A 57,671-nucleotide genomic window follows, 5' to 3' on the forward strand; every position below is an offset into this window, starting at 1 on the left:
CAAACAATGTGTTTATTATTGATGGTATTGTGAGTACAATTCGGTCAAATGAAAGACATTATCACCTGCTTCAGGAAATCATGAGCATGCCAAGTACTAAAGTGATTGAGCATCCTGATGTATTTGTACGTGAATCAGGATACAGCTTTGACGATTTCAATATCATTATTGAACTTCGCAATAATCCGGCTGAAGAAATTATTTATGATACCTTTACAGCCAGTTATACAGAAGATCTTTAAATAAGCGTAATTACACAAGGAGATGATGACATGTCAGAACTGGGTCAGCAATTAAAGGAGGCCCGGCTGCAAAAAGGATTGAGCCTTGACGATGTTCAGGAAATGACGAAGATACGCAAACGTTATCTGGAAGCCATTGAGACGGGCGATTACAAAGTGCTGCCGGGAAGCTTTTATGTCAGAGCTTTTATTAAAACATACGCTGAAACGGTCGGGTTGAACCCCGATGAGATTCTGGAAGGGCATCAAAGTAATGTGCCTGAACCTGAACCGGAAGCAGTCATGGAGCCTGTTACACAGAAACGCTCCAGCCGTCCCGCCACAATTGGTAATCTTAAATGGTTGCCTACAGCGTTAATGTGGCTTTTTCTAGTTCTCATTGTTGGGGTTATTTATGCTTATTGGGTGAGCAACAACCATTCAACTCCAAAAACAGCAGAAAACACAACGCCGATTACAACACCAAGTACAACACCAAGTACAACGCCAAGCACGTCTACTCCTGATACCACTACGACACAGCCGAACAATGGTCAAACGACGGCTCCAAATGGTGCTGGTGGGCAGACTCCTGATGCGGGGCAAACCGGCCAAACTCAGCCAAATGGTACGGGGAGTACGGGTGCTACTACTCCAGATACTGGACAGCAGCCGGATACGACTACACCACAACAAGGTGTAACTGTGGCACAGGACGGCAAGCAAGGCAAGACGACGATTTTCAAAGTTTCCAGTGCAACGGGAGCCACAGCCAAGGTTGATATTAAAGCGACGGGTGAAAGCTGGCTTGAAGTGTACAAGGGACAAAATTCCCGTGGAGAAAAGCTGAGCTACGGTATGACTAAAAGTGGAGATGCCATGTCTTTCGATATTGGTCCGGAAGGTTTATATATCAAATCAGGGCGGTCTTCTGCCACAGATATTTCCGTAGCAGGTCAACCGATAACAGATAATAAATCGACTACTCGTGTACTGATCCAGCAAGGAGAAGCTTCCACGACCGGAACGAGTGCAGGGGTAACGGGCTCACCTGCAGATTCTTCGACAGGTAGAAGTACGGATTCAACACAAAGTGGTACAGATTCTACAACTACTGATGGTGAATAAACGCCTTGGTGCGAGGAAATACTAATGACTGTAATTCTTGGAAAGGTAGTCATTTCATTTTCCGCAAAGTGAGGTGTATACGTTATGACCGTCAGCTGGATTGTGACTGGGCTCGGTATCATTGTCAGTTTACTGGGCTATTATCTGACACCGAATGCATGGGGCTATGGCATACTGGGCTTTGGTCTTGCTCACATTGTGCTTGGATTTTTGGATATGTTCCGAACTCCAACACGAAGCCATAATTAGATATTTTGACCGTAATTGAAATAAAGGCGTTTTTGTCAGGAAAACTGGCAAAAACGCCTTTTTAGTCAACGGATTATTGGATTTTTGTAAATGACTAGCCTATAATTAGATATTGAACTTTGTTGTGGAAAGGAAAGTGAAACGATGGCTTCAGAAAATTCATTTGATATCGTCTCCAAAATGGATATGCAGGAGTTAACAAATGCGGTTCATCAGACGGAGCGTGAAATTGAAACACGATTTGATTTCAAGGATAGCAAAAGTAGCCTCAAGCTTGAGAAAGAAGCTCTTACGATTGCATCGGAAGACGAGTACAAGCTGAATGCGGTGATTGATATTTTGCAATCTAAAATGGCCAAACGAGGTCTGTCCCTTAAAAATGTGGAGTATGGCAAATTGGAACCCGCTTCTCTAGGTTCAGTGCGTCAGCGTCTTTCGCTTAAGCAGGGAATTGATCAGGATAATGCCAAGAAAATTAATATTCTTATTCGGGACTCCAAGCTAAAAGTCAAAAGTCAGATTCAAGGTGATCAAATCCGAGTGACCGGAAAAAACAGGGATGATTTACAGGCGATTATTCAATTGCTACGTAAAGCTGATTTGCCATTGGAGCTTCAATTTACAAACATGAAATAAAGCCGTTTTCCCTCATATATTTTGTAGGAAAAAACGTTGCTTGATGTGCGGCAGGTTATTTTGACATGCGTTTTGCGCCATATTATACTTGTAACGAAAATGCAGACAATTCAGGTGTATAGCGCTCGTCGAAAGCGATTTACATAGGATTGAATTTAATCCGAAAACTGCCATTTGTAATCAAGTACGATAATCAGGGGAGAGTGTGTTGTGAATTTACCCAACAGAATTACAATAACGCGGATTTGCCTTATCCCGGTGATGATGCTGGCTTTGCTGGTGAACTTTGATTTTTATCCGCCGCCGATTGAGATCGGAGCTTTCAAGCTGCCGTATAATCAGCTGATTGCGGCTATCATTTTCCTTGTAGCAGCCAGCACGGATGGTCTTGACGGATATTTGGCACGTAAAAATAATATGGTCACCAATTTGGGCAAGCTGTTGGATCCCCTTGCTGATAAGCTTTTGGTAACCGCTATTTTGGTTTCCTTGGTAGAAATGGGGAAAATTGATTCATGGATTGTCGTTGTGATTGTTAGCCGTGAGTTTGCGGTTACGGGGCTGCGTCAGATTGCCTTACTGGATGGGTCTGTGGTTGCTGCAAGCAATTGGGGCAAATTAAAGACGATTATCCAGATCGTTGCTATTGTAGCGCTGCTCATTAATAATTTCCCGTTTGTTTTTCTTGGTATACCGTTTGATTTAATAGCGATATGGGCAGCAGTGTTGATCACCATTTATTCGGGTATTGATTATTTCGTGAAAAATATCCATTTGCTGAGCTCCTCCAAAGTTTAACAGGATAAATTTTATGGAAACAGCAATAGGGACTAAACTTATTGCTGTTTCTTTATATAATTCCCATAATATTCGCAGTACAGGAGGAAGAATTGATGAAAGCTGAAATAATTGCAGTAGGAACAGAGTTATTACTCGGACAAATAGTGAATACAAATGCTCAATATTTGTCACAAGAGCTGGCTACAATTGGAATCGATGTGTATTTTCAGACTGTGGTTGGCGATAACATAAATCGGCTTCAGGAAGCGATAAGGATTGCTCAGAAGCGTGCGGATATTATTTTGTTTTCCGGCGGTCTGGGGCCGACTCAGGATGATTTGACGAAAGAGGCGATAGCGGCTGTATTGGGGCGGAAATTGCACATAGATCGTCTTGCAATGGACAAGCTAGATCAATTTTTCCGTAACCGTGGGGTAGAAATGACCGAGAATAACCGCCGGCAGGCGCTTTCTATTGAAGGTGCTACTCCGCTTGAAAATGAGACAGGGCTAGCTGTGGGCGACGCGATTGCACAGGACGGTAAATTTTATGTAGTTTTGCCTGGACCGCCTAAGGAACTCAAACCCATGTTTGCAAACCATGCGAAACCTTGGTTGCTTCAGCAGGCATTGAGCGGTGAGGAAATGCCAATTTATTCGAAAATGCTAAAATTTGCAGGGATCGGTGAGTCAGCTCTTGAAACCCATTTGTTAGATCTGATCCAATCCCAGACAGATCCTACGATTGCTCCTTATGCCAAGGAAGGGGAAGTCACGATCCGTATATCCACCAAGGCGGCCAGCGAAAGTGAAGCATTAATTAAGCTGACAGCTACGGAAGTAGAAATTCAGCAGCGTCTTTCGGAGTATATGTATGCAAGCGAGGATGTTGCGCTGGAGAAGGTTATCGTAGATCTAATGGCCAAACGCGAACTCACGGTGAGTGCGGCAGAAAGCTGTACAGGTGGAATGCTGATGGAACAGATTACTTCTATACCTGGCAGTGCTGCTATGTTTCAAGGTGGCATCGTGTGCTATTCCAATGAAATGAAGATGAAGTTACTCAACGTGCCTTATGATTATTTGGAAGGGGACCATGCGCCAGGCGCAGTGAGTAAGGAAGTAGCCCTTGTGCTTGCAGAGCAGGCGAGAATGATCATGGATAGCGATTTTGGACTTTCAGTTACCGGTGTAGCCGGGCCTGGGTATTCCGAACGGAAGCCAGTCGGTCTAGTGTATATTGGCATTGCTGAACGCGACAAGGAAACGGAAGTACATGAACTGAGACTGAGTGGCAACCGTGAAACAATCCGACTGCGATCAGTCAAAGCAATCCTGTACAGATTGTGGCGCAGGCTGGTAGAGAACGAGAAACTCTCTTAAACATCTATGTACAGTGTGACTCGTAGAGTTGTTTTAGATAGATATTCATGGTATAATCATCTTATCGGAAGAACCGTTGCAAAGCCTTTTGCCAGCGGTTCTTTTTTTGTTTTAAGAGACAGGTGTAATTATAGAAGAGAGTTGTGCGAATAAAAAAAACGAATGTATGTTCGAAAAAATGCTTGGCAAGCGTGTCAAAACAAGGTATTATTAAAGTACAAACAATGAAGGATGTGAGTTTATTGTCAGATCGTCGTGCTGCGCTGGATATGGCGCTCCGTCAAATAGAAAAGCAATTTGGTAAAGGTTCCATTATGAAGTTGGGTGAGTCTACCCACATGCAAGTGGAAACGATCCCCAGTGGTTCGATTGCTTTGGATATTGCGTTAGGAACGGGCGGCTTTCCAAGAGGCCGGGTTATTGAAATATACGGACCGGAATCATCCGGTAAAACGACAGTAGCTCTTCACGCTATCGCAGAGGTGCAAAAAACAGGCGGACAAGCCGCCTTTATCGACGCCGAGCATGCGCTTGATCCGTCGTATGCAAGCAAGCTGGGTGTCAATATTGATGAGTTGTTACTATCGCAACCAGATACAGGAGAGCAGGCGCTTGAGATTGCCGAAGCCCTTGTACGTAGTGGAGCAGTAGACATTGTAGTTGTTGACTCCGTAGCGGCACTTGTGCCCAAGGCAGAGATTGAAGGCGAAATGGGAGATTCCCACGTTGGTCTTCAAGCACGTTTGATGTCTCAGGCATTGCGTAAGCTTTCTGGAGCCATTAATAAGTCGAAAACCATTGCTATTTTTATTAACCAGCTACGTGAAAAAGTAGGTGTTATGTTCGGTAACCCTGAAACAACACCAGGTGGACGTGCCTTGAAGTTTTACTCTACGGTACGTTTGGATGTTCGTCGTATTGAAAGTTTGAAAATGGGTAACGACATTGTGGGTAACCGCACACGTATTAAAGTCGTGAAGAACAAAGTTGCCCCTCCTTTCCGTCAGGCTGAGGTGGATATTATGTACGGTGAGGGTATTTCCAAAGAAGGTAGCTTGATCGATATCGGTACGGAGCATGACATTGTCGACAAGAGCGGAGCCTGGTATTCCTACGAAGGTGAGCGCCTTGGTCAGGGACGGGAGAATGCTAAACAATTTTTGAAGGAAAATCCGAATATTGCTAGTACGATCGAACAAAAAATTCGGGTGGCCAGCAATTTGATTACGACGGTTGCTCCGCCTACAGAAGAAGAGTTGGCGCAGCAAGCGAAGGAAGAACAGGAATTGTTGGAGCTTGAATAAAGCTTGGTGAATCTTGGTTTGTGAACTGGGGCCAGGGTTATGGCACCGTCCGTTTGAATAGCATGATTCTGATGCCCTGCACAGTTGTGCAGGGCATTTTTGCATCAACTAAAGTCTGCTTTGTCAGCGGAATCTAACTTTGCGTAGCAGGTGTTCAAAGGCTGCTTTCGTGAATTTCAAAGTGAGGGAAATATATTGCAGTTGGACGATGAAGATGAATACACTTCGGAAGCAAATAAGCAACAAGGGATTTCTCTTTTTCCGGATCATGTGGAATTGATGATTACTAGGGTAGAGCAGGGACAGGGACGCAAACGCGGAAGGTATATCATTCATTTTGGTCCGTATTCGCTGTCTGTATTAGAAGATGTAATGATCAAGTACAATATGTTCAAAGGAACGTCATTTGATAAAAAAGAACTGGAAGATATCGTTCTGGCAGATGAAAAGCAACAGGCTTATGTACTTGCGCTTCGCTATTTGGGGCGAAAGCCTCGCACACGTCAGGAAATTGCCCAACGTTTGTTACAAAAAGAACTGGATCAGTCTGTTATTGACGAAGTAATGGTTCGACTGCAAAGGGAACAACTCGTAGATGATGATTTATACGCCCGCCAATGGGCAAGGCAGCGCATAACTAGCCAACGTAAGGGTAAGATGTGGGTTAGGCAAGAACTTCGTCAGAAGGGCATCTCTAAAGCCTCTATTGGCGAAGCGTTAGGTGAGATCACCGATAATGAGGAGTGGGAGAGCGCTTTGACGGTCGGACGTAAGAAATGGAATCAGATACGTGGTGATATAATGGAGAAAAAAAGGAAAACCTACCCTTTTCTCATGAGACGCGGATATTCGGGGGATATGACACGCCGAGTGGTCAATCATCTCACTGCGGCCGAGCATGACGTTGCTTTAGATGACGAGGAATTGTTGCAGTGGGAGGAATAGTTGCCAAACGGCTGCTGAACCTTTGGCTAGTATGAACGGATAGGATGAGCTAGTTATTACAGGGAAAGCTGCATGGTAGTCTACTAATGTTTGCATTCCCTTGACAATGCCATTTGTCAAATAATAAAATATATATGAAACGATACTTGTGGAACGCCCTTTTTCCTTCCAAAAAAGCGGAATCCACGGGTGAGTTCTCATCGCCAAATAACAAGTGATGCCGCTATGCCAGGCGGAATTGTACATGTGAAAGCATGTGCATATGAAATGAAACGACCTTGTGTCGTTGTCTTAGTTTGACGATCAAAGTAAATGTGACAATTGCAAAAAGTCCCAAGGAATGCCTTGGAGGAACCAACGGGGAGGTGAACAGTATGATGACTGCGATCTGGTTCGTTCTCGTTGCTGTAGCCGCGTTATTCTTTGGGTTCGGGATTGGTTATTTTATTCGCAAATCTATTGCAGAAGCTAAGATCTCCAGTGCGGAAGAAGCTGCCGCGCAAATCGTGGAGAACGCGAAAAAAGAGGCAGAAGCGCTGAAGAAGGAAACGGTATTGGAAGCGAAAGATGAAATCCACCGCATTCGTGCCGAAGCTGAAAAAGAAACTCGTGAACGTCGCAATGAAATTCAACGACAGGAACGAAGATTGCTGCAAAAAAGAAGAATCGCTGGATAAAAAATTGGAATCGCTGGAACGCAAAGAAGAACAAGTGGCCAACAAAGAGAAACGAATCGATGAAACCCAGCAGCAAATTGATTTGATTTACAAGAGTCAGGTAACTGAGTTGGAACGTATTTCCAATCTGACGATGGAGGATGCAAGAAGTATTATTCTGACCAACGTAGAGCAGGAAGTTCGTCATGAAACAGCTCAGATGATTAAAGAAATTGAACAGCAGGCCAAAGAAGAAGCGGACAAAAAGTCTCGTGAAATCATCACACTGGCCATCCAACGCTGTGCGGCAGATCATGTAGCAGAAACGACGGTTTCTGTTGTCACATTGCCGAACGAAGAAATGAAAGGCCGGATTATCGGGCGCGAAGGCCGTAATATCCGTGCACTTGAAACCCTTACAGGAATTGACCTCATTATTGATGATACGCCGGAAGCTGTTATTTTGTCCGGATTTGATCCGATTCGTAGAGAGATTGCGCGTACTGCGCTTGAAAAGCTCGTAGCGGACGGACGGATACATCCGGCTCGTATTGAAGAGATGGTGGAAAAATCCCGTAAAGAGGTGGACGAACGAATCCGTGAGTATGGTGAGCAGGCCACCTTTGAGGTGGGCGTGCATAGCTTGCATCCGGATTTGATCAAGATCTTGGGACGTCTCAAGTTCCGTACGAGTTACGGACAGAACGTTTTGAAGCACTCGATGGAAGTTGCATACTTGACAGGTCTGATGGCCGGGGAACTGGGCGAAGACGTTGTACTGGCAAGACGGGCAGGATTGCTGCATGACATCGGGAAGGCGCTGGATCACGAAGTGGAAGGATCGCACGTTGAAATTGGCGTGGAACTGGCGAAGAAGTACAAGGAACACCCGGTCGTCATCAACAGCATTGCTTCACATCACGGCGACTGCGAAGCGACTTCAGTGATCGCCATGCTGGTTGGGGCGGCAGATGCCCTGTCAGCAGCAAGACCGGGAGCGCGGCGTGAAACGCTAGAGACGTACATCCGTCGTCTTGAGAAGCTGGAACGCATCTCCGAATCTTTTGAAGGCGTTGAAAAATCATACGCGATTCAAGCCGGACGCGAAGTTCGTGTCATGGTACAGCCAGAGAAAATTGATGATGCGGAAGCATTCCGACTGGCCCGCGATATTACGAAAACGATTGAGAATGAACTGGACTATCCAGGACATATCAAGGTTACCGTCATACGCGAGACCCGTGCGGTAGAATACGCAAAATAAAAGCATTTCAATGAAAAGTGGCCGCTGCTTGTAGGGCCACTTTTCATTATGTAAGGCAGACTAGGGAGGGCTTTCTATCAACGTATTATTTATTGGAGACATCGTCGGCAGTGTAGGCAGAAAGGCATTGAGGGAGAATCTCCCTTCGCTAAAATCAAAATACAACCCGCATGTTATTATCGTGAACGGAGAAAATGCGGCTTCGGGAAGAGGAATTACCCCAGCCATCGCCAGAGAATTTTTTGATTGGGGCGTTCATGGGATTACGATGGGAAATCATACTTGGGACAATAAGGAAATATTTGATTTTATAGATGATGAGCCACGGATCATCCGCCCGGCTAACTTTCCACCAGGAACACCAGGCCGGGGGTATACCGTTGTAAAAGGTGGAGGTAAAGAGCTGGCTATTGTTAATCTGCAAGGTAGAACCTTTTTGCCAGCTATTGACTGTCCATTCCGTGCAGCAGATGAAATTGTCGATGAACTACGGAAAAAACATAAGCATATCCTAGTTGATTTTCACGCCGAAGCAACCTCGGAAAAAATCGCTATGGGTTGGCATTTGGATGGACGTGCTTCAATAGTGGTAGGTACGCACACACATGTACAGAGTAATGACGATACGATTTTGCCACAAGGAACTGCGTATCAGACAGATGCGGGAATGGTAGGTCCTTATGAGGGAGTGCTTGGGATGCAGAAAGAGGCTGTGTTACAGAAATTCCAGACCCAGCTTCCGGTACGTTTTCAAGTGGACATGGGCAAATGGCACTTTCATGCCATCAGCGTAGAACTGAATGATAATGATGGAAAAGCCCGCAAAATTCAGAAAATCAGACTTAAAGAAGATGAATGGCGGATGGATTAACTTTTTTGTGAGCTACTTAAGGAAAGAATAAGGAAAACTGTCACCAAAAAGCAGGAATTATTTGCTGACCCTCGAATAACATCTAATAGTGGAATCAAACCATCATCATTCCCAGGGGAGGTACTTACTATGGATGTATTAAAAGTATCAGCAAAATCCAATCCCAATTCAGTTGCAGGCGCACTCGCAGGAGTACTGCGTGAACGCGGAAATGCAGAATTACAGGCGATTGGAGCGGGTGCACTAAACCAAGCCATTAAAGCGGTAGCCATTGCCCGGGGATTTGTCGCACCAAGCGGAGTGGATTTGATTTGTATTCCTGCTTTTACAGACATTGTTATTGATGGAGAAGATCGGACTGCGATCAAATTGATTGTAGAACCAAGATAATAAATGTAAGTTGTCTGAGCCTGTTTACGAATTGTAAACGGGCTTTTTTGCATTGTGAGTTTGTTACTATGATTTTTTAAAATAAATTTGTAGTGCTTCAATCTATAAATGGAGGTAAGATGCATGAATGATAAGCTAAAAGTGAATTGGCCTGTTGTTGACTTTCATTGTGATGTGTTATGTAAAATGCAGCTTGATGCGCAGATCGATTTCAGTCATCCATCGCTTGATGTCACAAAAGAACGTTTGCTAGAAGGTAACGTGCAGTTGCAAACGTTTGCTATATATATTTCACAGGTATTGGGCATGCCAAGATTTGAGCATGTGGTTCGTCAAATTGAGCTGTTCAGGCAGCATGTTACCTCTATCTCAGGTGGGTTGAGACCATTGCTGTGGAAGGAAGACTTGGCAAAGTGTAAAAATACGTCCGCAGTGCATCAGATGGAGCAAGTAAAACAGGTAGGAGAAGAGAAGCGCACGGAAAAGTTAACGTATGTGGATGGTAATGGGACCGATCATACATGGGCACCTTGGGCTTTGCTCTCACTGGAGGGGGTAGATGCGCTGGAAGGGAACCCGTTTTATGCAGAATTGTGCTATGCCATGGGAATACGATTGATTGGGCTGACATGGAATTATGCGAACTGGGCGGCTGACGGCATTATGGAACATAGAGGAGGCGGGCTGACTAGCAAGGGGCGTGATTTGGTCAATCGCTGTAATGACCTGGGACTGCTGCTAGATGTGTCGCATTTGTCCGTACAGAGCTTCTGGGAGGTGTTGGAGGAGGCTGCTCTACCACCCATCGCCTCGCATTCGAATGCCTTTGCGAGATGTGCTCATCCTCGTAATCTACGGGATGAACAGATTCGTGCACTGATCGCTCGTAACGGACGGATTGGTTTGACCTTCGTCACGATGTTTCTCAAAGAGCAGGGTACGGTAACCGCTGAGGATCTGCTACCGCACATTGAGCATATTTGTTCATTAGGCGGGGAAAGGCATTTGATGTTTGGCTCTGATTTTGACGGTATCGAGCACCATGTGCAAGGGCTGGAACACTCGGGTAAATATCCGGTTTTTGCAGAACTGCTGCTGAAGCATTACCCTGAGGAGCTAGTCAAGGGATGGCTGGGAGGACATGCGTTGGAATACCTGCAAACGAATTTGCCTTCCAAAATGTCTTCTTAAATAGCTATTTACTAGGAGTTATTATTAGCTGCGAATACCTTGACAAAGTGAGAACGATTACGAAATAATTGGAGCATCTTAGAATTTCATGGTGCTAAAATAAGCATAAATACGGCAGACGTTGGAGCAAGACTGACGGGACACCATGTTGCACCGCCATATCAGAGGGGGCTCCATTACACAATGTTAATAAAGAAGGTTACTTGGCTTGAGCTCTTTTATGACTTATTGTTCGTAGCTGCTGTCTCTAAGGCCACTCATGTTTTACTACATGTTGAGCATGGTAGTATTTCGTGGGAACATATGGAAAAGTTTATTATGATTTTTATCCCAATATGGTGGGCTTGGGTGGGGCAAACGGTCTACAACAATCGTTTTGGGCAAGACAGTATAACGCATCGAATTTTTATGATCCTGCAATTGTTTTTCGTGTTGATCATGACCGCCAGCCTTAATATAGATTTTGATGCGTATTATGTATCTTTTTTTGTTGGCTATATTGGGTTAAGAGGTTTAACTGTCGTTCAATATTTACTTTCGGCATCCAAAGAAACGGCTCATAAACAGGAAACAGCTCGTTTTTTTGGTACCTATTTTTGGATTGGAATAGTCATCTCTAGTTTCTCCCTCTTCTTTGATTCTTGGGTTCGATATTTGATTTTATATACCGGTATAGCTATTGATATTCTCGTTCCTTTGATTGGCCGTAAAAAGTTGGTGATCACACCAATCCATACGGAGCATCTTTTAGAACGCTTTGCACAGTTCACGTTAATTCTGCTTGGCGAATCTGTGATAAGTATGCTTTCTGTTTTACAATCCGATCATTTTACGGTTTCTTCTGTTGTATTTGCTGCTTTGGCTTTTGTATTAGTCATCGCAATCTGGTGGCAATATTTTGAGAATATGGAGAAGCGCGTAGATAAATCAATACAATCAGCAGGCCAGACTATTATTTATGGTCATTTGTTTATTTATCTTTCCCTTAGCATGCTAGCTGCTTCGATTCAGCTCTTGTTTTTGGGACAAGTAGACTATATCTTTGTGCTTTGCTTTACCTTTGCTTCTGTTCTTATTTACTTTTTATCGGTTTTGCTGGTATTTCATCAGTACAGATTAAGTCATCTTAAACCTCGTCTCAGAGTCATTTTTTTCTTGACTGGAATACTCTGTGTCCTGTTTATCCTTAATATATTTATTGTCGTTCCCCCTCATCTCATCGTAGCTGAAATCATGCTTTTTTTTCTCCTGTTCGCTAAAACAACGGTTTGATCCGACTTTATAGGGAGGATATTTAACGCTGATTGGGGCGAAAAAGGGAACTTTATGCCCTCTCCTTTTCTTTCTTGGCAAAATAGGAGTATAATAGCATGGATGTGTAAAGTATTGTATAGAGAAAAAGGAGTGACCACACGATGAGTAAAATCGTACCTGTCGGCGTTTCCGCCCGTCATATTCACCTGACTCAAGAGCATATTGAAATTTTGTTCGGAGCAGGCTATCAATTAACTGAATTTAAACCTTTGTCCCAACCAGGACAATTTGCCGCAAATGAAACGGTAGCTGTAATTGGTTCTAAGGGCCAATTTGATAAGGTTCGCATTTTGGGACCTGCCCGTCCCGCTTCCCAATTGGAAATCTCTCGCACTGATTCCTTTGCTATTGGTGTAAAAGCACCTGTACGCGAATCTGGTAGCATTGATGGTACACCAGGAATCACGGTGAAAGGACCAGCTGGTGAAGTGGAACTGCAAGAAGGCGTGATTGTAGCAGCCCGCCATATTCATTTCCATACATCTGATGCAGCTAAATGGGACATTAAGGACAAGCAGTTGCTGAAAGTACGTGTCGGCGGCGAACGTGGCCTTGTATTTGAAAATGTTCTTGCACGTGTGTCCGATTCTTTTGCTTTGGATATGCACATTGATACAGATGAAGCGAACGGAGCCGGTGTGAAAAACGGTGACAACGCTGAAATCGTAGACTAATATACACGTATTTAAATGCCGGAAGGCTTAAAGAGTCCGATTCTTGCAAAAGAATCGGGCTTTTTACATACTATATAATTCATAAATACTTCACTTATGTACAAAAAGAACATGAGTTCATATCGACTTGATGGTATCTGCGGCTGATCTATGGCGATGGCCTATAAATCATGCTATAATTTAGTGTAATGCCTTTTTTAAAGGTTTTTTAGAACTTAAAATAAATTTACCCATGCCTAAAGATACAGTAAATCACAAATTAGCTCGTGAAATAGATGGTGTAAGGAGTGACTAAGGAATGGAAAAGAAAACAAAAGATTACTCCAAATATTTTGATTTCTCGGATGCGAAGATTATTTCTGAGGATGAGCATAGCAAAAAGATCCGTATTCGCGGACGTGAAATCAACATTATGGCGGAGCCGAACCATAGAAAAGAAAAGCAACGCGGTAAAGAGGACGTACAAGTACTGTATGATAACGCAGTCCCGGATGAGCTCAAGCATATCGGTGAGGGAAAGCATTATATCGTATACACATTTGGTTGCCAAATGAACGAGCATGATTCCGAAACCATAAAGGGCTTGCTAGAGCAAATGGGTTACCAGGCAACTGAGGATCGGAAGGAAGCAGACATCATTTTACTGAACACTTGTGCTATCCGTGAAAATGCGGAGGATAAAGTGTTTGGCGAGCTGGGTCACCTCAAGCATCTTAAAACAGAAAAGCCAGGACTGCTGCTCGGGGTGTGTGGCTGCATGTCACAAGAAGAGAATGTCGTTAACCGGATTATGCAAAAACACGGTTTTGTTGATATGATTTTTGGTACCCATAATATTCATCGTCTGCCTCAGCTCGTCAAGGAAGCACTCTTTAGCAAAGAAATGGTGGTCGAAGTGTGGTCTAAGGAAGGCGACATTATCGAAAACTTGCCGAAGAAGCGTGAGGGTATGCGGGCCTGGGTGAACATTATGTACGGTTGTGATAAATTTTGCACCTATTGCATAGTTCCCTTTACACGTGGTAAGGAAAGAAGCCGTCGCCCAGAGGATGTTATCGCTGAGGTACGGGATTTGGCACGTCAAGGCTTTAAAGAAATTACCTTACTGGGGCAGAATGTTAACGCTTATGGCAAGGATTTGAAAGATTTGAATTACAGATTTGGGGATCTGATGGATGATATGCGCAAAATCAATATCCCGCGTGTACGTTTTACGACATCACATCCACGTGATTTTGATGACCATTTGGTTGAAGTGCTTGGTAAGGGTGGCAATTTGGTGGAGCATATCCATCTGCCTGTTCAATCCGGTAATACGGATATATTGAAGAAAATGAACCGAAAATATACCCGTGAGCGTGTTCTGGAACTGGCCGCGAAGATTAAAGCAGCTGTTCCGCATGTTTCTCTGACAACAGATATCATTGTAGGTTTCCCTGGTGAAACAGACGAGCAGTTTGAAGATACTCTATCTCTGGTACGCGAGGTCGGCTATGACTTTGCCTACACATTTATTTATTCACCACGTGAAGGTACGCCAGCTGCTTCGATGGAAGATAATGTGCCTATGTCGGTCAAAAAAGAGCGTCTCCGGCGTCTGAACATTGCTGTGAACCAAAACAGCCTTCGCTTTAATAGTCGATTGCGTGGCGAAGTGGTTGAAGTGCTGGTGGAAGGCGAGAGCAAAAATGACAGCAAAGTGCTTGCCGGTCGGACCCGTTCCAATAAGCTTGTACATTTTGAGGGTTCTAAGGACCTGATTGGTTCCTTTGTTCAAGTGAAAATTACGGAACCTATGACCTTTTACATCAAAGGTGATCTGGTTGAAACGGCTGTAGCAGTTAACGGATAAAAGAATATTCTATCGGGTTGCATGCGGTCTGAGTAAAGGGCCGTGTGCAAGGCCGTCTAAGTGAGAAAAGGAGCGATGGGCAATGACAGAGGAGCGGTTGCAACAAACAGAACTTCAATCGGCGGCGCGCCAGCATGATCATATGGTCAATCGCGAAATGATATTGGCAAAAGCCAAAGAATTGGCAGGTATTTTGGGTAGCAGTGAGGAAGTGCAGGTATTCCGGAAAGCAGAAGAAAAGATTCAGGATCATGGGCGCATCCAGCAACTGATTGCAACGATGAAAAAGAAGCAAAAGGAAATTGTAGCATTTGAATCCTTGAAGAATCAAAAAATGATTGCCAAAATAGAGGCCGAGCTACAGGAGCTACAGGAAGAGCTTGACGGTATTCCAATTGTCACGGAGTTTCAGCAGAGTCAGGTGGAAATTAATGAGCTACTGCAAATGGTAATCATGGCGATCCGTGATACCGTTTCTGAGAAGGTGAACGTAGAAGAGGGGAAAAGCACTTCCTCGTCGAATTGCAGTGATTAGAATGAAATCTATGGTGTGGAGGCGTAGCTTCCACGCCTTTTTTTCGAAAGCAATTTACTATCGTATGTGTCTATAAGACATCAAGAGAAATGGGACAACATCGAAGGGATGGAAGCAAGGGAATGGATAAGTTGGGTAAGATGCTAGAGGGAGAAAATAATACTTTTTGGGATTATTTAGGGTGTGAGCTTATTGCAGCTGATGCAAACGAGGTACAGATCGCTTTGGAGGCCAAACAAGAGCATACCAATGTGATGGGTATTGTCCATGGGGGTGTACTTACTTCATTGATGGATCAGGCGATGGGGATGGTCAGTATGGCTTCACGAAATATGGATCCATGTGTAACAACGAACCTGAATGTTCATTTCTTGTCAGCCATGAGGCAAGGACGACTGGAGGTTAGGGCGCGAATTCTTCATCAAGGAGGTCGCACTATAACCACTGAGGCGGAAGTAAGAGATAGTGAAGGTACACTCGGTTCTACATCTACAGCAACCTTCCGAGTATTACGTACACAAGCAAGTGATTCAGGCAAGGCCTGACACTTGACAAAAATTTTTATTATGTCATAATGAATTTATCAAAACGATATAATATGGTGATGCCAATGGATAGCAATCGTATAAACGAAGAGGCGCAGAAGGCGTCGTACAACATTAAGAAATACCGTACCCCGGATGGAGCTCCAGCGGATATCGTTATGTTTACCTTAACGAAGCGGGAGCGTAAGACGGTAACAAAGACATTGCCGATTCGGGAGTTGAAAGTGATGCTCATCAAGCGCCGCAGTTGGCCGTTTGCGGGACGCTGGGCGTTGCCTGGAGGGTTTTGTCAGGAAGATGAATCTATGTATGGAGCTGCCAAGCGGGAGCTGTTAGAGGAAACAGGTGTGGACGGCGGGCATCTGGAGTATTTGGGTGTATATAGTGGACCGGGACGTGATCCGCGCGGGTGGATCATATCACATGCATTTTTTGCGCTGGTAGAAGAATGGATGTTGGAACAGCGTCAGGCGGCCGATGATGCTTCCGAGGTCGGGCTATTCACGATCCGCGAAGCGTTGGAGGAATTGGAGCTGGCATTCGATCACCGGGATATCATAGTAGACGCTTATCGCAAAATTCAGTTGCAGATGCTTCAGACGACGATCGCCAAGCAGTTTTTACCGCTACATTTTACACTTGGTGAATTATATCAGGTGATTCAGAGTGTCGTACCGGATTTCGAAGAGCCAAACTTTATTCGCAAAATAACATCGACTCGTAGCAGGCAGGGGATACTGGAAGAAGTGCGTGATGAGAACGGCAAACCGCTCAGTTCCAACCAGTATTCACAAAGACCGGCACAGTTGTACCGTTTTAGTGACAGAGTACCGCGTTTATCTATCTACACGTAACGTCTAATGTAATAGGTTACGCATAGAACGTACAATTTCACTTTGAGGATAAGGAGCTGACCGTACGATGCAGGCACTAATTGTTATTGATTACACGAAAGATTTTGTGGACGGTAGTTTGCCTGTAGGACAACCTGCGATTGAGTTGGATGAACGGATCGCAGCAATTACGCAGGCATACGTGGATCAAGGGGACTTTGTTGTCATGGCTGTGGATTTGCATGAGGAGAACGACCTTTATCACCCGGAGAGCAAGCTGTTTCCTCCACATAATATACGTGGAACCAACGGACGACATTTGTATGGCAAGCTTCGTAGCCTCTATGAGCAACAAAGTGATCTTATCTACTGGTTGAATAAAACACGGTACAGTGCTTTTGCGGGCACAGATCTGGAGCTCAGGCTACGTGAACGTGGTATTCTGGAAGTTCACCTGATTGGTGTGTGTACAGATATATGTGTGCTGCATACGGCTGTAGATGCTTATAACAAAGGTTTTGCTATTACCGTATACAAGGACGCTGTGGCGAGCTTTAATCAAGCTGGACATGATTGGGCTTTGGGTCATTTTGAAGGAAGTCTTGGAGCCGCGGTAAGGTCGGCTGAGGACACGGTTTTACGTCAGAAGAAGTAAAATAACTTAACGATTGTGCACCAATGTCCGATAACAAAATGGAGCCGGATATTGCTGAATCTGGGTAGATGAGGCGGTACGCTGCCACAAACCTGGGGACAGTCAGAGAGGATGATTACGATGCAGTCAACGAGCCTCGCATTACATACAGATAAATATCAGATTAATATGATGTACGCCCATTGGGTGAACGGAAGTCATCAGCGTAAAGCTGTGTTCGAGGCGTATTTCCGTAAACTCCCTTTTGGTAATGGATACGCCGTGTTCGCTGGTCTGGAACGCATTGTGAATTATATTGCAAATTTGCGGTTTACAGAAGAGGACATTCGCTACCTGTCTGAACAGGAGGAGAAATACGATCCCATGTTCATGGAGGCGCTTCGCCAGTTTAAGTTTGGTGGAACGGTCCATTCGATGAAAGAAGGAGCACTTGTTTTTCCAAACGAGCCTTTGGTACGTGTTGAAGGAACGATTATGGAAACGCAGCTTGTCGAGACGGCATTGCTGAATTTTATGAACTATCAGACGCTCATTGCGACAAAGGCATCACGCATCAAGCAGGTGGCAAGTGACGATACACTGCTCGAATTTGGGACACGGCGTGCGCAGGAAGCTGATGCGGCGATTTGGGGAGCACGAGCAGCTTATGTGGCAGGTTTTGACGCGACTTCTAATATGCTGGCAGGCGAGCACTTTGGAATCCCGACGAAGGGGACACATGCCCATTCATGGGTGCAGACCTTTATGACAGAGCAGGAGGCGTTTGACGTGTATGCGAAGGTTTTACCAGACCAGGTTACACTGTTGGTAGACACCTTTGACACGCTGGAAAGCGGTGTTCCTCATGCGATTCGGACAGCAAAAATGCTGGAGAGTCAGGGCAAGCGTATGAATGCAATCCGTCTGGATAGCGGTGACTTGGCTTATCTATCCATTCAGGCGCGGGAAATGCTCGATGCTGAAGGCTTAGATTACGTACAAATTGTAGCTTCCAATGATTTGGACGAAAATACGATTTTTAACCTGAAAGCCCAAGGGGCACGTATTGATGTATGGGGTGTAGGAACACAGCTTATTACGGCTTCAGATCAACCATCGCTCGGCGGGGTGTACAAGCTGGTTGAGCGTGAAGTGGATGGCGAAATGTTGCCGACGATTAAGATCTCGGGTAACCCAGAAAAAGTATCCACACCAGGCAAGAAGGATGTATATCGCATTGTGGATAAGAAGAAAGGGAGAGCTGTAGCCGATTATATTTCTTTCCCGGATGAAGAGCGTCCGCGTAATGGTAAGCGCCTGAAGCTGTTTAACCCTTTGCATCCGTATATGAAGAAGTATGTAGAAAATTATGAAGCCGTGCCAATGCTTGAGCCTATTTTTATAAATGGACAGAAGGTATATGAGCTTCCTGAGCTGGATGAAATTCGTGCCTACCATACTTCACAGTTGAAACTGTTTTGGCCAGAATATTTGCGGAAGCTGAACCCTGAAATTTATCGTGTAAATCTGAGCGAGAAGGTATGGGAGCTGAAGCAAAAGCTGATCGACAGCTATATGCAGCCCGAAGTTGAAGAAAAAGAATAGTTGGAAGAGGCACCTCATGAATGTATGGGGTGCCTTTTTGTGTCGCGGCATGTAGGAAATAGGAGCTTATTTATAAATTTCTCTCATCACATGTCGTAGCTCAGGGACAATAATGCGTTCCATTGCCAAACGAACGGCTCCGCGTGAGCCAGGCATAGAAAATACAGCTGTCCGACCCACAGTACCAGCTACAGCCCGGCTTAATATAGCTGCTGAACCAATGTCCTCAGCAAAGCTTAAATAACGGAAGATTTCCCCAAAGCCAGGTAGTTCCTTATCCAGTAGAGAGGAGACGGCTTCATATGTAGTATCACGTGGAGAAATACCGGTACCGCCTGTCAAAAGTACAGCCTCGATGTCATTCTGTGCCGCTGCTTCAGATACTAACTGCTGAATACCTTCGTAGTCATCCTTGACGATGACATATCGAACAACCTTATATCCATTGGTTTCTAGTAGATCCATGAGCAATTGTCCCCCGGTATCTGTTTCCACGGTACGTGTGTCCGAGACAGTCACGACCATGCAATTAACCTGTTGCGGGGATTCCTGTCGATGCTCCTCTACGGAAGACATATTCATTAAAATGTTCACTCCTTGATCGATGGTTAGACATATACTTTTTACAATAGAGCAATGACTGAGTGTATGCAAGTCAGAAACAAGGGCTAAAAATCCATGTGATTAATATCCTTGCACTTACATACTGGAATATAGTACACTTCCTTACATAAGTCGGGATTGTTTTGTTTTTATTTTATTGTAAGCGCGCACATCAAATGATTAAACTCAAGGATCAGCGGGTAATAGTACAGCAGGGTCAACAACTGGGAGGTAATGTAATATGAATCATTCATACCAACAATGCGTGGATGCTTGCCTGGAATGTATGAACGCTTGCAATGTATGTTACGTAGCGAGTTTGAAGGAATATGATTTAGCTATGCTGCGTGAATGTATTCGAGTGAGTAGGGAATGTGCAGAAATATGCGGATTTGCTGCTCAAATGCTGCAGCGCGGAACGGATTTTGCCGAGCAAATCTGTGAGCTGTGCGCCAAGGGCTGTGAGGTATGTGCTGCTGAAAGCAGCAAGCATTCCCATGATCATTGCAAACATTGTGCAGAAGCCTGCCGTCGTTGCGTTCAGGCCTGCCGCCAATTGGTGGCAGTGTAATTACATATATGGAACTAGTGCCTGAAGAGGAAAAAAAAGGTTGCTTTCTACTGAATAGGTTTGTATAATGATTGGAATTAACGTCATGGAACGGGAGAGTAGCAGCGGAGCCGTATCATTACAGCGAGCCGGAAGAGGTGGAAGCCGGTATGAGGTCCGATGTGAAGCGCACCCGGGAGACGGTTGATCCAACGAGCAGAATTTCTAGTAGATCAGCCCGGCAGACACCGTTATTAGTCATTGGAGTGAAATCGCGATTTGTGTAAGTTAGCTTTAGCTGCACAACCGATTTACGAAGAGTGGTACCGCGGGGATATTGAAGTTCTCGTCTCTTGAATTATTTCAAGAGGCGGGGGCTTTTTTTGTTAGATTCTATAAAAAGAAGGAGAGAGATCATGTTAGTGAGGATTGCTGCTCAAGCGATATTGGCCCATACGGGCTTGGAGGAGAAAGAAGTTTTATCATTATTTGAGGTGCCACCGCAGCCTGAATGGGGAGATGTGGCGTTTCCCTGTTTTGTGCTGGCTAAAAAGTTTCAAAAGTCTCCGCAGCACATTGCAATGGAATTAGCGGAGCTAGTGAGCCATGAAGAAGGTTTCACTGCTTCAGCATCGGGTGCCTACGTAAATATAACATTGGATCGATCGGTTCATATTCCGCTTATGCTTGCTGAATTGAGCAAGGCTGATTTCCTCAGGCCCAATATCGGACACGGACAGCGGGTGGTCATTGATATGTCCTCGCCCAATATTGCCAAACCGTTTGGTATTGGTCATCTTCGCTCTACTGTTATTGGTGCTGCCTTGTATCGCATACTTGGTGAAACCGGATATGTCCCAATTAGTGTGAATCATCTTGGGGATTGGGGAACACAGTTTGGCAAGCAAATTGCGGCCTATAAAAGATGGGGAAATGAGGAACAGCTACAACATGATCCGATTGGTGAATCACTGAAACTGTATGTGCGTTTTCATCAGGAGGCCGAGCATGATCCGGCTTTGGAAGATGAAGGCCGCGAGTGGTTCCGACGTTTGGAGCAGGGAGACGCAGAGGCTCAACAACTATGGAAATTTTTTGTTGAAGTCAGTCTGGGTGAATTTGATCGTATGTACCAGCGCCTGAACATTACATTTGACCATGTGCTGGGAGAAAGTTTTTACAATGATAAGATGCAGGCAGTTGTTGCTCAATTAAGAGCAAAGGGATTGCTGGAGGAAAGTGATGGCGCGCTTGTAGTTCGTCTGGAAGACGAGGAACTGCCGCCATGTCTTATTCTAAAAAAGGATGGGACTACCATTTATCCGACACGTGATCTGGCAACAGCGATTTATCGTCATGAAGTGATGAAGGCTGATCGGCTTCTATACGTCGTTGGTGGGGAACAGAAGCTGCATTTCCAGCAGGTGTTTGCGGTGCTGAAACATGCAGGAGAGGCATGGGCGGAGCAGTGTGAGCATGTGCCGTTTGGATTAATGCGGTTTGCGGGTAAGAAAATGTCTACAAGACGTGGAAAAGTTGTCAAACTGGAGGAGGTGCTGGATGAAGCTATAGCGCGTGCTCAAGCCATCATTACTCAGAAGAATCCCGATTTGCAGGAACGACAGGCAGTAGCAGAGGACGTTGGTATTGGGGCGATTATTTTTGGTGACTTAAAAAACAACCGGCTGAATGAAGTGGATTTTTCGTTGGAGGAAGCGCTGACCTTTGAAGGTGAGACCGGGCCTTATGTGCAGTATACTCATGCGCGCATACGCAGCCTTCTGGAGAAAGCTCATGCTCGCGCCGATGTTGATGTTACTACTAATTCTAGCGACAACGCCCTTGTCCAAGATAGCCATTCTCGTGATTTGAATGACATATCGGATGAAATGTTAGGTGACGCAGGTTGGGCGCTGCTTAAGCAGTTGGATCGTTATCACGGACAACTGATACGTGCGGCTCGCCAACTGGAGCCTTCGGTTATTGCGAGATTTGCACTGGATACGGCCCAGGCGTTCAACCGTTTTTACGCCAAGGAAAGGATTGTCGATGGTGGACGCTGGCGTATTCAATTGGCGGAACAAACTGCGGATATTCTGGCATGCGCGCTGCAACTTCTTGGTCTGAAAGCACCGAATCGGATGTAAGCAAAGAGAACAAAGGGGAGCGAGGTTTGCCGGCGGGATACTGCTACCCAGATCCGGTTCTTCCAAGGGGATACTGTAAAAGGTAATCTGTTACAGGCACTTTTGGGTATGTGTAAAGATTGTGAGCAGAAAAGAGTTAGACGGGTTACACTAATCGCAGGTATTCCACTGTTTTGCAACCAATTTGTGCATATTTGAAACATTTGATGCTTTTATTGCGTCGGTAAGTATAGAAGCAAAGTAAACATGGAGGTGTATCTCATGAAAAAAAATAAAAGCGTGGCAGTTGCCCTGCTTGTCGTCTGCTCATTGGCTGTGGCTACGTCGGCTTCTGCTTTTCGTGATATAAAGGGAGCTGAACAGGAGAAGATCGTAAAGTCACTTCAGGATAAAGGAATTATCCAAGGAATAACCAAGGATAAATTTGCACCGGATCAAACGCTCACCTATGCACAAGGAGTACATTTGGTTGTTCGTGCGATGGATCTTCAGGTAATGCCTGATTTCACAACGGGTTCCTTTGCAAACATTCCGGCTTCCGCATGGTATGCTCAGTCCTATCGGATTGCGGCCCAACACCAAATTCCTTTGTCACCAGATATTGATCCAAGCACCCGTATGACAAGAGAACAATTTGCGAATATTCTGTATAAAGCAGTGAGTGCAACGGGTGAATATCCAACTGTCCGTATGTTAGTTAATGTAGCGGATGGCAAAAAATTAGATCAGGAATCAAACGCAGCAGTTCAATTCCTGCTGTTGACCAAAATTGCAAAATTGGACGAACAGAGCAACTTTAACCCGGATCGTAAAGTAACGCGGATGGAGGCAGCAGAAATGGTCTATAACGCATCCGAATTTGTACAAAGTCATAAAACGGTTGAAGCTACTCCTGAAAATCCGGCTGAGCCTGTAGATCCGGTTCAACAAAATAATATTAGTATGAGCATAGAGAAGACAAATGACCAGCAGAACAAAGTGACAATCACCCGTCTGCAGGCACCTAATCCAGGTTACGGCATTGAAGTGGATCACATCGACTACGTAGATGATACGAATGCAGTAATTTACTACAAGCTGACTAGTCCAAAGCCAGGGGAAATGAATATTCAGGTCATTACGGATACCCACACAAGTACGTTGGTAGACAGCAAGTATAAGGTTACGCTCAAAGCAGTAGATGGAACAGTGTTTCCACCCACAGGAACAGGCACGTCTGTAGCTAAATAAAATTACAAACCATATGTCCTATATAAAAATAAACCAGCGAGCCTCCAATGTGTAGGAGAGGCTCGCTGGTTTTTTCATGCCAAATGTTCATCGTTAGCCCTAAGCAATTGGGCTATTCAAGCTTTAAATGCTGACTTTGCCAGTAAGCAAGTCATCTTGCGCAGGAGGCGTAGCAGAGATTGGATCTGATTCTGTTGCAACTGTTCCCGACTGGAGCTGATACATTTGGAAGTAACGCCCGCCTTGGGCCATAAGTTCATCATGGCTACCCCGTTCAACAATTTCACCCCGATGCAGCACCAAAATTTGGTCCGCACTGCGAATGGTGGACAAACGGTGAGCAATGATAAAGGTCGTACGTCCCTTCTTGAGCACCTCAAGAGCGGATTGGATGAGCGCTTCCGTTTCGGTGTCAATATTGGCAGTAGCTTCATCCAGAATTAAAATTGCGGGATCAAAGGCTAGTGCACGAGCGAAGGAAATAAGCTGGCGTTGCCCGGCTGATAAGGTGCTGCCTTTTTCAATAACAGGCTCATCGAATCCTTGCGGCAAATGGGCCAGCAATTTGTCGGCTCCAACGTCATGCAGCGCTTTATTCACCTGTTCTCTCGTGATTCGGCTGTCTTCGAGACTGACATTAGAGGCTACCGTACCTGTAAACAAATATGGATCTTGAAGAACAATACCCATATGATGGCGAAGCCATTGCTTAGGGATGTCTTTGACAGACGTTCCGTCAATGGTGATCGTTCCTTTTTGCGGATCATAGAACCGGAATAGCAGGTTGATAATCGAACTTTTGCCTGATCCGGTATGTCCGACAAGGGCAACTGTTTGCCCGGGCTGTGCTGTAAAGGAAATATGTTTAAGTACATCATCCTTTTTGTAGGCAAAGGAAACGTCGTTAAACTCTACCTGGCCTTTGTAGCGCGGCATCGTGCCGTCCGTCACCGGCTCTCCAGTTTCGTCCATCAACTCAAATACGCGTCCTGAGGATACGATGGAAGTATCCAGTACGGCGAGTTGGTTGACCATACCCGTCATAGGTTGGAACAGTCGACCCAGCACATCGACGAAGGCATACAATACGCCTAGTGAAACAGCACTACCTGTAGTTCCGAGCGCCTCAGATCCGAAATACCACAACACGACGGCAAAGGCGAGATTTCTCAACACGTTGACTAAATTGTGCGAAGTGAAAGCGTTCAAATTCAGCATTTTATTCTGATGCTTCATATAGTCATCATTCAGTTCTTCAAACTCTTGCTGCGTTTGTTTCTGGTGGCGGAACACGCGAATAATGGACATCCCTTGAATCGATTCATTGATAATCGCATTAATTTCACTGAGTCTGGACCGAATGATCGTATTATAGCGGGTGGCGACCTTGCGATACAATACAATCCACAAGATCAGTAACGGTACAATAAACAGAGAGATAAGACCCAGTCTGAAGTCCAGCAAAAAGAGTGCAACATATACTCCTGCCATCGTTACAATCCCTGAAGTGAAATTGGAGAGCACAGCCACAAACAAATCTTTGACTGCCTCAGTGTCATTCGTAACACGGGATACGACTTTGCCTGCAGGCAAGTTATCAAAAAAGTAAACTGGCAGCCGCTGGATGTGAGCGTAGAGATCAAGCCGAAGCTTTTGTATGACCTTGTTCGCCGAGGATTGCAGCCAGTATGTTTTGCCGAATTCAGCAAAAATGGAAATAACCAGGAAGAAGCAATACCAGCCAATCAGCTGAAAGATACCGGGCATTTCCGGTTTGTAAAAGCTATACAGTTCATCAGCTGTCAGAGCCTTAGCTTCATAGCGAAAGGTTTCGGAGCCGCGTGTCACAGTCAGCGTTCCGTTCGTAAAGGAGCGGTTACCGTCAGCCACTTGAACCGAGCCATCGACAAATACGAAAGATTTCCCAACTTGTAAAATCCTCGCTTCGCGACCTTTAGTCTCCCCGGACTCAAAGCGATCTTCACGCTTAAAGTGGGTTCCAGCATAGCTTACAGTTCCGTCCACACGAGTCGTTTCATAAAATGGTTTTTCAATAGCGAGCATATGGTCGTCGATCATCGTTTTAGCGATGAAGGGACCAGCCAGCTCGGCGGCTACTCCGATAGCCAAAGCGATGAGAGCGGCGATAAAGCCTGCTTTGCTCGTCAGCGCGTACTGAAATAGCCTTTTGCCGATATTGGGTTTCATTAGGATACCTCCCCTGAGGTCAGATCAGATTCCACTTGTTGCCGTTCATACTGTTGTCGGTACCATCCGTCAGCCTGAAGTAGCTCGCTGTGGGTCCCTTCCTCAATAATGCGTCCTTGCTCCAGCACGACGATCCGGTCTGCATGTTCTACAGCGGAAAGGCGGTGGGTGGAGATCAAGGTTGTTTTACCCGAGCGCTTACGTCGGATATTGTCAATAATCCTTGCTTCCGTCCGGGCATCTACTGCAGATAGTGCATCGTCGAGCAATAGAATATCCGGATCACCGATAAAGGCGCGCGCCAGCGAAACACGCTGCTTCTGGCCGCCGGACAGGGCGATACCTTTTTCTCCGACCAGTGTATCCAGCCCATCAGACAGGGTACCTAAATCCTGGTCGAAGGCAGCAGTACGGATAGCTTCCATAATGTCGTCGTCATCTGCATGAGGTTTTCCGAATTGAATGTTCTCGCGCACCGATTTGGAAAACAAAATTTGCTCTTGCGGCACGTAGCCGATCCAGCTGTGTAGTTGTTCTACTGCAATGTCCTCTAGACGTATGCCGGAGATTAAAATATCACCACTACCCGTCGGATATTCATGTAGTAGCTGTTTGAGCAGCGTGGATTTCCCACTGCCTGTTCTACCGACGACACCTAGCGTTTCTCCGCGTTTGAGCTCCAGACTCACATGTGACAGATTGTCAATAGTAGAGGTAGGGTAACGGAAGGTAACGTCTTTCATCCTGATGGATTCGAGGCGATCCACTGGAACAGGTTGAGCTGCATCTTGAACATCTGGCTGGACATCGAGAGTTTCATTAACCCGGTCCAAGGAAGCGCTACCGCGCTGCATAATGTTAATCAGCTCTCCAATGGCAAACATCGGCCAAATCATCATTCCTAGATACATATTAAAGGAGACCAGTTCGCCTAGCGTGATATCGTTATGAAATACCAGATAAATACCATACCCGAGTCCAATGACGTAGCTAAGTCCTACACATAAACGAATTGTTGGTTCAAAGAGGGCATCCATCCGAGCGACAGCCAGATTTTTACGAAATACATCGTCGGTAATATCGGCGAAACGCTTTTCGTCCATTCGTTCTTGCACATAGGCGCGAATGACTCGGATACCTGCCACGGATTCCAACACCTGATCGTTCATATCACCAAATGCATCTTGTGCCAGTGTGTAACGCTCGTGAACGGCTTTACCGTAAATGCTCATAGCCAGTGCGATAAAAGGTAGGGGCAGGATAGCTGCCAGTGTCAACTTCCAACTGATTAGAGTGCCCATGGCAACTAATACCACGCTCAGATAGACCGTAGAGTCTGTCAGTGTCAGCATGCCGAAGCCCGCTGTACTTGCTACGGAGCGAAGGTCGTTCGTGGCACGAGCCATCAGATCCCCAGTGCGGTTGCGTTCAAAAAATGGAGGGGTCATTCGCAGCAGATGATTCATAAAGCGTGTGCGCAGTAGGCGTTCCACCAGATTGGCACCACCAAACAGCTTGTGCATCCATATGTACGTAATGTAGTAGATGACGGCTAGAATGCCTATGATGTACAAAATATAACGCCAAAGTGAGGACCAGGAAATTGAACCACGCACAATTTCATCAATGGCACTACCAAGCAGCCGAGGTGGAGCAAGCTCCAGCACACCAACGGCTATCAGCAAAAACAATCCAATGGAGTATCGGCTTCGTTCTCTTTTAAAAAACCAGCTCAAATTTTTAAGTACCGAAAACAAGAGGAATCCCATCCTTTCATGATAAGTTCATTCGAGAGTTGTGTACCATTTTGAAGAAACAACAGCGGCTTGCTACCACAAATATGATCCGGCAACAGGCGCAAAAAAGGCATACCGTCCGCAGACGATATGCCTTAAATCTCAATATCATATGGCGCGCAGGTATTTTCAGCACACTCACCACTGAAAAACTGCTCAAACGCAGGCAGCCACTCGTATTAAACCATACAACGCGAATGGCCCAATTTTGAAGGATGCGACAGGGGAGATGCTCCGGTATGAAGTTGTTGTGTTTGTAGATGTGGGTAAAATGCAATAGGAAATTTTAGCACCGGTAACACTCCTTTCTTCCTCAAAATGGGTTCATTCTAACATGAGTAATCGTTCAAATTGGTAATAAATTTCAAAATGGATCTCGTATGGTTGAATCTTAACACCCTTTTTTGCGAATTGTCAAACCTTTTTCAAAAAAATGTATATGACTTGTCCAAGAAGCTCGCTGGGTTGAGACCGGTTGGTGGTCATTCTAAAAGATGCTATGATATAGTTGGCAGACGTCATTGTACAAGGAGATGAGCATAACGTATGAGCATACAGGTAACTGAACCTGCGGCACAGTGGTACATTAAGGAGCTTAGTTTGAATCGTGGAGATTCGATCCGTTTTTTTGTTCGCTATAGCTCTGGCGGTGGGTTGCATCCAGGCTTTTCTCTGGGAATTGCCGTAGAGCCGCCGCAGCACCCCGTATTACAGCATGAAGCGGCTGGCATTACGTTTTATATGGAGGACCAGGATTACTGGTATCTGAAGGGCCATCATCTGGAAGTTAAGTATTTGGAGGAACATGATGACATTATTTACACCTATGTTGAGGATGAACAAGCTTAGTGTTCCACTGTCAATCATAGCGTGCAAATAGTTTGGACATGAAAAGCGGCGGAGTATCGTGTTACAGGAGATAAGCCTGTACATGATGCTCCGCCGCTTTTTTGTGGTCAAGGCGGGTATGTCGTATGTCAAGGGTTGTTAAGTATCGGGCCATCGAGTGCAAAATCAAAATCATCAATGTCGTACACATGTACAGGTACGGAAGCTTCGATAATGCGGTGGATCCAGTCCAATTGATCCGTCAGAATGGGTAATGATTCACGCTGAGCTGTCAACACCAGTTCAGTCTCAATTGGATCAAAATATTCTCCGTAATGCGCTGTATCAACAGCATTAATGATGATGAGTGATGTATTGGCATCGAATAGAATAGGCAAGCTCTTGGCCCAAGGCATCTGAAGGGCACGCCGAATTTTTTTCTGATTCAACGGTTCCTCAAAATAACTGATCAACTCGCTTACCTTCCGCTTCACATGTTGATCGTCCATAGGATTATCCATGAGCGGCTCTGTGCTGTCCTGGAATTCGTATAGTTCTAGCAGTGATGTGTAAGGCACTATATATTCCACAGGGGCGGGAGATGTAAGTAGTTGGCCGTATATAGCCACCATTACAGCTTCCGTTACAAATTGTCGAGACATCGGTCAAGCCTCCTGCATTTACCAAATTATGCGATATGAGTATACCACAAAGCGGGACTGAATTCAGCCCGACATGCAGATTGCTATCATGTATTCCTATATTTGTTGTACGAATTTAGCTGCGGCCAATTAACAAGGAAAGCAATCCGGCAGCAATTAGAGGTCCAACAGGAACTCCTTTAAAGAAGGCAACGCCAATGACGGTCCCGATCAGTAGACCTGTCACAATAATGGGCTGTCCAGACATTAAAGTTACTCCGCGGCCGCCAAGATAGGCTACCAGAATTCCGATACCAATCGCGAGCAGTGATTTCCAGTGCAGGAAAGACTCCATCACCTGATTGATACTGATTTTACCGCTGGCTAGCGGGGTCATGACCCCGATCGTCAAAATAATAATTCCGATCGTCAGGCCATACTTTTCAAGCCAGGGGAAAGCAGTGTGAAAGCTGGTTACCCGCAGTAGCAGTAATACAACCATGGCAATAGTCACGGTAGAGTTGCCACTAACAATCCCTAGACCAGCCAATACCAGTAAGATAAGTGAGCTGTAATCCATACAGATGTTCTCCTTCGTTTATTTAGCTTTGGATATGTTCGGCGATTTGTCGCCCGTGCCAGCGGCCTGTTTCAATAAAAACTTCATTGGCATTGCTGCCTGAAGCGATGACCCCGGCGACATATACACCTGGGATGTTCGTTTCCATCGTGGCAGGATTAAATTCTGGTTTGTCCAGATCCTCAGCCATGTGAACGCCGACAGACTCCAGCAGTTTTCGCTCCGGGTGAAATCCGGTCAGTGCCAGTACAAAATCATTTTCGAGTCGGAATGCTTCAGTGTCCAGCGGAGTGACTACGACATGGTCTGGATGGATTTCGGTAATGCGTGCGCCTAAGTGCAGCGTGATCTTCCCTTTTTGTACCATACTGTCAAACAGTGGACGAACCCACGGCTTGATGTATTGAGACAACTCACTTCGACGATATACCATATCAATCGTAGCTCCGACCCGCACCAATTCCATCGCAGCATCTACCGCAGAGTTACTGCCACCGATAACTGCGACCCGGGTTCCTGTATAGGGATGGGCTTCGCTGAAATAGTGAGTGACTTTATCCAATTGTTCCCCGGGAATGCCCAAATAGTTCGGATGATCAAAATATCCTGTAGCCACTACGACATAACGTGACGAATACGTTTTGGTTATTTCTCCTTTGCTCAGGGTATGTACGGTAAATGTACCGTCTTCCTGGCGATGAATGGACTGGGCCTCCTCATAATGCTGAATGTTCAAGTTATAATGAGTGGCTACCTTACGATAGTACGCCAGTGCTTCATGACGATAAGGTTTGTCATTAGGGGTGCTGAATGGAACATCACCGATTTCCAGTAGTTCGGCGGTGCTAAAAAACTGCATGTTCGTCGGATACAGAAAAATGGAGTGAACGATGTTGCTTTTTTCAATAATGACAGTTTGCAAACCTCTGCGGCTGCATTCGATTGCAGCGGATAGTCCGCAGGGTCCGCCACCGATAATGATTACGTCGTGCATTTGGATGAACCTCCAGTTGTATTGGTTTATTACGCCAGTTTTGTAGGGTTAACATTATTTTGACGATTAAAAACGGATCTCAGGATTGAAGCAAATAGCTCAGTATGTGAGAAGTTTTCAAATAATAATCCTACCGCAATGCGAACACAATATCCAGCCGTTTTCAGAAAGAGATGACGGACAGTGAAGATTGACAGCCACTTTTAGCAAACATATAATTAGATATATATCTATTTTGTATGATTGAATTCGCTTGCATAGCAAGTATGTACTAGTGAAAAGAGGTGCAATAACGATGCAACTGGATAAAATGGTCAATTATCATAAAGCACTGGCTGATCCAACGCGAATGCGGATATTACTTCTTTTGTCCCGTGGGGAGATGCATGGCCAAGCTTTGGCGAAAAAGCTGAATTTATCCCAGCCGACTGTTACACATCATGCTTCCAAACTCCGTGAGGCTGGGTTGATTAAGGAACGACGTGATAAAAACACGGTGTATTTTACACTGAATCCAGAGCTGATCCGGCAGCATGCCGAGGCGACGGTGCAATTTATTTTCGAAAAAGGAGAGGGGGAGGAAGAGATGTCAGAGTTGAATGAAACGCTGGAGGCGTCGGTCTTACGCAATTTTTTTTCCAAGGACGGCAAGTTGCGCCAAATCCCTGCACAGTATAAGAAAAAATTGATTGTACTTCAGATGCTGGCAGAAAAGCTGGAGCCAGGCCGTATGTATCCTGAACGTGAATTAAACGAGTGGATCAAGCAATACCATGAGGATTTTGCAACGATTCGGCGTGAGCTGATTATGCATCAGTTTATGTACAGGGAACGGGAAATGTACGAATTGAACCCGCGTGAGATGTGGACACGCTGGGATCAGGTACGCTAAACGAAACTTGACAAAGATTTCAAAAAAAGTTCCGTAGCAGCCTTGACAGACAATTGATGGACTTGTATGATAAAGGAAATTTTAGGAGGAGGCGATGTTATATGCGTACGAACATGAATGGATGGGTTCAGCAGCAGAATGACTTGTCTCCCGCACGGACGATGCACGGTTAAAGACTGTATAGATCTATAGTCTTGGCTTAGCAGTTGGTTGGACAGTAGAACCAACGAAATCCGCAGGGAGTGATTCCCTGCGGATTTTTTATGGTTAGGCGTCTTGTTATCCAGTTGTTGATTCTGGGGAGTGGTCCGTGAGAGACCGCTTGCTTAAGTGAACGAACGGATCACATCGGCCTGAATCGTATACCTTCCGCAGGGAAACCCCTGCGGATTTTTTGCGTTGTTTGCATGCGGGGAGAAAAAATGTACACCTATCGAATAACACTACGATCAAAAATAAACGATGATTTCAGGAGGAAAACAATGAGTATACATGAATACGGTTGGTCTGATTACTGGAACGGTTTTTGGGACCAATGGAAGCAAAACTATGAGGAAAGAGCAGGAAATACACAGGTACGTCCTGCCCGCTTGATTGCCGATTATGGACAAAAGGTGAAGCTTATCACAATGGATGGAGAACGCTGGGGAGCGGCTTCAGGTAAGCTACGACATGCTATGGTAGATCCGGCGGAAATGCCGGCTGTAGGGGACTGGCTGGCAATCACCACGTCGGATGAAGTGTCGGATGCAGTAATTCATGCCGTCTTGCCACGTAAAAGTCGAATATCTAGGCAGGCCGCGGGCTTTGAGACGAAGGAGCAGCTGATCGCGACAAATGTGGATACGCTTTTCCTTGTTAATGCGCTGAATCATGATTTTAATATGCGCAGACTGGAACGGTATTTAATTATGGCTTGGAACAGCGGGGTAAACCCGGTTGTCGTTTTGAGTAAAAGTGATCTTTGTGAAGATGTCGAACAGCGGGTTGCTGAAGCGGAGGGAGTTGCCCCTGGTGTACCTGTTATCGTTATTTCTGCTTTGCAGAACGAAGGCAGAGAGCAACTGGAGGCGTTTCTTCAACCTGGCTGTACAGTTGCTTTGACAGGCTCTTCCGGTAGTGGCAAATCCACGATAGTAAACTGGCTCTCCGGGTCTGAAGTTCAACTGACACAGGATGTGAGGGAGGAAGACAGCCGGGGCAGGCACACAACCACTCACCGACAGCTTTTTCCCATCGCAAAGCAAGCTGTTCTGCTGGATACACCCGGCATGCGTGAGCTTAATCTGTGGGATGATTCCATGGGAGTCGCTCATACCTTTACAGATATTATGGACACGGCGCAGCAATGCCGTTTTGCAGATTGCAAGCATAAGGGCGAAGCTGGATGTGCAGTGGAGGAAGCTATAGAGAGAGGGGAATTGTCGGAATCCAGAGTAAACAATTATCGCAAAATGCAGCGGGAACTGGAATATCAGGCGCGTAAGGAAGCAGATCGACGCAGGAAAGATAGCCGTTCAAGCACAGCTCCGGGTCGTAGAGATCAGCGAAGCGGCTGGCGACGTGATGTGGAGTGGTAAGCCGAGCTGCAGTGAAGCATCAAATGTAAAAATATAAGAAAATCTAAGTTGTAGTCGGCATATGGTATAAAGGGGTGAATATATGCCGAACTACAGCATTGTGGTGGATTTATCGGATCGTCGTTTATATTTGAAAGATGGAGATCAGATTGTTCTTAGTTATCCAGTCGGTATTGGCAAGCTGGCTACACAGACACCGCATGGGCAATTTACGATTATTAACAAACAGCCCAATCCTGGCGGCCCTTTCGGAGCGTTCTGGATGGGGCTGTCCAAGCCGCATTACGGCATTCATGGTACCAATGAGCCATGGTCCATTGGCAAGATGGTGTCACATGGCTGCATTCGAATGCAGAATAAGGATGTGCTTGAGCTTCAGGAGAAGGTAAGTATAGGCACGCCAGTCACGATACAGCCGTAGCGGCTAGACGACACTAGATTCTGTATCTACTCAGACGAGGAAACCGCGCATAGGCTGTATCTGTGAAGCGTATTTCATGGTGAACGGCCGTAACGTTAAGTTAGATGCTGCGTTTAGTTACGATTTGGGTTGGATAGGGATACGGGCTTCAATCTGTTTGGAGCCCTCTTTGTCGTCTGCGGACTTGACTAAGGGTCCCGAAAGGCGTTCCCCTTGTGTACCGTACGCCTGTTTGGCGTTGGTCCACATATCTTCGTTCGGTTCGAAACTTATGACTATGGTGTAGTGGTTGGCAAGGCTCGGCTTTTTGACCCTCATGCTGAAGGAGCCGTCAGGCATAACTTTGGTTTGATCATCGTAGCCAAACTGCCATCGTCCCGGAAAATCAATCGTGAGTTTGACGTCCGACCCTTCCAGCAAATTGCTGCGCGCATATACATGATAATAGTTACCTTCTTGCTTCACATCAGGCTTAATCCACACTTGAGGGCTACCGTAGTCCTTAGGTTTGTTCCAGACGGGCTTAACTAAAGGGGTATTGCGTTCTTGTTCAGGATCAAATTCAGCCCCAATCCGAACTTCATGCAGAAGCTGTTTGTTTTCTTCGTATTGATATACATAAGGACCTTCTAATTTGTTGCCACCGCTGCCATACAGATTTCGTATTTCATTGTCTTGGTCATCTGGACGGAACAGAACAGTCAGATCCATACTGCCCTGTATTCCGGGGCGTTGTACCTGGAGTACAAAACTTCCATCCTTTTGAACGGTTGTCTCATCCGTGTACCCAGTTAACAGGGAGTTTTTGACCGCAAGATTCCCTTTGATCCGTGCTCCGGCCGGGAGGTTGGAATGTCCTGTAACCTTCACGGTATTTTTATCAATGCTAACGCCACCTGATATTTCGACATAGCTGCTGCCTTGCTTATGGACAGGTGTATGATTGGCAGCTCGTTCATCAAGGGATGATGCGCCTTGGTTGGGATTACCCGTTACGGTGTAGGCACGTGCTTCAGCTTCATGTTGGGCCATACTCCGGGTTGATGCTTTTTCCCTGCTGCATGCAGCCAGCATCGTTAGGATTAAGAATGCACATAAAAGGTTCCAGCCTATTTTGGTAATCATATGTTTACTCATGGTTTTTGCTCGCTCCTTGTCCATAGCTTCCAGGCTTAACGTGATAAAATTTTCGAAACTTTATGTATTTACCCTAATTAAAGGGTATGTAATCCCGTCTGCTTTATCCTATAAGTAACGTACCTGTTTAAACAACAGACAGAATGGTTAAAAATGGATAGCCTGATCATCCCCTTGAAAAGCAGGGGCAGCTTGCTGTAAAGGAGCCTGAGTCATATGTCCATTGACCGTTTTATCTTAAAAAAGCTGGACAACTGCCGGGAAGAGCATACACGCGCTAATTTACTAGAACTGTTTAGAATACGGATTGAGAAGGCGCAGAATAAGGAACGAGGCGGTAAAAAAGGTTATCGCAGAATACTTTAAATAGAGTCTAATCAAATGCATAGGCTGCGGTAAGTCACATGTATCATGTTTCAAAGCTGCTGATATGGAGAGGGTGCTGAAATGCCCCTCTCTTTTTTGTGTCTAATGTGGACAAAAAAAAGTCCCTCTTAATAGAGGGACAATGCCAATGAATCATTTTCACTTACGCTATGCAAGATGGCTTCACAACCGACAATCTCTATACTGATCAAAGAGTTAAGACATTTTTGAAGGGCACGCTTGCCGCTGGAGATTTTATTCTCCAAAGTGTTACTTAGAAGTTTTAATGTTTTTTGTACCGGTTGCTTATTTTCTTGATTGAAGTATACGGGAATACGTTTGTTTTGAAATGTAATTAATGTTCTCACAAAAATCACCTCGCCTGAGTTATTTCATGGCTTCATTGTAGTGCCCGTTTCTTAAAATTACCTTAAAAACACCTTATAAAAACATAAAGGTCTGAAAAATTTACAAAGTGTTCACAACAATCTAGGTAACAATCGAATTTAGTTCTAACTAATCGACAAAATGACGTATATCCCCATATTAAAAACGATTAAATACATATTATTGATGCTAATGGCTCTACTAACTTGAGAAAATATGACTAAAGTCGCTGTTTTATTTTTGGAGTGGGTATTTTGTAACAAATTGACAGTCTAATAGTCGGATGCTACAGTTACGATAGCCATATTTCCGTAGAAATAGGCTTTTTGCGTGAACTTTGCTATATATTAAGGATCGGGAGGGATGACAGATGATCCTGACCGTGCTTTCAGGACGACAGGAAACAGAGTGGTTTGACATCGAGGTAGCTGATGAATACTCGGTGGAACATTTAAAGTTGATGCTGGGTGTGCGCATTTTCGGCGAGCCTCCAGCGGAAGGCATGCAATATATTATGGAAGCAAAGTTCCCGGAAGGGCTTTGGTTCAGGGTGGGGGATAACCAGCTACTCACAGGATCAGGCTTGCGGGAAGGCTGTACTGTGCGTATTCAGCGCGCTTTTTCGACAACTCAGGACGAAGCGCCTGTGTATGGAAGGCGTTCTCTGTTTCAAAGTGAAAAAAATGGGTAAATACACACATGAAATTATATGAAACCTTGGTAAAATGAAATAGAAAGCGAAAAGGGGGACTTTTGTCTTGAATGCATTATACCAGCGATCCCCGAGATTAAGGCCGGCGCTCCGAGAGGAGAAGCTGGAGATTTTACGGCCTCCGGCTGAGCCGAGCAAGCCGTCTTTTTCTATTATATCTATACTTATTCCGTTAATGATGACGTTGGTGACTATAGGCTTTTACGTATATATGAGCAAAACAGGTAAGATGGGCAACAGTAACTATTTGATGTTCCAGATGGTTACTGTGGTCATGATGCTTACATCTTATACGATTCCTTTTTTCGTCTATCTAAATAATAAGAAGGAATACAAGCGTAAGCTTGAGGAACGGGACCGCATGTACCGGGAACAGCTCCAAAAGCATCGTGAAGAACTTGAAATGAAACGCGAGGAGCAAATTCGCACACTATATGAAATTCACGGTGACCCGCAAATATGTACTCAAATTGTCAAAAACCGCAACAGTTCACTCTGGGAACGATCACCTGAGGATGAGGACTTTTTGCAGGTGCGTATTGGGACTGGACAAGTTCCCTTCCATATTAAATTACAAATTCCACGCCCAGACGGTTATGATCGAGATCCTTTGTTGGGAGCTGCGGATGAACTGGAAGAAGAATTTCGTCTGGTAGACGCCGCTTCCATTGCATTACCGCTATTTCAATCTAAAGTGGTTGGATTGGTCGGCGAACGGGAACATACCCTTGCTGCGTTAAGAGTCATCTTGGCACAAGTGACGGTTCGTCACTCGCCAGATGAAGTGAAAATTGCTTCCTTCTATGACGAGCGAGAGGAAAGTGAATGGACTTGGATGCGCTGGCTCCCACATGTGTGGGATGATGACCGAATCCAGAGAATGATGTCAGACCGCAGTAGCAGTGCACATCAACTAGCTGATTTTCTGTTTGCCAGACTGAACCGCCGTAAAAATAATCGCAATGATCGTCAGGGCAGAGGGATGGAAGTCCCGTGTTATGTCGTTGTTTTATCTGACACCCAGCTGATTGAGGAAGAACCACTGCTGCCGTTGTTACTGGAGGACGGCCGAGCCATTGATGCGTGCACGATTGTGCTGGCTTCTCGTAAAGAAGCTTTGCCGATGCAGTGTCAGCTGATTGTGGAGGCTTCCAAAGAGCAGGGCGTATATGCCCGCAAATCAGAATCGGCGGAGGTTGAACAGCAAAGTTTTAAACCGGATCGTTTATCAAAAGAGGAAGCCGATGCATTGGCGCGATACATGGCTCCTATTCGCTTGAAGCGTTCCTCTGCTTCTGATATTCCCGCTGTGCTGCCTCTGTTTGATATGATGAGCGTAGCGAGTGTAGAAGAACTGGACGTGGCAGATCGGTGGCGACGTAACCGCCATCCTGATACCTTACCCGTACCGATGGGCGTGCGAGCAGGCGGCAAGAAGATTATGATAAACCTGCATGATAAGATAGAGCGTCAAGGACATGGTCCCCATGGCTTGATCGCCGGTACAACGGGTTCAGGGAAGAGTGAGGTTATCCAATCCATCGTAGCCTCGCTTGCTGCCGAGTTTCATCCGCATGATCTGGCTTTTATGCTGATCGATTACAAGGGTGGAGGCATGTCCAACACGTTCGTAAACTTGCCGCATGTGGTGGGTACAATTACGAACTTGGACAATAATTTGATTGAACGTGCCAAAATATCTCTTAAAGCAGAACTGGTTCGTCGACAGAAGATATTGAACGATGCAGGCAATTTACAGCATATTGATGAATATTACAGACTACTCCGGCAGCGGCAGGAACAACCGCTGCCTCATCTGGTTATTATTATTGATGAATTTGCACAATTAAAGCGGGATCAGCCAGAGTTCATGGACGAGCTAATCAGTATTGCCGCGATTGGGCGGACATTAGGTGTCCATCTGATTTTGGCGACGCAAAAGCCCGCAGGTGTCGTGGATGATAAGATCTGGAGTAACTCCAGGTTCCGCATCTGCTTACGGGTGCAAAGCGAAGGTGATAGCCGTGACATGTTGAAAATACCGAATGCTGCGTGGATTACGAAGCCGGGACGAGGATATTTTCAAGTGGGTAGCGACGAGGTGTTTGAAGAGATGCAGTTTGCTTGGAGCGGTGCGCCGTATATAGGCAACAGCGATATTTCTTCTGCACTACCTGTCCATGAAGTGAGACTGAACGGTAAACGTGAAGCGCTACTGACGGGCGGAGAACGGGCAAGCTCAGGCTTAAAAGGTGAAGAAGCTCCTAAACAACTTCAAGTATTTATTGATTATATTGCGAATGAGGCTGCTAAAGCAGGGATCGAACGACTTCAGGGACCGTGGCTTCCACCGCTGCCTGAATTGCTGGATTTAACAAATCTGCCTGCATGCACCGAAATAGATAGTACATCATCATCTTTGGAGCTGAAGGCTCTTATGGGTCTGGTCGATGATTTGCCCAATCAGCGGCAGGAGCCGATTTATGCATCGCTGGATCATGGTCATTGGGCTGTGTACGGTATGCCTGGCATGGGTAAAACGACCTTTTTGCATACGTTGCTGATGTCCACGGCTCAGCGTTTTACTGCGAATCATTGGAATGGTTATATCATTGACATGGGTCGAACGATGCGCGACTTTGGGGAACTTCCCCAAATCGGAGCTGTTATGATGGCTGAGGAAGATGACCGGATCAAGCGATTGTTCCGTTATCTGTTCAAGATGGTGGCCGTACGCAAGGAAATGCTTTCCGAGGCTGGTGTCAAAACAATAAGCTCTTATCGACGTTCTGCTGTCGAGGACATTCCGCAAATTGTCATAGTCATTGATGGATATCTTAATTTCCGTAATGCTTATCCAGATGAAAATGAACTGCTGGAATCTCTTTTGCGAGAAGGAGGTAGTCTAGGTATCACGTTTATCATTACGGCGAACCGGATTACCGATGTGTTTGAGAAATTCCGCAGTAACATACCGAATGCTGTTTCTTTTGAAATGTCCGACCCGAGTGACTATTATTATGCGGTAGGACGACCAGCCAAAACGCCAGGACCGTTAATTCCAGGCCGCGCCCTGGTTAAAGGACATGTTCCTCCGCTGGAGTTCCAAACGGCTTTGCCTTCACCAGGTGAAGATGAGGCGGAACGATCAGCACGGTTACGTCGCAATATCGCTGGCATTGCGCAGGAATGGAAAGGCAAGCACGCACCAGCCATTCTTCCATTACCTGAGCGGATTCCACTGTCGGAACTGCTTCAGCAGTGGGATCGGACAATTGGACCCTCGGGCGCACTTCCTTATGAGGTACCTGTAGGTCTACAGAGTGACGATCTTGAGCCTTTTCTCCTGAATCTAAAAGAAGGGCCCAATTTTATCGTGGGTAGTCCAATGGAGGGTGGAAAAACCTCTTTTCTAATGAGTTGGATTATATCGCTCGCTTATTACACATCACCTAATCAATTGGAAGTCTATACGATTGATACACGCTATGGAGGCGGAGGACTATCTAGATTACGGCATCTTCCTCATGTTAAGGCTGCTGCCGAAAGCGAAGAAGAAATGGGGCCTCTGGTACAGAAAGTGTATGATATCGTTCAACAGCGGAACAAGGAAGGGAATGATCCCGAATTGCTCCTGGTCATTGATGATGCGGATATGTTAAGTAAGCAACTGAACGATTTTATGATAAAGGATCAGCTCTCCGCCATTGTACGGTTGGGACGTGATCGCAATGTGCATGTCGTGCTATCGGGTGTGCCATCTGATTTTCCTACCTTTGGGGTGGACTGGTTTAATGATGTCAAGGCAAGCCAAAGCGGTATGCTATTTGGAACACTAGATTCGAATGATCTATCGTTCTTTCGTATCCCTTATTCGGAGGCGAACGCCGCTGCTGGTGGCCTAAAAGTCCTGCCACCTGGGCAGGGATACTACGTACGGCGCAAATTTACCAGGATAAAAGCGGCAATTCCCTTCTCAGAGCAAGTGAGCTGTGAGGATTGGATAACGAAAATTCGTGACCGATGGCATGTTGTAGTTTGAAGGGAGGTGGCTCATAATGTTAACGTTTCAAGCTTCCAAGCAGAAGTTAATAACCCTCAAGGCGAAGGAACTGTTTTTTCTAGCAGGCGTATTGGGTTCTGACAGACTGCTTGGGGTGGAAGATCCGTTTAAGGGCTATCTAGCAGAGGAGTTGGCGGAAGAGTGGGAGCAGGTAAAAGCTACTCTTTTGGAAAAGGGTTATCTAAAGCGGGCAGATAAGGGCAAAGAGCTAGCAATGCCTCCTACCGTTTTTTCAAGAGTCGCTATTGCGGGATTATCCAACAGGGCTTGCCGTATACGCTATGTGCGGGGAGGCAAGCAGTTTGAAGGCTATCTCCATTGCACGAACGAACGTGTAGTGGAACTCGCGAAATCCGCTGATGAACCCGATGAGTATCGACTGTACGATCTGGGTAATGTGGAAAAGGCTTGCGAAACATTGATTGATAAAATGGGTTGGGTAGATCGACTTGTGCCTGAATCCCCCGCACTTATGTTCTCCAAGCAGGCATTTAATAAAATTTACGAGCAGTCGGCAGGAGAAAGTGTATCTCTGATCAGCAGTAAACTGACCGAGGCTAGCGGAGATGCAGAGGGGTCTGCAAGCCTGGCTCAGTCTTTGAGTTCCCGTGTAGCCGAGGGAGAATTGCAATTGCTGGTCTGGAACGGTAGGGAGTGGGAATCACAACGGGCAGCCTTTGTCCTGTGTCCCGCAATGAACTGGATATTTCGGATGAGCTCTAGTGGTAACGGAGACTGGCTGATTGCAGCTATGGCTTCAAGAGATCAGTTTGTGGATTTATTATTAAATTGGTTGAAACAGTCGGCAGTGAATGAAGAAGTGACAGAAGAAGGGTGATGGATATGCGCATTCGAGTTGAACCGGATGTGCTTCGGGGGCTTAGCGGGCAGCTACAGCATGCGGCGGAGCAAATTCAACAGTTAACAGCAGGTTTGGAGCAGGCATTACAATCGCTGGATTGGGATGTATCTGCACGCGAGGCGATCTTGAATCATTGGATGCAGGCCAAGCGGATGTCAGAACAGATCCATGCTTACCTCCATACATCAGGTACACAACTGAACCGAAAGGCAGAGCAGTTTCAGTCTGTTGACCACAACTATCAAACGATTCTGTCATTTGCCAGCCAACCATTGGGACGACCCGTCACGATGCTCGATTGGTCGAATCAGCAATCACCGTCTATTCTGCCTGGGCAAGCTTCGGAAGGAGGCAGTCTGATTTCGAACCCGCAGTCTGTCGTACATGCCATTGCTGGTGTACAGTCTTCGGATATAGAAACGTTGCACCAGGATATTCTGATGCAGGCGTCTTCTAGCAGTCCGCAGGATTGGTATTTTACTGATCCGTCTACAGCAAGAGACCAGCCTGTCGCTTAGTTGGGAACGCGTTCCGGGACAATCTGGATCGATTGCAAAATTTACTTGAATTCGTTTCGCAATTCCCGGCTTTATGGGACTTATTAGGTGGTTGTTTTGTTAATATTATACTGTTAGGTGCTGTTTTATAGTTAAAAAGTGGGATTATAACAATTAGGTCCTTTGCCTTTTGTAGGGAATTAAATAGCCATAGTACAATTTGAACCAGATAAACAAAAACATTATTTATCATCAAGGAGGACGCAAAAAATGGCAGGACGCATTTTAATTACCCCAGAACAGGTTGATCAGGTGGCTAACCAATTTAAACAAAGTGGTGAGCAAAGCCAGCAGATCGTTTCCAGTTTGACACAGTCCATCTCAGGTATGGAAGGTCAATGGGAAGGTATGACTAAGCAACGCTTCTTCCAAGAGTTTCAGGAAGCTAGCAAACAAATGCAAGCTTTCGTAACGACTTTGAATAGCATCAGCCAAGAATTGACAGCTATCGCTAACAAATTCCGTACGGTTGACCAAACGAAATAAGTTGCCTTGCCTGATAGGGATCAACTTATCATACACCACTCTATAAAGAAGCAATATGTGAGCCATTCCTCATGGTTTGGCACAGGATGTTCAGGAAAAACCGGGCGATCTTCGGATACCCGGTTTTCTTGCCATCCATAGATGTATATAATAAGGTGAGGAATACTAGCATACTGAATGATGTAAGGAGAGGGATGTTTCATGTCTTTTCAACCGAATCCGGGAGACGAATTGATCATAAACGGCACAGCTTATGTGGTTGGGCGACATCCCGCTGCACCCGGTTTAGCCTATGCTCAAGCAGGGCGACAGGGAATTGTATACCAGCTAAATGCCAAAAACGGAGCGCCGCATGAGGCCAAAGCCCTTAAGGTGTTTTTTCCGAAGTTCCGCATCCCGGCTATGGTTTATCAATCGGAGCATATGGAAGCATACGGGGATATTCCCGGTTTGCAGGTATGCAAGCGTGATGTGCTCACTCCAGAAAGAAACGGAAGTCTGATCGCCGAGCAGCCTGATTTGCTGTATGCGGTGCTGATGCCATGGGTTCACGGTATGACATGGTTCGATTGTCTCACAGATCAGCGTCAGCTTGAGGCTTCCGATAGTCTGGCTTTAGCCAGAGCATTGGCAGGGATCGGTTCAGCTATGGAGCAAAAAGGATTGGCGCATTGTGATTTATCGGCGCCGAATGTAATGCTTCCGTTTTTTTCTGAAGTGGAACTGCCTCAAGGCACGTCAGCTGTGGAATTGGTGGACGTGGAACAAATGTATAGCACTAAAATGGATCGTCCAGATGCTCTATTGGCAGGTTCGCCAGGGTATGCCGCCCATCGTACCGTCCACAGCGGGTTATGGAGTGCGTATGCAGACCGTTTTGCAGGGGCAATTATTATAGGAGAAATGCTAGGCTGGTCTGACCGTGTAGTAGTGGACAAAGCGTGGGGCGAAAGTTATTTTGATCAGCATGAAATGCAGACGCCTTGTGAACGTTATTTTATTTTACGAAAATCACTTGAATCCCGGTGGGGCAGCAAAGTGGTAGAATTGTTCAGCCGTGCCTGGGATAGTCAGGATTTAAGCAGTTGCCCTACTTTTGGCGAATGGCTGGTTGTACTTAATGCGGTTACTGAGCAGGAAATTCCAGTTGAGGCTATAGAACCGGAGCCTGCTGCGACAGAAACAATAGAATCGGCAGCGGTGGGCGGCCTTGCCAGTGAAGTTGCACCCTCTTTGTCAGCCCCTGCACCGCTCAAAGCTGAACAGGCTGCATTGCTAAATCAGGCTGCCCTGGAGCAGGGAGAGCGTGGGGTAACGGACAAGCTGTTCCGACAGGCACGTGATTTGGAGCAGCAAAACAAACCTGCTGCAGCGCTAGAAGTATACCGGTCGTTGTATCATTTTGTAGAAGACGGTAGTCCTCTGCATGTGGAGGTGTCGGCTGCGATCACAGGGCTAGAGGAGCAGTTGAATCCCAAGACGCCAGAGCAACCTGAAAAATCAAAAGCCTGGTATCGATCCAAAGCATTTATCGTGACAACTGCGGCCGCAGTCGTTCTATTGGCAGCTGGAATCCCAGCCGTGAATATTCTTGCAGATCAGTCCAATCAGCGGCAAATCGAGGCAGCCAAGCAGGAAGAGGCAGCGAAGGCTGCAAAGGCGGCCGAGGAAAAGCTGGCAGCCGAGCAGGAAGCGGCTCAAAAATTGCTGACGGAGAAACAACGACAGGAAGCGGAACAGCAGACCAAACAACAGGCACTTGCTGCTCAAAAGCAACAGGAGGAGCAGAAGAAACAGCAAGCCCTTATCGCTCAACAGGTTAAATATGAAGCTTATCTCGCCCAAAAGGAACAAAACAAGCAGGCGGCTGCCAAGTTGGCGAAGCAAAAAGCGTATGATCAACAGGCAAAGTATGAAAAATACTTGGCTTTGAAAAAAGAGCAGGAAGCTCGTGCCGCCCAGGAAGAGGCAGCTCGTAAGGCAGCAGCCGAGGCGGAACAAAAGCAAAAAGAGTCCTTGCATGCACGAAACAAGGAGAACGTTCTTCAGCTTATTTCCCTGTACAACAAGGCGTATGCCTCTCAGGAAGGTGGAAGCGCTGCGAAGGCTAAGAGCTTTGCCAAGCGTTTTAGAACACTATATGATAGTAATCCTTCTTATTATCGTTCGGTAGGTGAAGTGGGATATCGGGCGTCCTCGATTTATAACTTTTTAGGAGATACAAATTTTAGACTGCCTAAAATTTAATATTTCATATGTTTATATATGGGTGGAATGATAGATACAAAACAGATGGAGATAGAAGGTAACTGAGGGGAGGATGTACAAACTATGAATTATACAATACAGGCTTCACAACGTACTCCCGCCCTAATCATTTACCTGATTGACATCAGCGCGTCGATGAACATGCTGATGGAGGGGCGGCGGCGTATTGACGTTGTATATGAAGCTATATCGTTGGCGATCCGGCAGATGGTTTTTCGGTCAACCAAAGGAAATCGGCTGACAGCGCGTTATCGGATTGCGATTTTGGCTTATAGTGACGACGTGTATGACCTGCTGAATGGTGTCAAGGGAATTGATGAAATCGCAGCTATTGGTTCGTTGCCCGATTTGACACCCAAACGATTCTCGGATTCAGCAAAAGCCTTCTTGCAAGCTGAACGTATTTTGCAGGCAGAATTACCAGGGATGCAGGACTGTCCTGCACCTTTGGTCTGTCATATGACAGATGGGGTTTCTACAGGCGATGATCCAGAACCGATTGCGAAGCGTATTATGAGCATGAGTGTACCGGACGGTAATGTACTGGTGGAAAATATATTTTTATCCGACAGGTTGCTGGAAACGCCTATTCAGGACCCCCGTCGCTGGAAAGGTCTGACGCATAATACGCCGTTGCAGGATGAACATGCTGTGAAATTGCGTGATATGTCTTCTGTACTGCCTGAAAGCTATCGAGAAATGCTGTTTGAGGCAGATTATCAGTTAGGTGAAGGAGCCATTATGATGCTGCCCGGAACCTGTGCGGAACTGGTGTCCATTGGATTCCAAATGTCGGCCGCAACGCCTGTACGGTAAGGAGGTAAAAGCATGAATCCACTGCTGTCCCTGCTCCCGGCGAGCAAAAAAAAGGGAATGAATGCAAGGCTGACTCAGCAATTTGCTTACATAAGCTCTCAGACAGGCGATCAGCCTTTATCATCTCATCACAGTCGTTTTATGTGTCGTTATGGCTATGGAAGGTCTGCCGAATCTGCCAGTATGGGGGAAAGCGGACAGGATTTCGCCGCAGTACGTATTCATAAATCCGTCTGTTGTTTTGTCTTGTGTGATGGTGTCGGACTCAGTTACCGAGGAGATTTTGCAGCCCGCTATCTGGGTTCTTCTTTACTGGATTGGATGGAACGGGGACAAGATCTGTCTGCTGATCAATTGAAAGTGTACCTTGAACGTTTGGCAGGTACAGCGGCAGAGGAACTGGGTCGGCAGCCTTTGGATCACGAATCAGGCTTAATGCGTTCGGTATTGGAAGATAAACGTCGTCAGGGAAGCCAGTCCATGTATATTTGCGGTAAAATCGAACTGCCGAAGCGTGGTAGTCGTGGCCGTCTCCGACTTGCCTGGCAAGGAGACTCACGGTTGCGACTATGGAACGGTGCCGAAGAAATTAGCGAGCTGTTCGATCATACTTTCTCTACAGCGGAGCGCTGGTCTACAAGTCGTGGGCCGATTGGAGGGAAGCCTCATTGGTATGAAAGAAGCATACCCGCGGATATGCCGATGAGATTACAGGTATATACGGACGGTTTATCCGATTTAGACCCCATTCGCGAGCCTGTCCCTGATGAGCAGATACAGGTATTGCTGGATGCATCCCATACCGGGGGACTTGATGATGATGCTGCATTTATTGAGTTGCAGTGGTAAATAAATAAGAAAAGGACGTTATACAACCATGGATATGGATGTATACGTCCTTTTTTGATGAATACTTAGAACATAACGATTCTTTAAGATATTTGTAGAATGTAACAATGAAGATAAGGAAAGAGGCGATAATACGCGTAATATTCGCTCTTTTCTTAAATATCGCAAAGGAATAGCAAAAAATGCGCAAAAATAGTGATTATAAAGTATATCCTTTTGGGTAATCTTGTGATTATACAGATTACTGAAAGGGAGCGATACATATGAGCTACACATATGCAGGAGGCGCGCGCTTTGAAGGCAAAACTGCTCTAATCACGGGAGCTGGTTCTGGGATTGGCAAGGCAACGGCCATTCAGATGGCTAGAGAAGGAGCGAATGTCGCTCTTTTTGACGTAAGTAATGAGCGCATTTCGGAGACAGAAAGAGAAATTAATGCTATACGTGAAGGATCAGCGCGGGCTTTTGACGTGGACATTGCCGATCCGGTGCGTGTGGAAAAAGCAGTTCTGGAAGCGGTTGAATTATTTGGCGGGCTGCATATCATTTTTGCCAATGCGGGGATTAACGGGGTCGTCGGACCGATTGAGGATCTGAGCATTGAGGATTGGCGGCAAACATTGTCCACGAATCTGGATGGTACCTTCCTGACGGTGAAGTATACAATACCACATTTGAAAAAGAACGGTGGCGGCAGCATTATTATTACCAGCTCCATTAATGGAAATCAGCGCTTTACCAGCTTTGGGATGTCAGCCTATAGCACATCGAAGGCGGGTCAAACCGGTTTTGCTAAAATGGCTGCGCTGGAGCTGGCTAAGTTCCGTATTCGTGTGAATGTCATCTATCCGGGTGCCATCTCGACGAATATTGATGAAACCACGGAGAAATCGGAAGGGTTAAAGCAAATTACCATCCCCGTCAAGTTTCCCGAAGGAGGACAACCGTTGGCTGATGGACCGGGTCAACCCGAGCAGGTAGCTGATTTGGTGACATTTTTGGCCTCTGATCATTCGCGACACATTACTGGCGCACAAATTGTCATTGATGGGGCAGAGTCGTTATTGTTTTAGAAATAGAGCATTCTCTGGGACAGAGAAATGTTTTGTGGTATCCTGAGTGTATTGTCTTAGTTACGGTGCGAATGTGAAGCTCACATAAAAAACCTGGATCCTTCGCACCTCGAAATTTGTCGAAATGGTTTTGAATTAGCTTTCTTCGTTAGAAGTCAATAGTCAATTCAAACTTTTTTGGCATCGTTTTTTTCGAAAATGCATGGAATTGATACCATCTGGATATTAATTCCTTCATTTTCGCAGTCGCACTCTATGTGAGTGCGTGGATTGAAATATCAACGCTGACGAGGAGTTACGCGGCGTAAACGGCGTCGCACTCTATGTGAGTGCGTGGATTGAAATTATTTATGCTCATACTAATAAGCTTGGTATTACAGTCGCACTCTATGTGAGTGCGTGGATTGAAATTATAGGGCATGAGATATACGACACTAACAAAATGGTGAGTCGCACTCTATGTGAGTGCGTGGATTGAAATTCCCAACGTGCAAGCCCCCACGTAGCTGTTCCGAGTCGCACTCTATGTGAGTGCGTGGATTGAAATCACGTGGAACCATTTGTACTAAGCTCCACCTCAAGTCGCACTCTATGTGAGTGCGTGGATTGAAATCGTTCATCGCCTCTGCCTGTGTTCCTCGTTGCCAGGTCGCACTCTATGTGAGTGCGTGGATTGAAATGCATCATCCCAGGACTTACATAAAATTGGTTTGTTGTCGCACTCTATGTGAGTGCGTGGATTGAAATTATTTATGGAGGGCCTAGCATATGGCAAGCGGATAGTCGCACTCTATGTGAGTGCGTGGATTGAAATACTGAATCTCCTGGGAGGTATTGCTCTGAAAAAGTCGCACTCTATGTGAGTGCGTGGATTGAAATTAGCTTTATCGTAAATGTCTTTGATTTTGACTTGGTCGCACTCTATGTGAGTGCGTGGATTGAAATAACTTGTCGAACTCGATATCTTCAGCGTCCATTGTCGCACTCTATGTGAGTGCGTGGATTGAAATAGAATCGCTAAGGGTTAGAGGGGAGCTTTTTACGTGGTCGCACTCTATGTGAGTGCGTGGATTGAAATTTCTTCCCTATGTTGTATAATGCGGATACTGTTACCGTCGCACTCTATATGAGTGCGTGGATTGAAATCAACAAAAATTGAACAAGCGCCACTGGCTGTAAAGTCGCACTCTATATGAGTGCGTGGATTGAAATGTCTGAGTAAACGGAAGAGGGCTCAAAACGTCTCATGTCGCACTCTATATGAGTGCGTGGATTGAAATACCACCCCCGGCTAGTTATTTGTGTTGGTTTTGTTAGTCGCACTCTATATGAGTGCGTGGATTGAAATAATCTCATGTCGTTTAATGTGGATGAACCCGGTACAGTCGCACTCTATATGAGTGCTGGATTGAAATTGAACTGGGGCTAAGTGAGAAGAATTTTAAATCCGTCGCACTCTATATGAGTGTGTGGATTGAAATAGGTCTTGGCGTAGTTGCTATGTCCTTTACGCTCTGGTCGCACTCTATGTGAGTGCGTGGATTGAAACTACGTCAGTAATTAGCGTTTTCATGCGTAAATATTTAGTTGCACTCTATACGAGTATGTGGATTGAAGTATCTATAGTGTTCGTAACCTTGCATAACAACTCTCAGCAGACTTTACATGATTGGAGCCAATATATAATTTGTTTTATGAACTTTAAGATTATTAGTTTGGTTCTCTATAAAAATACTATTTCCACATGACTATAAATAATATTTGTTTACATAACGAGAATAGATCTAATATGATTAGTAAGTAGAAGAGAATCTAGTATTTTAAGCGGAATACAAGTCTCTTCACAATAACCATCTATAAGTCATAAAATGAATATAGAGCTATGGGTGTGAAACGAAATCCTTGAATTAAGTAGATAAGAGAGGAAAGGAAGAGAAATTACAACGCTAGGACAATTATATTAGCATTATCTATGAATTCACTTAACAACGGTAAATGTCCAAGAGGGGGTTGTAGATGCTGTCGCTATACCTTAAGGTACGATTATACAGATTAAGTATTTGCTTAAAAGGAGGAAAATAGATGAATTTATTATTCATTCCTGGTCTATATTTTTATATCTATCTAGGTATAGGCCTTATCGTGGGCTATTGGTTTGTATCTAAGGAATTAACTGAACGTGCACAGGAAATGCAGCAAGAGAACCAAGAGGAAAACGATAGGAACTGTCAACAGCTAGAGAGGGTCTTTATCAATCTCTACATGATCTTTATCATTTAATAGGTCACAAAGGTGTTATTGCTGCGATCTATATTTTATTTATGCTTTTTTGGCTTCCGATGTGGTTAGTCATTACTTGGAGAAGGTTATTCACGAAGAAAATTAAAGGAGATTAAAAAATGCAATATATCGCCCACATACGGGAAAGCGACCAAGAGATTCAAACGGTTGCCGAACATCTATTGGAAACCCGACAATTAGCAGAAACCTATGGAGACAAAATAGGTATTCGACATATCACAGGACTCGCTGGCATGCTGCATGATTTGGGAAAATATACAGAAAAGTTTCAGAATTACATACGTTTGGCGGTACAAAATCCTGACAATCCACCGAAACGAGGAAGTGTAGATCATTCTAGTGCGGGTGGAAAGTTATTATTTAATCTTTTTCACATTCAACCTCAAGGCACATTCGATAAGCAGGATTTATTTATCAAATATATATTGACCGAAGTTGTAGCAAACGCTATTATTTCACACCATTCTTATTTGCAGGATTTTTTAAACCCACAGCTGGAATCAAGATTTTTGTATCGGGTGCGTGACCTAGAGATAGAGGGGTTTAAAGATGCAGTAGCGCTTTTCTATAAGCAGGTCATGGAGAAATCTACATTTTTTAATTATGTGAATCAAGCAAAGGCTGAGTTGGATCAATATATGAACCGAAATGATGAGGCGGATTTTGAACTCAAATTGATGTATTTATCCAAGTTTGTGTTTAGCGCTTTGATAGATGCAGATCGAACCAATACTCGCTGCTTTGAAGAAAATAAGAACACAGGCGATAAGATCGCAGTTGAAGCAATGAATCACCAAAAGTTATTTCATGAGTATTACGAAAAATTAATGATGCACATCAAATCCCTACAAGCAGCCAAGGATGCCAATACACCTATTAATCTACTTAGGAAAGAAATGTCCGAACAATGCGAACAGTTTGCAGAAAGGCCCTCTGGAATACATACGCTCTCGATCCCCACAGGCGGTGGAAAGACGCTCGCCAGCTTTCGTTATGCCTTAAAACATGCTGTAACATTTAAGAAGAAACATATTATTTATGTCGTTCCATTTACGACCATTATTGAACAAAATGCCCGAGAAGTTCGCGAAATAATAGTGGATGATGCGAATATTCTGGAACATCACTCTAATGTGGTCATAGACGAGGTAGAAGAGGGAGAGAGTAATGAGCTTGAAGATGTAGTTGTGAGTACGCGTCAAAAATTAAAGCTGGCTAAGGACAATTGGGATTCGCCGATCATTTTCACCACAATGGTGCAATTTTTAAATGTTTTTTATGCTGGTGGCAGTAGTAATATTCGTAGACTTCACAATTTAAGCGAGTCTGTCATTATTTTTGATGAAGTACAAAAAGTCCCTACTCACTGTATTTCATTATTTAATCAAGCAGTGAATTTTTTGAAAACATATGCTCATTCAGGTATTGTTCTCTGCACGGCTACACAACCCGAATTGGATTTTGTACATAACAAGCTAGAAATCGAGCCAGATGCAGAAATGGTGCATGACCTGAACCATGTTATAGAAGCGTTTAAGCGGGTTGAAATTGTGGATAAAGCAACGGATATGAAATTTAATACGGAGAAACTTGCCGACTTTGTTGAGGAAAGACTTGCTGATAAACAAAGCGTGCTCGTTATTTTAAATACAAAAACGGTGGTGAAAAACCTATATCACAGATTAAAAGAAGGAAGCGATACAGTCCCGATCTACCATTTAAGTACATCCATGTGTCCAGCTCATCGCAATTCCATATTGGAGGAAGTTAAAAATCACCTGCAACATAAAGAGCCTGTCGTTTGCATCAGTACACAATTAATTGAAGCGGGAGTGGATATCAGTTTTAAGTGTGTCATTCGGTCCTTGGCTGGCTTGGATTCCATTGCTCAGGCGGCGGGCAGATGTAATCGCCACGGAGAAGATAGAATGAAGCAAGTATATGTCATTGATCATGAAGAAGAAGATCTCAAGCGATTAAAAGAAATCAGAATAGGTAAAGAGATTTCCAGAAAAATGTTCATTGACTTAAAACGTAACAAAACTTGCTTAGGCGGAAACGTATTATCAGCTCAGTCCATGGAAATATATTTTCAAAAATATTATTCCGAGTTAAAGACCGACTTAAATTATTTTATTCCTAAATTGAGAAAAAACATGACTGAACTATTATATGCCAATCGTATAGAAAATACTTATTTTCAATCTTATTGCAAAGAAAATGAGACGATTCTTCCATTATTCTTAGCGAATAGCTATAGGACGGCAGCGGACCATTTTCAAGTCATTGAGGATCATACTACCGCGGTAATTGTTCCTTATGGGGATGGAGAAAAAGAAGGAAAGGAGATCATCGCGGACCTAAATGGACAGCAAAGCATAGCAGACCTTACCGATTTGTTACGCAGGGCACAACAATTCACTATTAATATATTTAACTATGAGAAAGACCGATTAGATCAAAATAAGGGGTTAGTTTCTTTTTTGGATGGAAAAATATATGCACTAACCGATGGAGCTTACGATGACTGTTATGGCCTTAACCTTGAAAATGACAGTCTGCTTAGTGGATTTATCCTTTAAAAACTCTTTGATTGGGACTAGGGACTTATATTCTACATTGACTGACCCTGCCAAAAGTAATATTCTGGTACTGTGTTTAGAAAAAATAGTCATAGAAAGGAGGTAAATGCTAGTTGAGAAATGCGATCGAATTTAAAGTTTATGGAGATTATGCACTGTTCACAGATCCACTAACCAAACTTGGTGGTGAGAAATTAACTTATAGTGTTCCAACATATCAGGCGTTAAAAGGTATTGTCGAAAGTATTTATTGGAAGCCTACGATTATGATGGTAGTAGACAAAGTTCGTGTTCTTCATGCTATTCGGATGGAATCCAAAGGCGTTCGCCCCATCGAATATGGCGGTGGTAATACCCTTGCTAATTATACTTACTTGAAAGATCCCTGTTATGAGGTTCAGGCTCATTTTGTATTTAATCCGCATCGTCCCGAGATGGAATATGACCGTAATGAGAATAAGCATCATAACATTCTCAAGCGATCATTACTTGCTGGTGGACGTAGAGATATTTTTCTAGGTACACGAGAATGTCAAGCTTATGTAGAGCCTTGTGAATTTGGTATAGAAGCAGGTTTCTACGATAATTATGGTGACATTCATTTAGGCAATATGGTACATGGAATTAACTATCCAGATGAGACAGGCAGGGATCAAATGGAAGTCCGTTTGTGGAATCCAGTAATGAAGGACGGAGTCATTGATTTTATTCGACCGGAGGAATGCACACAAGTTCGCACAATAGCGAATATGCAACCTAAACGGTTTGATGAAAATAACGTTCAATCCGCTGATGAGTTGCTTGCGCAATGGGAAGGGTGGGGAATTAAATGAGCTGGTTGCTAAATTTATATGAAACGTATGAATCTAATCTTGACCGTGTTGGTGTGATTGAGAAGAAACATAATGATCGTGAATATACATTGTTGCCTATTTCCCACACGACCCAAAATGCGCAGATCGAAGTCGAAGTTACAGAACAAGGCGATTTTCATTCAGCCAGGATATTGGATAAAAATGAGTTTAGTACATTGATTCCTTCTTCTGAAAAATCCGCCAGTAGAGCTGGCTCTGTCATATCACCTTATCCGCTGCATGATAAATTAAGCTATGTTGCCGGAGATTTTGTAGCATATGGTGGAAAAATAAAAAAAGAAGAACCATTTTCTGCTTATATTCAGCAGTTAGAAGGCTGGGCTACTTCAGATTATGCCACTTCAAAGGTGAAAAGCATATATCGTTACTTAAGCAAGCGCCGCCTGATTAAAGACTTAGTAGACGAGTCAATTTTATATCTTGATGCGGATCAGAAATTAATAAGTACATGGGACAAGAAGTACGAACCTATACATGGGGAAAAACCACCTATATTTACAGCGGTTCCTGGTGAACAAGAGAGCGTATTCATTCGTTTTAATGTGTACTCTCCAGATAAAGTTTTAACTAAAGTTTGGGAAGATAAAGAAATGTATGATTCATTTGTTGGTTACTATAGCCAGTTGCTGGGAGAAGAAGACATTTGCTATGTTACTGGAAAGCAGCTCCCTAGCACAGACAAGCATGCCAATAAAATCAGAAATTCCGGGGATAAGGCGAAGTTGATTTCCGCCAATGATACGAGTGGATTCACGTTCAGAGGACGATTTGCCCACAGTCATGAAGCTGCAAGTATCAGTTATGAAGTATCCCAAAAGGCTCATAATGCCTTAAAATGGCTCATTAACCGTCAAGGTAAAGTCATGGAGCAACGTGTTTTTCTAGTGTGGGGAAATGATGAACCGAGTATTCTGAATTTTACCGAAAATGATAATATCTTTGCAATGGGCTTGCCATCCAAGGCTAAAGAAATAAAAAGTCATACAAACGAAGAGTATGCTTTTGAATTAGCCAAAGCGTTAACGGGTTATGCCAATACACTAGCTGTCAAATCTAGTTCCAAAGCAAAAGTCAATATTCTTGTACTTGACTCAGCAACAACAGGACGGATGGCTGTGATCTATTATCGGAATTTGGATAAAAAATTGTATTTTGAAAAGCTTATTCACTGGCATTCCACCTGTGTATGGCTTCATCGCTATCAGAAGGATGAGCAAGGTGAATATTTACAATTTTGGGGTGCTCCAGCAACGAAAGATATTGCTTTCGCAGCATACGGTTCAAAGGCTAATGATAAACTCGTTAAGGGTTTGATGGAACGAATGCTCCCCTGTATAGTAGATGGTCAAAACATTCCTCAGGATATTGTGAGGAGTGCTATTAACCGCGCCTCTAGCCCGGTATCCATGGACAAGTGGGAATGGGAGAAAACACTGAGCGTGACATGTGCTTTGGTTAACCAACGGGAGGGATACAATGTGGCATTAGATAAAGATAATATGGATCGTAGTTATTTATTTGGCAGATTGTTGGCGATAGCAGATGTGATGGAACGAAGCGCATTAGACAAGGATGAGAAGCGATCTACGAATGCAATCCGATATATGAATGCATTCTCACAACATCCAGAAAGAACCTGGAGGACCATTCAGAATGCCTTGCAGCCACATCAGGCCAGACTTGGTAAACGCTTAAGCTATTATTCCAATATGATTGATGAAGTGCTTCACAAAATCCCCTTCAACGAATTCAACAATAAACCATTGACCGGGAAATACTTGTTAGGACTCAGTAGCCAACGCTATGAAATCTACCATAATAATCTTAAAAAAGATCTTGAGGGTAATAACGACAACAAAGAGAACAACACCTTAGACATGAATGAACAGCAATAATCCTAAGTAACTTTAAAAATATGTGGGTACATTAAAGGAGAGTAATCATATGTCCGTGTTGGATCACAAAATTGATTTCGCAGTTGTATTGTCGGTTACTAGAGCAAATCCCAATGGCGATCCCCTGAATGGTAATCGTCCGCGGCAAAATTATGATGGTTATGGTGAGATTTCAGATGTGGCTCTGAAACGGAAATTGAGAAATCGTCTGCAAGACATGGGAGAGTCTATTTTTGTTCAATCGAATGATCGTAAATCGGATGCTTTTAATAGTTTAAGAGAACGTGCAGATGCCAATCCTGAATTGGAAAAATTCTTCAAGGGCAAGGAAGGCTCAAGTGATGAATTTGCTAAAATTGCCTGTCAGGAATGGATAGATGTTCGTAGCTTCGGTCAAGTATTTGCGTTCAAGGCGGCGAGTAAGGGAGCAGGAGTGTCCGTTGGGGTAAGAGGGCCTGTATCTATACATACGGCAACCAGTATAGATCCTATTGATATTACAAGTATGCAAATTACAAAAAGTGTAAACTCCGAACCAGGGAAAGAAAGAGGTTCCGATACGATGGGGATGAAGCATCGGGTGGATTTCGGCGTGTACCTTTTCAAAGGAAGCATCAATACACAACTAGCTGAAAAAACAGGGTTTACCAACGAAGATGCTGGAAAGATCAAGGATGCGCTGATTTCGTTATTTGAGAATGATGTCTCATCCGCTCGTCCTGACGGTAGTATGGAGGTTCATAAAGTCTATTGGTGGGAGCACAATTCCAAACTCGGAAAATACTCATCTGCTAAAGTACACCGATCTTTGGAAGTGAAACCGAAAGAAAATGTAAGTGTAATCGACAAATCGTTTGATACACATTATGAATGTATATTAACACCGCTCGAAGGCTTAGAGGTCCAAGAGTATGCAGGGCTATAACGAAGAAGATTATTTGCTGCTATCCGGTTTACAGCATTTTAATTTTTGTAGAAGACAGTGGGCGCTTATTCACATTGAGCAGCAATGGGAAGAAAACGTGCGGACGATTGAGGGCAATCATTTGCACAGGAAAGCCGATCAGCCCATGATTCGTGAAAAAAGAGGGGATAAGCTCATCGTACGCGCGTTACCTGTACATTCCAGAGAGCTTGGAATTACAGGAATCTGTGACGTGGTAGAGTTCATATGTGATCCCCTTGGTGTTCCGCTTGCAGGGGAGGAAGGTACCTACCTTCCTTTTCCTGTTGAATACAAGCGTGGCAAACCGAAACGAAATGACTCGGATCATGCACAATTGGTCGCACAAGTGATGTGTCTTGAAGAAATGCTCGTGTGTGAGATTTCAAGAGGCTACTTTTATTACGATGAGATCAAACACCGTGTAGAGGTCATCATCACGGCGGCTGACCGAGAGCGTGTGCGTACAAGCTTGCAGGAAATGCGGCATTATTTTGAGCGAAATCATACACCTAAAGCCAAAGCGGGACCACACTGCCTGAGCTGCTCACTACATAACATATGTGTTCCCGAAATACTGAATAAAAAATCAGTTTCAAGCTTTATTGAAAGCAGGATAGCTGAATGAAAAAATTACTAAATACATTATTTGTGACCATGCCAGATACGTACTTGTCACTAGATGGGGAAAATATCGTGATCAAACAAGAAGAGTCCATTCTTGCACGGTATCCTTTGCACAATTTGGAGGCGGTTTGCACTTTTGGCTATTCAGGGGCCAGTCCAGGCCTCATGGGAGCTTGTGCAACACGCAATATAGACCTAACCTTTATGACACGGAGCGGACGCTTCTTGGCGAGAGTTACCGGGGAAAGCCGGGGAAATGTGGTACTGAGAAAAGAACAGTACCGGATTTCCGATGATGATAGAAGAAGTGCTCTTATAGCCAGAAATATGATTATAGGCAAAATATATAACCATAAATGGATTTTGGAACGGGCAACGAGGGATTATCCACTTCGTATTGATACGGAACGCATGAAGAAGGTGACCGCTTCTTTGACAAAGATCATGAAGCAAGTCCGAGAAGTGGAGGAACTGGACATATTACGCGGTTTGGAGGGGACGGCGGCAGTTCAGTACAATTCCGTGTGGGATGATCTGATCTTGCAGCAAAAAGATGATTTTTACTTCCATGGGCGCCATAAGCGCCCACCGCTAGATAATGTGAATGCCCTATTATCTTTTGCCTATACATTGTTATCCAACGATATGAAATCTGCACTGGAAGCTGTCGGTCTGGATGCTTATGTAGGTTTTCTGCATCGAGATCGTCCAGGGCGAGCCTCCTTGGCACTGGATGTGATGGAAGAGCTTCGAGGAGTATATGCCGACCGTTTTGTCCTTACATTGATTAACAAAAAATTGATTCATGGGAAAGGATTTTACAAAAAAGAAAACGGGGCTGTGATGATGGACGATGATACGAGGAAAATCGTATTGAAGGCATGGCAAGAACGAAAACAGGAAAAAATGATTCATCCTTATTTGAATGAGAAAATGTCTTGGGGACTGGTGCCCTATTCACAGGCTTTGCTCTTGGCTAGATATATTCGGGGAGATTTGGACGAGTACCCTCCATTTTTGTGGAAGTAGGTGTGAACACTTGCTCATTTTGATCACGTATGATGTAAGCACAGTAGACAGAGAAGGTAAAAAAAGACTGGCAAAGGTTGCGAAAAAGTGCGTAGATCACGGACAAAGGGTGCAAAATTCTGTGTTTGAATGTATTTTGGACTCGACCCAGTTCCGGCGCTTAAAGTATGAACTCGAAGAATTAATAGACCCAAAAGAAGACAGCTTGCGCTTCTACAACTTAGGAGATAACTACAAAAAGAAAGTAGAGCATATAGGGGCAAAGGAAGCTTATGATATGGAAAGCCCACTGATTTTGTAAGGTGCGAATGTGAAGCTCACATAAAAACCCCGGATCCTTCGCACCTCGAAATTTGTCGAAAAT

53 protein-coding genes, 1 pseudogene, 1 CRISPR repeat array and 1 other annotated feature (1 of these 56 running past the window's edge) are annotated in these 57,671 nt (G+C 44.8%); of the genes and pseudogenes, 46 read left to right on the top strand and 8 right to left on the bottom strand.

Annotated features, from left to right (window positions below; all coding sequences use genetic code 11):
* The 20 genes and pseudogenes from NLX74_RS03645 to NLX74_RS03745 form a co-directional block, all read left to right on the top strand.
* Positions 1-242, top strand: partial view of a DUF3388 domain-containing protein gene (locus tag NLX74_RS03645; RefSeq protein WP_013370747.1) — the end only. 532 nt of this gene lie to the left of the window's left edge; the window shows 242 of its 774 coding nt (coding positions 533-774); the start codon falls outside the window, past its left edge; it ends in the stop codon at positions 240-242.
* A gap of 30 nt (positions 243-272) precedes the next feature.
* Complete coding sequence (locus tag NLX74_RS03650) at positions 273-1,349, top strand: helix-turn-helix domain-containing protein (protein WP_254327951.1); 1,077 nt, start codon at positions 273-275, stop codon at positions 1,347-1,349.
* An 84-nt stretch (positions 1,350-1,433) separates the two neighbouring features.
* The gene (locus NLX74_RS03655; protein WP_254327952.1) at positions 1,434-1,598 is read left to right on the top strand and encodes a hypothetical protein; all 165 of its coding nucleotides are present in this window, start codon (positions 1,434-1,436) and stop codon (positions 1,596-1,598) included.
* Positions 1,599-1,742: 144 nt separating this feature from the next.
* Positions 1,743-2,234 (top strand): YajQ family cyclic di-GMP-binding protein, encoded by a 492-nt coding sequence (locus NLX74_RS03660; protein WP_013309953.1) that lies wholly within the window; start codon positions 1,743-1,745, stop codon positions 2,232-2,234.
* Positions 2,235-2,444: 210 nt separating this feature from the next.
* Positions 2,445-3,032: a CDP-diacylglycerol--glycerol-3-phosphate 3-phosphatidyltransferase gene (gene pgsA, locus NLX74_RS03665; protein ID WP_061829421.1), complete on the top strand. Its 588-nt coding sequence runs from the start codon at positions 2,445-2,447 to the stop codon at positions 3,030-3,032.
* 95 nt (positions 3,033-3,127) lie between these two features.
* Positions 3,128-4,396, top strand: coding sequence for a competence/damage-inducible protein A (locus NLX74_RS03670; RefSeq protein ID WP_254327953.1), 1,269 nt, complete (start codon positions 3,128-3,130; stop codon positions 4,394-4,396).
* Between the two features lie 242 nt (positions 4,397-4,638).
* On the top strand, positions 4,639-5,700 hold the full coding sequence (recA, locus tag NLX74_RS03675; RefSeq protein WP_023988239.1) for a recombinase RecA: 1,062 nt from the start codon (positions 4,639-4,641) through the stop codon (positions 5,698-5,700).
* 195 nt (positions 5,701-5,895) lie between these two features.
* Positions 5,896-6,645, top strand: coding sequence for a regulatory protein RecX (locus NLX74_RS03680; protein ID WP_254327954.1), 750 nt, complete (start codon positions 5,896-5,898; stop codon positions 6,643-6,645).
* 377 nt (positions 6,646-7,022) lie between these two features.
* Positions 7,023-8,565: pseudogene (rny, locus tag NLX74_RS03690) on the top strand (ribonuclease Y).
* Between the two features lie 76 nt (positions 8,566-8,641).
* On the top strand, positions 8,642-9,436 hold the full coding sequence (locus NLX74_RS03695) for a TIGR00282 family metallophosphoesterase (RefSeq protein ID WP_165176691.1): 795 nt from the start codon (positions 8,642-8,644) through the stop codon (positions 9,434-9,436).
* A gap of 129 nt (positions 9,437-9,565) precedes the next feature.
* A complete protein-coding gene (locus NLX74_RS03700) occupies positions 9,566-9,826 on the top strand; it encodes a stage V sporulation protein S (RefSeq protein WP_007430104.1) in 261 nt (86 codons plus the stop codon).
* Positions 9,827-9,949: 123 nt separating this feature from the next.
* The gene (locus NLX74_RS03705; RefSeq protein ID WP_254327957.1) at positions 9,950-11,017 is read left to right on the top strand and encodes a dipeptidase; all 1,068 of its coding nucleotides are present in this window, start codon (positions 9,950-9,952) and stop codon (positions 11,015-11,017) included.
* 183 nt (positions 11,018-11,200) lie between these two features.
* On the top strand, positions 11,201-12,289 hold the full coding sequence (locus tag NLX74_RS03710) for a low temperature requirement protein A (protein WP_254327958.1): 1,089 nt from the start codon (positions 11,201-11,203) through the stop codon (positions 12,287-12,289).
* A 143-nt stretch (positions 12,290-12,432) separates the two neighbouring features.
* Positions 12,433-13,005 (top strand): phosphate propanoyltransferase, encoded by a 573-nt coding sequence (pduL, locus tag NLX74_RS03715; protein ID WP_013309962.1) that lies wholly within the window; start codon positions 12,433-12,435, stop codon positions 13,003-13,005.
* Positions 13,006-13,303: 298 nt separating this feature from the next.
* On the top strand, positions 13,304-14,857 hold the full coding sequence (gene miaB, locus NLX74_RS03720) for a tRNA (N6-isopentenyl adenosine(37)-C2)-methylthiotransferase MiaB (RefSeq protein ID WP_013309963.1): 1,554 nt from the start codon (positions 13,304-13,306) through the stop codon (positions 14,855-14,857).
* Positions 14,858-14,939: 82 nt separating this feature from the next.
* Positions 14,940-15,392 (top strand): YlbF/YmcA family competence regulator, encoded by a 453-nt coding sequence (locus NLX74_RS03725; protein ID WP_254327959.1) that lies wholly within the window; start codon positions 14,940-14,942, stop codon positions 15,390-15,392.
* A gap of 122 nt (positions 15,393-15,514) precedes the next feature.
* Positions 15,515-15,937 carry a PaaI family thioesterase gene (locus NLX74_RS03730; protein ID WP_235308148.1) on the top strand — a complete coding sequence of 141 codons (423 nt, stop codon included), beginning with the start codon at positions 15,515-15,517 and terminating at the stop codon, positions 15,935-15,937.
* 65 nt (positions 15,938-16,002) lie between these two features.
* On the top strand, positions 16,003-16,791 hold the full coding sequence (locus NLX74_RS03735; protein WP_023988247.1) for an NUDIX domain-containing protein: 789 nt from the start codon (positions 16,003-16,005) through the stop codon (positions 16,789-16,791).
* 67 nt (positions 16,792-16,858) lie between these two features.
* Positions 16,859-17,425 carry a cysteine hydrolase family protein gene (locus NLX74_RS03740; protein WP_254327960.1) on the top strand — a complete coding sequence of 189 codons (567 nt, stop codon included), beginning with the start codon at positions 16,859-16,861 and terminating at the stop codon, positions 17,423-17,425.
* Positions 17,426-17,545: 120 nt separating this feature from the next.
* On the top strand, positions 17,546-19,009 hold the full coding sequence (locus NLX74_RS03745) for a nicotinate phosphoribosyltransferase (RefSeq protein ID WP_023988249.1): 1,464 nt from the start codon (positions 17,546-17,548) through the stop codon (positions 19,007-19,009).
* A gap of 66 nt (positions 19,010-19,075) precedes the next feature.
* On the opposite strand, the gene NLX74_RS03750 is transcribed toward NLX74_RS03745, so the two are convergent.
* Positions 19,076-19,591, bottom strand: coding sequence for a MogA/MoaB family molybdenum cofactor biosynthesis protein (locus NLX74_RS03750; RefSeq protein ID WP_039273566.1), 516 nt, complete (start codon positions 19,589-19,591; stop codon positions 19,076-19,078).
* 262 nt (positions 19,592-19,853) lie between these two features.
* Here NLX74_RS03750 and NLX74_RS03755 point away from each other — a divergent pair, with 262 nt between their 5' ends.
* From NLX74_RS03755 to NLX74_RS03765, 3 genes are all read left to right on the top strand, one after another.
* Entirely contained in the window at positions 19,854-20,183 is a 330-nt protein-coding gene (locus NLX74_RS03755; RefSeq protein WP_254327961.1) for a four-helix bundle copper-binding protein, read from the top strand.
* 77 nt (positions 20,184-20,260) lie between these two features.
* Positions 20,261-20,519: a binding site (T-box leader), on the top strand.
* Between the two features lie 59 nt (positions 20,520-20,578).
* Positions 20,579-22,309, top strand: coding sequence for an arginine--tRNA ligase (argS, locus tag NLX74_RS03760; RefSeq protein WP_254327962.1), 1,731 nt, complete (start codon positions 20,579-20,581; stop codon positions 22,307-22,309).
* 261 nt (positions 22,310-22,570) lie between these two features.
* Positions 22,571-23,539: an S-layer homology domain-containing protein gene (locus NLX74_RS03765; RefSeq protein WP_061829413.1), complete on the top strand. Its 969-nt coding sequence runs from the start codon at positions 22,571-22,573 to the stop codon at positions 23,537-23,539.
* Positions 23,540-23,662: 123 nt separating this feature from the next.
* On the opposite strand, the gene NLX74_RS03770 is transcribed toward NLX74_RS03765, so the two are convergent.
* Positions 23,663-25,747 (bottom strand): ABC transporter ATP-binding protein, encoded by a 2,085-nt coding sequence (locus NLX74_RS03770; protein WP_235308152.1) that lies wholly within the window; start codon positions 25,745-25,747, stop codon positions 23,663-23,665.
* Positions 25,747-27,504: an ABC transporter ATP-binding protein gene (locus NLX74_RS03775; RefSeq protein ID WP_069291749.1), complete on the bottom strand. Its 1,758-nt coding sequence runs from the start codon at positions 27,502-27,504 to the stop codon at positions 25,747-25,749. The genes NLX74_RS03770 and NLX74_RS03775 overlap by 1 nt, the downstream gene beginning before the upstream one ends.
* A gap of 50 nt (positions 27,505-27,554) precedes the next feature.
* On the opposite strand from NLX74_RS03775, the gene NLX74_RS03780 reads away from it, so the two are divergent.
* Entirely contained in the window at positions 27,555-27,755 is a 201-nt protein-coding gene (locus tag NLX74_RS03780; RefSeq protein WP_231109418.1) for a hypothetical protein, read from the top strand.
* Positions 27,756-28,089: 334 nt separating this feature from the next.
* Positions 28,090-28,392, top strand: a complete 303-nt coding sequence (locus NLX74_RS03785; protein WP_061829410.1) for a HesB/YadR/YfhF family protein — start codon at positions 28,090-28,092, stop codon at positions 28,390-28,392.
* 128 nt (positions 28,393-28,520) lie between these two features.
* Here NLX74_RS03785 and NLX74_RS03790 read toward each other — a convergent pair whose 3' ends face one another.
* The 3 genes from NLX74_RS03790 to NLX74_RS03800 all read right to left on the bottom strand — a co-directional run bounded on the left by NLX74_RS03790 (position 28,521) and on the right by NLX74_RS03800 (position 30,586).
* A complete protein-coding gene (locus NLX74_RS03790) occupies positions 28,521-29,033 on the bottom strand; it encodes a hypothetical protein (protein ID WP_023988256.1) in 513 nt (170 codons plus the stop codon).
* A gap of 115 nt (positions 29,034-29,148) precedes the next feature.
* Positions 29,149-29,592: a DUF441 domain-containing protein gene (locus NLX74_RS03795; protein ID WP_029517055.1), complete on the bottom strand. Its 444-nt coding sequence runs from the start codon at positions 29,590-29,592 to the stop codon at positions 29,149-29,151.
* A gap of 22 nt (positions 29,593-29,614) precedes the next feature.
* On the bottom strand, positions 29,615-30,586 hold the full coding sequence (locus NLX74_RS03800; RefSeq protein ID WP_254327963.1) for a YpdA family putative bacillithiol disulfide reductase: 972 nt from the start codon (positions 30,584-30,586) through the stop codon (positions 29,615-29,617).
* 295 nt (positions 30,587-30,881) lie between these two features.
* Between NLX74_RS03800 and NLX74_RS03805 the strand changes: the two genes are divergently transcribed.
* The 3 genes from NLX74_RS03805 (at position 30,882) to NLX74_RS03815 (ending at position 33,479) form a co-directional block, all read left to right on the top strand.
* Complete coding sequence (locus tag NLX74_RS03805) at positions 30,882-31,478, top strand: DUF2087 domain-containing protein (protein ID WP_061829408.1); 597 nt, start codon at positions 30,882-30,884, stop codon at positions 31,476-31,478.
* 482 nt (positions 31,479-31,960) lie between these two features.
* A complete protein-coding gene (rsgA, locus tag NLX74_RS03810) occupies positions 31,961-33,058 on the top strand; it encodes a ribosome small subunit-dependent GTPase A (RefSeq protein WP_250268126.1) in 1,098 nt (365 codons plus the stop codon).
* A gap of 82 nt (positions 33,059-33,140) precedes the next feature.
* Positions 33,141-33,479, top strand: a complete 339-nt coding sequence (locus tag NLX74_RS03815; protein WP_023988260.1) for a L,D-transpeptidase — start codon at positions 33,141-33,143, stop codon at positions 33,477-33,479.
* A gap of 117 nt (positions 33,480-33,596) precedes the next feature.
* On the opposite strand, the gene NLX74_RS03820 is transcribed toward NLX74_RS03815, so the two are convergent.
* A complete protein-coding gene (locus NLX74_RS03820) occupies positions 33,597-34,616 on the bottom strand; it encodes a flagellar motor protein MotB (protein ID WP_254327964.1) in 1,020 nt (339 codons plus the stop codon).
* A 216-nt stretch (positions 34,617-34,832) separates the two neighbouring features.
* On the opposite strand from NLX74_RS03820, the gene NLX74_RS03825 reads away from it, so the two are divergent.
* Entirely contained in the window at positions 34,833-34,982 is a 150-nt protein-coding gene (locus NLX74_RS03825) for a hypothetical protein (protein ID WP_023988262.1), read from the top strand.
* Positions 34,983-35,110: 128 nt separating this feature from the next.
* Here the strand turns inward: NLX74_RS03825 and NLX74_RS03830 are convergent, their stop codons facing one another.
* Positions 35,111-35,350 carry a hypothetical protein gene (locus tag NLX74_RS03830; protein ID WP_013370782.1) on the bottom strand — a complete coding sequence of 80 codons (240 nt, stop codon included), beginning with the start codon at positions 35,348-35,350 and terminating at the stop codon, positions 35,111-35,113.
* A 389-nt stretch (positions 35,351-35,739) separates the two neighbouring features.
* On the opposite strand from NLX74_RS03830, the gene NLX74_RS03835 reads away from it, so the two are divergent.
* From NLX74_RS03835 to cas2, 17 genes are all read left to right on the top strand, one after another.
* Complete coding sequence (locus NLX74_RS03835) at positions 35,740-36,060, top strand: hypothetical protein (RefSeq protein ID WP_023988263.1); 321 nt, start codon at positions 35,740-35,742, stop codon at positions 36,058-36,060.
* 67 nt (positions 36,061-36,127) lie between these two features.
* Positions 36,128-40,123 carry a type VII secretion protein EssC gene (gene essC, locus NLX74_RS03840; RefSeq protein WP_235308159.1) on the top strand — a complete coding sequence of 1,332 codons (3,996 nt, stop codon included), beginning with the start codon at positions 36,128-36,130 and terminating at the stop codon, positions 40,121-40,123.
* A gap of 16 nt (positions 40,124-40,139) precedes the next feature.
* A complete protein-coding gene (locus NLX74_RS03845) occupies positions 40,140-40,982 on the top strand; it encodes a hypothetical protein (RefSeq protein ID WP_254327965.1) in 843 nt (280 codons plus the stop codon).
* A 5-nt stretch (positions 40,983-40,987) separates the two neighbouring features.
* On the top strand, positions 40,988-41,524 hold the full coding sequence (locus NLX74_RS03850) for a WXG100 family type VII secretion target (protein WP_061829458.1): 537 nt from the start codon (positions 40,988-40,990) through the stop codon (positions 41,522-41,524).
* A gap of 249 nt (positions 41,525-41,773) precedes the next feature.
* The gene (locus tag NLX74_RS03855; protein ID WP_013309990.1) at positions 41,774-42,049 is read left to right on the top strand and encodes a WXG100 family type VII secretion target; all 276 of its coding nucleotides are present in this window, start codon (positions 41,774-41,776) and stop codon (positions 42,047-42,049) included.
* A 201-nt stretch (positions 42,050-42,250) separates the two neighbouring features.
* Positions 42,251-44,296 carry a serine/threonine-protein kinase gene (locus NLX74_RS03860; RefSeq protein WP_235308161.1) on the top strand — a complete coding sequence of 682 codons (2,046 nt, stop codon included), beginning with the start codon at positions 42,251-42,253 and terminating at the stop codon, positions 44,294-44,296.
* 84 nt (positions 44,297-44,380) lie between these two features.
* A complete protein-coding gene (locus tag NLX74_RS03865; protein WP_013309992.1) occupies positions 44,381-45,133 on the top strand; it encodes a vWA domain-containing protein in 753 nt (250 codons plus the stop codon).
* A gap of 12 nt (positions 45,134-45,145) precedes the next feature.
* Complete coding sequence (locus tag NLX74_RS03870; RefSeq protein ID WP_254327966.1) at positions 45,146-45,982, top strand: hypothetical protein; 837 nt, start codon at positions 45,146-45,148, stop codon at positions 45,980-45,982.
* 263 nt (positions 45,983-46,245) lie between these two features.
* The gene (locus NLX74_RS03875; protein WP_061829403.1) at positions 46,246-47,055 is read left to right on the top strand and encodes an SDR family oxidoreductase; all 810 of its coding nucleotides are present in this window, start codon (positions 46,246-46,248) and stop codon (positions 47,053-47,055) included.
* A gap of 245 nt (positions 47,056-47,300) precedes the next feature.
* Positions 47,301-48,404: direct repeats of the CRISPR family, unit length 32 nt; unit sequence GTCGCACTCTATGTGAGTGCGTGGATTGAAAT.
* A gap of 733 nt (positions 48,405-49,137) precedes the next feature.
* Positions 49,138-49,335, top strand: coding sequence for a hypothetical protein (locus NLX74_RS03880; RefSeq protein WP_254327967.1), 198 nt, complete (start codon positions 49,138-49,140; stop codon positions 49,333-49,335).
* Between the two features lie 119 nt (positions 49,336-49,454).
* The gene (gene cas3, locus NLX74_RS03885) at positions 49,455-51,938 is read left to right on the top strand and encodes a CRISPR-associated helicase Cas3' (RefSeq protein WP_254327968.1); all 2,484 of its coding nucleotides are present in this window, start codon (positions 49,455-49,457) and stop codon (positions 51,936-51,938) included.
* Positions 51,939-52,051: 113 nt separating this feature from the next.
* A complete protein-coding gene (gene cas5c, locus NLX74_RS03890; RefSeq protein WP_254327969.1) occupies positions 52,052-52,771 on the top strand; it encodes a type I-C CRISPR-associated protein Cas5c in 720 nt (239 codons plus the stop codon).
* Positions 52,768-54,708, top strand: a complete 1,941-nt coding sequence (gene cas8c / locus NLX74_RS03895; RefSeq protein ID WP_254327970.1) for a type I-C CRISPR-associated protein Cas8c/Csd1 — start codon at positions 52,768-52,770, stop codon at positions 54,706-54,708. Before cas5c ends, cas8c begins: the two co-directional genes overlap by 4 nt.
* Before the next feature lie 49 nt (positions 54,709-54,757).
* On the top strand, positions 54,758-55,633 hold the full coding sequence (gene cas7c / locus NLX74_RS03900) for a type I-C CRISPR-associated protein Cas7/Csd2 (RefSeq protein ID WP_023988274.1): 876 nt from the start codon (positions 54,758-54,760) through the stop codon (positions 55,631-55,633).
* A complete protein-coding gene (gene cas4, locus NLX74_RS03905; protein ID WP_254327971.1) occupies positions 55,620-56,279 on the top strand; it encodes a CRISPR-associated protein Cas4 in 660 nt (219 codons plus the stop codon). The genes cas7c and cas4 overlap by 14 nt, the downstream gene beginning before the upstream one ends.
* Positions 56,276-57,307 carry a type I-C CRISPR-associated endonuclease Cas1c gene (cas1c, locus tag NLX74_RS03910; RefSeq protein ID WP_254327972.1) on the top strand — a complete coding sequence of 344 codons (1,032 nt, stop codon included), beginning with the start codon at positions 56,276-56,278 and terminating at the stop codon, positions 57,305-57,307. Before cas4 ends, cas1c begins: the two co-directional genes overlap by 4 nt.
* A 10-nt stretch (positions 57,308-57,317) precedes the next feature.
* Positions 57,318-57,608, top strand: a complete 291-nt coding sequence (gene cas2 / locus NLX74_RS03915) for a CRISPR-associated endonuclease Cas2 (protein WP_254327973.1) — start codon at positions 57,318-57,320, stop codon at positions 57,606-57,608.
* Positions 57,609-57,671: the final 63 nt, after the last annotated feature.

Origin of the sequence: Paenibacillus sp. MZ03-122A, from assembly GCF_024213325.1 — a bacterium.
Lineage (GTDB): Bacteria > Bacillota > Bacilli > Paenibacillales > Paenibacillaceae > Paenibacillus > Paenibacillus polymyxa_B.

Excerpts from the sequence above, each read along its gene's own strand:
- NLX74_RS03650 (WP_254327951.1), top strand. The coding sequence starts at position 273 with ATGTCAGAACTGGGTCAGCAATTAAAGGAGGCCCGGCTGCAAAAAGGA.
- NLX74_RS03655 (WP_254327952.1), top strand. The coding sequence starts at position 1,434 with ATGACCGTCAGCTGGATTGTGACTGGGCTCGGTATCATTGTCAGTTTA.
- NLX74_RS03660 (WP_013309953.1), top strand. The coding sequence starts at position 1,743 with ATGGCTTCAGAAAATTCATTTGATATCGTCTCCAAAATGGATATGCAG.
- NLX74_RS03670 (WP_254327953.1), top strand. The coding sequence starts at position 3,128 with ATGAAAGCTGAAATAATTGCAGTAGGAACAGAGTTATTACTCGGACAA.
- NLX74_RS03700 (WP_007430104.1), top strand. The coding sequence starts at position 9,566 with ATGGATGTATTAAAAGTATCAGCAAAATCCAATCCCAATTCAGTTGCA.
- NLX74_RS03705 (WP_254327957.1), top strand. The coding sequence starts at position 9,950 with ATGAATGATAAGCTAAAAGTGAATTGGCCTGTTGTTGACTTTCATTGT.
- NLX74_RS03710 (WP_254327958.1), top strand. The coding sequence starts at position 11,201 with ATGTTAATAAAGAAGGTTACTTGGCTTGAGCTCTTTTATGACTTATTG.
- pduL (WP_013309962.1), top strand. The coding sequence starts at position 12,433 with ATGAGTAAAATCGTACCTGTCGGCGTTTCCGCCCGTCATATTCACCTG.
- miaB (WP_013309963.1), top strand. The coding sequence starts at position 13,304 with ATGGAAAAGAAAACAAAAGATTACTCCAAATATTTTGATTTCTCGGAT.
- NLX74_RS03725 (WP_254327959.1), top strand. The coding sequence starts at position 14,940 with ATGACAGAGGAGCGGTTGCAACAAACAGAACTTCAATCGGCGGCGCGC.
- NLX74_RS03730 (WP_235308148.1), top strand. The coding sequence starts at position 15,515 with ATGGATAAGTTGGGTAAGATGCTAGAGGGAGAAAATAATACTTTTTGG.
- NLX74_RS03735 (WP_023988247.1), top strand. The coding sequence starts at position 16,003 with ATGGATAGCAATCGTATAAACGAAGAGGCGCAGAAGGCGTCGTACAAC.
- NLX74_RS03740 (WP_254327960.1), top strand. The coding sequence starts at position 16,859 with ATGCAGGCACTAATTGTTATTGATTACACGAAAGATTTTGTGGACGGT.
- NLX74_RS03745 (WP_023988249.1), top strand. The coding sequence starts at position 17,546 with ATGCAGTCAACGAGCCTCGCATTACATACAGATAAATATCAGATTAAT.
- NLX74_RS03750 (WP_039273566.1), bottom strand. The coding sequence starts at position 19,591 with ATGAATATGTCTTCCGTAGAGGAGCATCGACAGGAATCCCCGCAACAG.
- NLX74_RS03755 (WP_254327961.1), top strand. The coding sequence starts at position 19,854 with ATGAATCATTCATACCAACAATGCGTGGATGCTTGCCTGGAATGTATG.
- argS (WP_254327962.1), top strand. The coding sequence starts at position 20,579 with ATGTTAGTGAGGATTGCTGCTCAAGCGATATTGGCCCATACGGGCTTG.
- NLX74_RS03765 (WP_061829413.1), top strand. The coding sequence starts at position 22,571 with ATGAAAAAAAATAAAAGCGTGGCAGTTGCCCTGCTTGTCGTCTGCTCA.
- NLX74_RS03770 (WP_235308152.1), bottom strand. The coding sequence starts at position 25,747 with ATGAAACCCAATATCGGCAAAAGGCTATTTCAGTACGCGCTGACGAGC.
- NLX74_RS03785 (WP_061829410.1), top strand. The coding sequence starts at position 28,090 with ATGAGCATACAGGTAACTGAACCTGCGGCACAGTGGTACATTAAGGAG.
- NLX74_RS03790 (WP_023988256.1), bottom strand. The coding sequence starts at position 29,033 with ATGTCTCGACAATTTGTAACGGAAGCTGTAATGGTGGCTATATACGGC.
- NLX74_RS03795 (WP_029517055.1), bottom strand. The coding sequence starts at position 29,592 with ATGGATTACAGCTCACTTATCTTACTGGTATTGGCTGGTCTAGGGATT.
- NLX74_RS03800 (WP_254327963.1), bottom strand. The coding sequence starts at position 30,586 with ATGCACGACGTAATCATTATCGGTGGCGGACCCTGCGGACTATCCGCT.
- NLX74_RS03805 (WP_061829408.1), top strand. The coding sequence starts at position 30,882 with ATGCAACTGGATAAAATGGTCAATTATCATAAAGCACTGGCTGATCCA.
- rsgA (WP_250268126.1), top strand. The coding sequence starts at position 31,961 with ATGAGTATACATGAATACGGTTGGTCTGATTACTGGAACGGTTTTTGG.
- NLX74_RS03815 (WP_023988260.1), top strand. The coding sequence starts at position 33,141 with ATGCCGAACTACAGCATTGTGGTGGATTTATCGGATCGTCGTTTATAT.
- NLX74_RS03820 (WP_254327964.1), bottom strand. The coding sequence starts at position 34,616 with ATGAGTAAACATATGATTACCAAAATAGGCTGGAACCTTTTATGTGCA.
- NLX74_RS03825 (WP_023988262.1), top strand. The coding sequence starts at position 34,833 with ATGTCCATTGACCGTTTTATCTTAAAAAAGCTGGACAACTGCCGGGAA.
- NLX74_RS03835 (WP_023988263.1), top strand. The coding sequence starts at position 35,740 with ATGATCCTGACCGTGCTTTCAGGACGACAGGAAACAGAGTGGTTTGAC.
- NLX74_RS03845 (WP_254327965.1), top strand. The coding sequence starts at position 40,140 with ATGTTAACGTTTCAAGCTTCCAAGCAGAAGTTAATAACCCTCAAGGCG.
- NLX74_RS03850 (WP_061829458.1), top strand. The coding sequence starts at position 40,988 with ATGCGCATTCGAGTTGAACCGGATGTGCTTCGGGGGCTTAGCGGGCAG.
- NLX74_RS03855 (WP_013309990.1), top strand. The coding sequence starts at position 41,774 with ATGGCAGGACGCATTTTAATTACCCCAGAACAGGTTGATCAGGTGGCT.
- NLX74_RS03860 (WP_235308161.1), top strand. The coding sequence starts at position 42,251 with ATGTCTTTTCAACCGAATCCGGGAGACGAATTGATCATAAACGGCACA.
- NLX74_RS03865 (WP_013309992.1), top strand. The coding sequence starts at position 44,381 with ATGAATTATACAATACAGGCTTCACAACGTACTCCCGCCCTAATCATT.
- NLX74_RS03870 (WP_254327966.1), top strand. The coding sequence starts at position 45,146 with ATGAATCCACTGCTGTCCCTGCTCCCGGCGAGCAAAAAAAAGGGAATG.
- NLX74_RS03875 (WP_061829403.1), top strand. The coding sequence starts at position 46,246 with ATGAGCTACACATATGCAGGAGGCGCGCGCTTTGAAGGCAAAACTGCT.
- NLX74_RS03880 (WP_254327967.1), top strand. The coding sequence starts at position 49,138 with ATGAATTTATTATTCATTCCTGGTCTATATTTTTATATCTATCTAGGT.
- cas3 (WP_254327968.1), top strand. The coding sequence starts at position 49,455 with ATGCAATATATCGCCCACATACGGGAAAGCGACCAAGAGATTCAAACG.
- cas8c (WP_254327970.1), top strand. The coding sequence starts at position 52,768 with ATGAGCTGGTTGCTAAATTTATATGAAACGTATGAATCTAATCTTGAC.
- cas7c (WP_023988274.1), top strand. The coding sequence starts at position 54,758 with ATGTCCGTGTTGGATCACAAAATTGATTTCGCAGTTGTATTGTCGGTT.
- cas4 (WP_254327971.1), top strand. The coding sequence starts at position 55,620 with ATGCAGGGCTATAACGAAGAAGATTATTTGCTGCTATCCGGTTTACAG.
- cas1c (WP_254327972.1), top strand. The coding sequence starts at position 56,276 with ATGAAAAAATTACTAAATACATTATTTGTGACCATGCCAGATACGTAC.